Origin of the sequence: Komagataeibacter sp. SM21 (assembly GCF_041402665.1) — a bacterium.
GTDB lineage: Bacteria > Pseudomonadota > Alphaproteobacteria > Acetobacterales > Acetobacteraceae > Komagataeibacter > Komagataeibacter saccharivorans.
The window spans coordinates 342,391-399,327 of the sequence record NZ_JBGLOV010000002.1 but is presented as its reverse complement, the minus strand read 5'-3'; the positions used below and the strand labels follow the sequence as shown (position 1 = coordinate 399,327).

50 protein-coding genes and 1 other RNA gene (1 of these 51 only partly in view) are annotated in these 56,937 nt (G+C 62.2%); 37 read left to right on the top strand and 14 right to left on the bottom strand.

Translation table 11 applies throughout. From position 1 onward, the window contains the following. Positions 1-1,292 carry the 5' portion of an NAD-dependent succinate-semialdehyde dehydrogenase gene (locus tag ACBR42_RS03855; RefSeq protein WP_102323089.1) on the bottom strand. The gene continues 100 nt to the left of window position 1, outside the view, so the window shows 1,292 of its 1,392 coding nt (coding positions 1-1,292); its start codon is at positions 1,290-1,292; the stop codon falls past the left edge of the window. A gap of 1,133 nt (positions 1,293-2,425) precedes the next feature. Between ACBR42_RS03855 and ACBR42_RS03850 the strand changes: the two genes are divergently transcribed. Next, positions 2,426-2,638: a bacterioferritin-associated ferredoxin gene (locus tag ACBR42_RS03850; protein WP_165927293.1), complete on the top strand. Its 213-nt coding sequence runs from the start codon at positions 2,426-2,428 to the stop codon at positions 2,636-2,638. Positions 2,639-3,047: 409 nt separating this feature from the next. Here ACBR42_RS03850 and ACBR42_RS03845 read toward each other — a convergent pair whose 3' ends face one another. Together ACBR42_RS03845 and ACBR42_RS03840 are read right to left on the bottom strand one after the other, a co-directional pair. After that, positions 3,048-4,559, bottom strand: coding sequence for a sodium:solute symporter (locus ACBR42_RS03845; RefSeq protein ID WP_371207310.1), 1,512 nt, complete (start codon positions 4,557-4,559; stop codon positions 3,048-3,050). Next, complete coding sequence (locus ACBR42_RS03840) at positions 4,556-4,732, bottom strand: DUF3311 domain-containing protein (protein WP_110546754.1); 177 nt, start codon at positions 4,730-4,732, stop codon at positions 4,556-4,558. The genes ACBR42_RS03845 and ACBR42_RS03840 overlap by 4 nt, the downstream gene beginning before the upstream one ends. A gap of 558 nt (positions 4,733-5,290) precedes the next feature. Between ACBR42_RS03840 and ppdK the strand changes: the two genes are divergently transcribed. From ppdK to ACBR42_RS03800, 8 genes are all read left to right on the top strand, one after another. Next, on the top strand, positions 5,291-7,969 hold the full coding sequence (gene ppdK, locus ACBR42_RS03835) for a pyruvate, phosphate dikinase (RefSeq protein WP_371207309.1): 2,679 nt from the start codon (positions 5,291-5,293) through the stop codon (positions 7,967-7,969). 75 nt (positions 7,970-8,044) lie between these two features. After that, positions 8,045-8,917 (top strand): pyruvate, water dikinase regulatory protein, encoded by an 873-nt coding sequence (locus ACBR42_RS03830; RefSeq protein WP_102323092.1) that lies wholly within the window; start codon positions 8,045-8,047, stop codon positions 8,915-8,917. A 539-nt stretch (positions 8,918-9,456) separates the two neighbouring features. Beyond that, on the top strand, positions 9,457-10,797 hold the full coding sequence (locus ACBR42_RS03825; protein ID WP_371207308.1) for a radical SAM protein: 1,341 nt from the start codon (positions 9,457-9,459) through the stop codon (positions 10,795-10,797). Positions 10,798-10,849: 52 nt separating this feature from the next. Further along, positions 10,850-12,529, top strand: a complete 1,680-nt coding sequence (locus tag ACBR42_RS03820) for an alpha-keto acid decarboxylase family protein (protein WP_371207307.1) — start codon at positions 10,850-10,852, stop codon at positions 12,527-12,529. A gap of 482 nt (positions 12,530-13,011) precedes the next feature. After that, positions 13,012-13,143, top strand: a complete 132-nt coding sequence (locus ACBR42_RS03815) for a hypothetical protein (protein WP_371207306.1) — start codon at positions 13,012-13,014, stop codon at positions 13,141-13,143. 356 nt (positions 13,144-13,499) lie between these two features. Further along, entirely contained in the window at positions 13,500-14,726 is a 1,227-nt protein-coding gene (locus tag ACBR42_RS03810) for an MFS transporter (protein ID WP_102323095.1), read from the top strand. Between the two features lie 71 nt (positions 14,727-14,797). Continuing rightward, positions 14,798-16,063: an acyl-CoA dehydrogenase family protein gene (locus ACBR42_RS03805; protein WP_371207305.1), complete on the top strand. Its 1,266-nt coding sequence runs from the start codon at positions 14,798-14,800 to the stop codon at positions 16,061-16,063. A gap of 80 nt (positions 16,064-16,143) precedes the next feature. Further along, positions 16,144-17,145 carry an asparaginase gene (locus ACBR42_RS03800; RefSeq protein ID WP_371207304.1) on the top strand — a complete coding sequence of 334 codons (1,002 nt, stop codon included), beginning with the start codon at positions 16,144-16,146 and terminating at the stop codon, positions 17,143-17,145. Positions 17,146-17,159: 14 nt separating this feature from the next. Here the strand turns inward: ACBR42_RS03800 and ACBR42_RS03795 are convergent, their stop codons facing one another. Together ACBR42_RS03795 and ACBR42_RS03790 are read right to left on the bottom strand one after the other, a co-directional pair. Continuing rightward, positions 17,160-18,284: a hypothetical protein gene (locus ACBR42_RS03795; RefSeq protein WP_102323098.1), complete on the bottom strand. Its 1,125-nt coding sequence runs from the start codon at positions 18,282-18,284 to the stop codon at positions 17,160-17,162. A gap of 191 nt (positions 18,285-18,475) precedes the next feature. Then, entirely contained in the window at positions 18,476-19,930 is a 1,455-nt protein-coding gene (locus tag ACBR42_RS03790; RefSeq protein WP_371207303.1) for an amino acid permease, read from the bottom strand. Between the two features lie 15 nt (positions 19,931-19,945). Here ACBR42_RS03790 and ACBR42_RS03785 point away from each other — a divergent pair, with 15 nt between their 5' ends. After that, positions 19,946-20,152, top strand: coding sequence for a hypothetical protein (locus tag ACBR42_RS03785; RefSeq protein ID WP_146008487.1), 207 nt, complete (start codon positions 19,946-19,948; stop codon positions 20,150-20,152). 228 nt (positions 20,153-20,380) lie between these two features. After that, the gene (locus ACBR42_RS03780) at positions 20,381-21,277 is read left to right on the top strand and encodes a hypothetical protein (RefSeq protein WP_132304796.1); all 897 of its coding nucleotides are present in this window, start codon (positions 20,381-20,383) and stop codon (positions 21,275-21,277) included. 18 nt (positions 21,278-21,295) lie between these two features. On the opposite strand, the gene ACBR42_RS03775 is transcribed toward ACBR42_RS03780, so the two are convergent. Next, on the bottom strand, positions 21,296-22,531 hold the full coding sequence (locus tag ACBR42_RS03775; protein WP_371207302.1) for a restriction endonuclease: 1,236 nt from the start codon (positions 22,529-22,531) through the stop codon (positions 21,296-21,298). A gap of 274 nt (positions 22,532-22,805) precedes the next feature. Here ACBR42_RS03775 and ACBR42_RS03770 point away from each other — a divergent pair, with 274 nt between their 5' ends. Next, a complete protein-coding gene (locus tag ACBR42_RS03770; RefSeq protein ID WP_102323102.1) occupies positions 22,806-23,462 on the top strand; it encodes a histidine phosphatase family protein in 657 nt (218 codons plus the stop codon). Here the strand turns inward: ACBR42_RS03770 and cobS are convergent. Both cobS and cobT read right to left on the bottom strand, forming a co-directional pair. After that, a complete protein-coding gene (gene cobS / locus ACBR42_RS03765; protein ID WP_371207300.1) occupies positions 23,359-24,111 on the bottom strand; it encodes an adenosylcobinamide-GDP ribazoletransferase in 753 nt (250 codons plus the stop codon). The two genes, ACBR42_RS03770 and cobS, sit on opposite strands and share 104 nt — an antisense overlap. Continuing rightward, a complete protein-coding gene (gene cobT / locus ACBR42_RS03760; protein WP_371207299.1) occupies positions 24,108-25,136 on the bottom strand; it encodes a nicotinate-nucleotide--dimethylbenzimidazole phosphoribosyltransferase in 1,029 nt (342 codons plus the stop codon). Before cobT ends, cobS begins: the two co-directional genes overlap by 4 nt. Between cobT and cobU the strand changes: the two genes are divergently transcribed. From cobU to ACBR42_RS03745, 3 genes are read left to right on the top strand one after another with little or no spacing between them, the layout of a single operon-like run. Next, positions 25,135-25,728 carry a bifunctional adenosylcobinamide kinase/adenosylcobinamide-phosphate guanylyltransferase gene (cobU, locus tag ACBR42_RS03755; RefSeq protein ID WP_371207298.1) on the top strand — a complete coding sequence of 198 codons (594 nt, stop codon included), beginning with the start codon at positions 25,135-25,137 and terminating at the stop codon, positions 25,726-25,728. The genes cobT and cobU overlap by 2 nt on opposite strands. Beyond that, positions 25,725-26,336, top strand: coding sequence for a cob(I)yrinic acid a,c-diamide adenosyltransferase (gene cobO / locus ACBR42_RS03750; protein ID WP_371207297.1), 612 nt, complete (start codon positions 25,725-25,727; stop codon positions 26,334-26,336). The genes cobU and cobO overlap by 4 nt, the downstream gene beginning before the upstream one ends. Next, a complete protein-coding gene (locus ACBR42_RS03745) occupies positions 26,336-27,847 on the top strand; it encodes a cobyric acid synthase (RefSeq protein ID WP_371207296.1) in 1,512 nt (503 codons plus the stop codon). Before cobO ends, ACBR42_RS03745 begins: the two co-directional genes overlap by 1 nt. Here ACBR42_RS03745 and cbiB read toward each other — a convergent pair. Beyond that, a complete protein-coding gene (gene cbiB, locus ACBR42_RS03740; protein WP_371207295.1) occupies positions 27,806-28,912 on the bottom strand; it encodes an adenosylcobinamide-phosphate synthase CbiB in 1,107 nt (368 codons plus the stop codon). The two genes, ACBR42_RS03745 and cbiB, sit on opposite strands and share 42 nt — an antisense overlap. Before the next feature lie 270 nt (positions 28,913-29,182). Here cbiB and ACBR42_RS03735 point away from each other — a divergent pair, with 270 nt between their 5' ends. The 7 genes from ACBR42_RS03735 (at position 29,183) to ACBR42_RS03705 (ending at position 36,946) form a co-directional block, all read left to right on the top strand. Continuing rightward, positions 29,183-29,713 carry a hypothetical protein gene (locus ACBR42_RS03735; RefSeq protein WP_371207294.1) on the top strand — a complete coding sequence of 177 codons (531 nt, stop codon included), beginning with the start codon at positions 29,183-29,185 and terminating at the stop codon, positions 29,711-29,713. Positions 29,714-29,897: 184 nt separating this feature from the next. Next, positions 29,898-30,551, top strand: coding sequence for a gluconate 2-dehydrogenase subunit 3 family protein (locus tag ACBR42_RS03730; protein ID WP_174234102.1), 654 nt, complete (start codon positions 29,898-29,900; stop codon positions 30,549-30,551). After that, a complete protein-coding gene (locus ACBR42_RS03725; protein WP_102323110.1) occupies positions 30,548-32,335 on the top strand; it encodes a GMC family oxidoreductase in 1,788 nt (595 codons plus the stop codon). Before ACBR42_RS03730 ends, ACBR42_RS03725 begins: the two co-directional genes overlap by 4 nt. A gap of 20 nt (positions 32,336-32,355) precedes the next feature. Continuing rightward, positions 32,356-33,660: a c-type cytochrome gene (locus tag ACBR42_RS03720; RefSeq protein WP_371207322.1), complete on the top strand. Its 1,305-nt coding sequence runs from the start codon at positions 32,356-32,358 to the stop codon at positions 33,658-33,660. 96 nt (positions 33,661-33,756) lie between these two features. Then, entirely contained in the window at positions 33,757-34,953 is a 1,197-nt protein-coding gene (locus ACBR42_RS03715; protein ID WP_371207321.1) for an L-dopachrome tautomerase-related protein, read from the top strand. A gap of 44 nt (positions 34,954-34,997) precedes the next feature. Next, on the top strand, positions 34,998-36,074 hold the full coding sequence (locus ACBR42_RS03710; protein ID WP_282757437.1) for a quinone-dependent dihydroorotate dehydrogenase: 1,077 nt from the start codon (positions 34,998-35,000) through the stop codon (positions 36,072-36,074). After that, the gene (locus ACBR42_RS03705; RefSeq protein WP_371207293.1) at positions 36,071-36,946 is read left to right on the top strand and encodes a TIGR01459 family HAD-type hydrolase; all 876 of its coding nucleotides are present in this window, start codon (positions 36,071-36,073) and stop codon (positions 36,944-36,946) included. Before ACBR42_RS03710 ends, ACBR42_RS03705 begins: the two co-directional genes overlap by 4 nt. Positions 36,947-36,963: 17 nt before the next feature. Here ACBR42_RS03705 and ACBR42_RS03700 read toward each other — a convergent pair whose 3' ends face one another. Continuing rightward, positions 36,964-37,548, bottom strand: coding sequence for a YqgE/AlgH family protein (locus tag ACBR42_RS03700; protein ID WP_102323114.1), 585 nt, complete (start codon positions 37,546-37,548; stop codon positions 36,964-36,966). Between the two features lie 135 nt (positions 37,549-37,683). On the opposite strand from ACBR42_RS03700, the gene ACBR42_RS03695 reads away from it, so the two are divergent. The 3 genes from ACBR42_RS03695 to ACBR42_RS03685 all read left to right on the top strand — a co-directional run bounded on the left by ACBR42_RS03695 (position 37,684) and on the right by ACBR42_RS03685 (position 39,945). Further along, entirely contained in the window at positions 37,684-38,442 is a 759-nt protein-coding gene (locus ACBR42_RS03695; RefSeq protein WP_110546631.1) for an SDR family NAD(P)-dependent oxidoreductase, read from the top strand. Between the two features lie 2 nt (positions 38,443-38,444). Then, complete coding sequence (locus ACBR42_RS03690; protein WP_371207292.1) at positions 38,445-39,368, top strand: polyphosphate kinase 2 family protein; 924 nt, start codon at positions 38,445-38,447, stop codon at positions 39,366-39,368. Positions 39,369-39,546: 178 nt separating this feature from the next. Next, on the top strand, positions 39,547-39,945 hold the full coding sequence (locus tag ACBR42_RS03685; RefSeq protein WP_243705357.1) for a hypothetical protein: 399 nt from the start codon (positions 39,547-39,549) through the stop codon (positions 39,943-39,945). A 77-nt stretch (positions 39,946-40,022) separates the two neighbouring features. On the opposite strand, the gene ACBR42_RS03680 is transcribed toward ACBR42_RS03685, so the two are convergent. The 3 genes from ACBR42_RS03680 to clpS all read right to left on the bottom strand — a co-directional run bounded on the left by ACBR42_RS03680 (position 40,023) and on the right by clpS (position 43,364). Beyond that, a complete protein-coding gene (locus ACBR42_RS03680; protein WP_102323118.1) occupies positions 40,023-40,346 on the bottom strand; it encodes a YnfA family protein in 324 nt (107 codons plus the stop codon). 93 nt (positions 40,347-40,439) lie between these two features. Next, positions 40,440-42,770: an ATP-dependent Clp protease ATP-binding subunit ClpA gene (gene clpA / locus ACBR42_RS03675; protein ID WP_102323119.1), complete on the bottom strand. Its 2,331-nt coding sequence runs from the start codon at positions 42,768-42,770 to the stop codon at positions 40,440-40,442. Positions 42,771-42,932: 162 nt separating this feature from the next. Next, positions 42,933-43,364, bottom strand: a complete 432-nt coding sequence (clpS, locus tag ACBR42_RS03670; RefSeq protein WP_243705329.1) for an ATP-dependent Clp protease adapter ClpS — start codon at positions 43,362-43,364, stop codon at positions 42,933-42,935. Positions 43,365-43,625: 261 nt separating this feature from the next. On the opposite strand from clpS, the gene ACBR42_RS03665 reads away from it, so the two are divergent. The 9 genes from ACBR42_RS03665 (at position 43,626) to folB (ending at position 51,907) form a co-directional block, all read left to right on the top strand. Continuing rightward, complete coding sequence (locus ACBR42_RS03665; protein ID WP_102323120.1) at positions 43,626-44,744, top strand: D-alanyl-D-alanine carboxypeptidase family protein; 1,119 nt, start codon at positions 43,626-43,628, stop codon at positions 44,742-44,744. A gap of 135 nt (positions 44,745-44,879) precedes the next feature. After that, positions 44,880-45,689 (top strand): type I methionyl aminopeptidase, encoded by an 810-nt coding sequence (map, locus tag ACBR42_RS03660; protein ID WP_118962923.1) that lies wholly within the window; start codon positions 44,880-44,882, stop codon positions 45,687-45,689. Between the two features lie 47 nt (positions 45,690-45,736). Beyond that, positions 45,737-47,509, top strand: a complete 1,773-nt coding sequence (gene ggt / locus ACBR42_RS03655; RefSeq protein WP_102323122.1) for a gamma-glutamyltransferase — start codon at positions 45,737-45,739, stop codon at positions 47,507-47,509. A gap of 66 nt (positions 47,510-47,575) precedes the next feature. Then, positions 47,576-47,670, top strand: an RNA gene (gene ffs, locus ACBR42_RS03650) — signal recognition particle sRNA small type. 66 nt (positions 47,671-47,736) lie between these two features. Then, the gene (locus ACBR42_RS03645; protein WP_371207291.1) at positions 47,737-49,728 is read left to right on the top strand and encodes a DNA polymerase III subunit gamma/tau; all 1,992 of its coding nucleotides are present in this window, start codon (positions 47,737-47,739) and stop codon (positions 49,726-49,728) included. Between the two features lie 15 nt (positions 49,729-49,743). Further along, the gene (locus ACBR42_RS03640; protein WP_102323124.1) at positions 49,744-50,067 is read left to right on the top strand and encodes a YbaB/EbfC family nucleoid-associated protein; all 324 of its coding nucleotides are present in this window, start codon (positions 49,744-49,746) and stop codon (positions 50,065-50,067) included. Positions 50,068-50,102: 35 nt separating this feature from the next. After that, positions 50,103-50,699 carry a recombination mediator RecR gene (gene recR, locus ACBR42_RS03635; protein ID WP_102323125.1) on the top strand — a complete coding sequence of 199 codons (597 nt, stop codon included), beginning with the start codon at positions 50,103-50,105 and terminating at the stop codon, positions 50,697-50,699. After that, positions 50,696-51,481 (top strand): SDR family oxidoreductase, encoded by a 786-nt coding sequence (locus ACBR42_RS03630; protein WP_371207290.1) that lies wholly within the window; start codon positions 50,696-50,698, stop codon positions 51,479-51,481. The genes recR and ACBR42_RS03630 overlap by 4 nt, the downstream gene beginning before the upstream one ends. Before the next feature lie 24 nt (positions 51,482-51,505). Further along, a complete protein-coding gene (gene folB / locus ACBR42_RS03625) occupies positions 51,506-51,907 on the top strand; it encodes a dihydroneopterin aldolase (protein WP_371207289.1) in 402 nt (133 codons plus the stop codon). Between the two features lie 36 nt (positions 51,908-51,943). Here the strand turns inward: folB and ACBR42_RS03620 are convergent, their stop codons facing one another. Beyond that, positions 51,944-52,282: a TIGR02300 family protein gene (locus ACBR42_RS03620; protein ID WP_162900446.1), complete on the bottom strand. Its 339-nt coding sequence runs from the start codon at positions 52,280-52,282 to the stop codon at positions 51,944-51,946. A 176-nt stretch (positions 52,283-52,458) separates the two neighbouring features. On the opposite strand from ACBR42_RS03620, the gene aroA reads away from it, so the two are divergent. From aroA to rpsA, 3 genes are all read left to right on the top strand, one after another. After that, complete coding sequence (gene aroA, locus ACBR42_RS03615; RefSeq protein ID WP_102323129.1) at positions 52,459-53,811, top strand: 3-phosphoshikimate 1-carboxyvinyltransferase; 1,353 nt, start codon at positions 52,459-52,461, stop codon at positions 53,809-53,811. Next, on the top strand, positions 53,808-54,449 hold the full coding sequence (gene cmk, locus ACBR42_RS03610) for a (d)CMP kinase (RefSeq protein ID WP_102323130.1): 642 nt from the start codon (positions 53,808-53,810) through the stop codon (positions 54,447-54,449). The genes aroA and cmk overlap by 4 nt, the downstream gene beginning before the upstream one ends. A gap of 275 nt (positions 54,450-54,724) precedes the next feature. Then, entirely contained in the window at positions 54,725-56,440 is a 1,716-nt protein-coding gene (rpsA, locus tag ACBR42_RS03605) for a 30S ribosomal protein S1 (RefSeq protein ID WP_102323131.1), read from the top strand. The last annotated feature ends 497 nt before the right edge of the window (positions 56,441-56,937 follow it).

The window sequence follows — 56,937 nt, the reverse complement described above, 5'->3', positions numbered from 1 at the left end:
ACACCGCCGAAGGGCAGGTCAGCCTTCACCATGGTCGGATGGTTTACGTAAACCATGCCGGTATAGATCTGTTCCGCCACCTTCACGCCGCGCTTGGTGTCCTTCGTAAAGACGGAACCACCCAGACCGAAGGGCGAATCATTGGCGATACGGATTGCATCGGCCTCATCCTTCGCACGGTAAAGCTGCGTGACGGGACCAAAGAACTCCCACAGGCGCGCTTCATTGTCCTTGTGCAGGTTGGTCATGAGCATCGGGCGGAAGAAGGCCCCCTTTTCAGGTACCGGTGCGCCGATGGTCTCGACAACCGCACCATGCTTCTTGGCTTCCTCAACCTGCGCCATCAGTTCGTCCGCGGCCTTCTGGGAAGAAAGCGGCGCCAGCGTGGTGGCGGGGTCCATCGGGTCGCCAGCCTTCAGTTCGGCCACGCCCTTTTTGTACAGTTCGACAAATTTGTCGTAGATCGCATCCACCACGATCAGGCGCTTGGCCGATACGCAGACCTGTCCGGCGTTCCAGTGACGACCGAATACGGCCCATTTTACCGTCTTTTCCAGATCGGCATCTTCCAGCACCACGAAGGCGTCGGAACCACCAAGTTCCATCGTGGATTTCTTGAGCGCCTTGGCCGCGATACCGGCAATGATTGCGCCAGCACCTTCCGACCCGGTCAGCGCAACGCCACAGACGCGCGGATCGCTCAGGATCACTTCGGAATGGTGGCGGGCGGTGTACAGGTTGCGGAACGCACCCTTGGGCAGACCGGCTTCCTGCATCAGGCTGTCAAAGGCTGCGGCACACTGCGGCACGTTGGATGCGTGCTTCAGCAGCACCGTATTACCGGCGGAAAGCTGCGGCGCGATGATGCGGGCGATCTGGTAGTAGGGGAAGTTCCAGGGTTCGATCGCGAACACGATCCCCTGCGGCTGGTGGATAAGGACGGCCTCACCTTCTTTCGGGTCGGCAACGGGCAGCTTTTCGGGGGCCAGCAGCTTTTCGGCATGCTGGGCGTAGTATTCAAAGATTTCCGCCGAAAGGATCGTTTCAGCCTTGGCTTCGCTGTAAAGCTTGCCCATTTCCAGCGTCAGCAGGCGGGCATATTTGTCGATATCACGACGCAGGATCTTTGCCGCTTCCGTCATGACCTTCGCGCGTTCGGCAAAGGAAACGTGACGCCATGCCTTGAAGGCCTCGTAAGCGTCCGTAAGGGCGGTCTGGACTTCCTGATCCGTCGCTTCGGGGAAAGTCTTCAGCTTTTCTCCGGTATAGGGGTTGGTCGTTGCATAAGCCATGGGCAAATCTGTTCCTATGTCGTTTCGTCAAGTATATATTTCACGAGCCGCCGTGCAAGAATCGTTTCAGGTATCATCAGCCCCGACAGCGTGCAAAAGCTCATTTAACCGGTACGGACAGACAATTCATCCCCATCGGGAAAAACGCCATTTTCCGCTGTTCTTCTATCCTGATGGCAGGAGAGGGCGGCGGATCATAAAATATTATCCATTTTGGGCTGAAACTCCTGTAGCCCGCGCGGTGTCCGTAGCCTGTTGTTTGTCCGCATGAACTGCGGATGGCGCAGGCAGGTTCTGCAGTGGTGCTGTAGGCCCCCACAAGGGAGGCTGAGTTCCCCACGGGGGTATCTGAATACCGTAACCATTCCTCAATCCTGCACGCTGATTGTGGCAGGGATATGAGACCGCTGTATGGTCCGGTCGATCATATGCAAACCAGTGCTCACATATCATCACCGGAGTAGCGGCATGCGTCAGGATGCCCCTTAAATCTGATGCGCACTGGGGCGTCGGGCAGGATAGGGTGCATGTTCCCGAGTAGGGGTAACGTCGTCAAATCATAGGTGTGGACGGAAAGGCATGCCGGACACGGTGGTCGCGCTCCTGTCTTCGATCCAGCCGGTAGCGTCAAAAGCGGCCAGATCGCCGCTGCCTGTCGCACCATACGATAACTTCCTTAAGACCGTGCGCGGACTGCATGCCGGAAGGGGAGGGCTGGTGGCCTCATTCGCAGAAGGGATGGGGCACCTGTGCTGCGTACCGTTCGCGTGGTGGAAGACTGATCGTTTCAGGACGCCATGACATCCTCCCGCCGCCTGGATGGAGGACCGGCAGTAGCGAATGCCATGTTTTCCTCAGAGAGCGCCTGCTCCGGCATTGAGGGGTTGTGATGTGTCCATGCCGTTTCGCTGCCCATCACCTGTTTCACTCATCGGCGAGAAGGGGCTTGGGATAGGTTGCTGCCAGGATGGAGATTAAATTATCGCACGTGATGATAATAGAAATGGGAAGATGCCCCTGCGCCATCCTGTTACCGCCAGAGGGGATGACAAAAATTTCACGCGTTTACTGCATTGCGATTTATTCTCATTCCTGATTATGATGAGGGGACGTTATATGGGTGAGATGGATAAATGTTTGTCTGCTCCTGCAATATGCTGACTGACCGAGATATCGAGGCCGCCGCACGTAACGGCGCCATAAGGCCCAAGGAAGTCTATGAAGCCAAAGGATGCCGTGCCCAGTGCGGCAACTGCGTGCCTGGCGTGGTGTGTATCCTGCGGCAGATGATCGCCCAGCGGCGCACGGTCATGCCCGAGATGGCATCACATCTGCAGCCGACCTGACCGCCGTGTATTCCCGGCCATAACCGGGAATGGATGTGTTTTCCGGGGCGTTGACGTCCGGCCGGGGACTGCCACGGCTCTCAGAACGCAGGTCGCAGATTTATCGATGCCTGCGCTGTTTCGATGAATTTCTGATACGGCGGTTGCCGGATTATCTTCCGGTCCCGTTATTGCGGGCGCGGAGCGTAATTTGTTGCGTCGGACACCGAACATGCCGCTGTCGCGTGCCGTCCTGAACTGGCGTGGGTTCGGCGACGATGAACATCACCCTTTATAAAATCCATACCGGTGAGCCGACCCATAAAAAACGGCATCCTTCGCAGGATGCCGTTATGATTTATGCGGCTGGCAGGCGACCCCACAGCCTGTCTTGATGTTTATCCCATCGGGGGTGCTGAAAGCAGCATGTCTACCGCTGCACACCCTGCCGGTGCTGGAGGGTGGAAGGCGATGCCCCCAGGGCCAGACGGATCGCCATGGCCATTGTAAACGTCACCGCCAGATTGATGCCCAGTGCCAGCAGCCCAGTGGAGACGGAGGCCGAAAAGCCTGCAAACGCGACAGGGTGAACAGGCTTCAGGCCATCCATCCAGCATAGGCCCAGCCCGATGAGCGATCCCGCAACCCATCCGGTAATCAGCGCACGGGCGGGCAGGCGCACGGGCAGCAGTCCTACGATGAGGGCCGGGAATGTCTGCAGGATAATGACGCCACCAAGCAGTTGCAGGTCGATGGCGAATTTTGCGTTCAGGAACACAACGCAGCCCAGCGCCCCCACCTTGACCCCGAACCCGGCAAGGCGCGAACCCGTGACCGATTCAGCCCGCCGGGGCAGGATGTTATGCATGATAAGGTTGGCCGCCCCGATCGCCATGACGGAAGCAGGCACCAGCGCACCCACCGCAATGGCGGCAAAACAGAACCCCGCGAACCATGATGGGAAGATGGCCAGAAAAAGCTGCGGAACCACCTGTGACGAGGAGGTGGTCACGATCCCCGCTGCATGCGCCATAAGTCCCAGTAGCGCAATCAGGCCCAGAACAATGGTGTAGGCGGGCAGGAAGACCGCATTCTGCCGGATGGTATCGGCGGATTTCGCGGCAAGGATGCCGGTAAGCGTGTGTGGATACAGAAAGGCCGCGAAGGCGGAGGACAGGGCAAGAGTGGCATAGGGCATGATCTGCCCCTGTGGCAGGATATGGCCATCGGGTGTGTCGGGCAGGTGCTGCGCCGCGCTGTGGAACATGGCGCCATAACCGCCCAGATGGATCGGCACGATGATGACCGCGGCCAGCACCGCGATGTAGATCATGACATCCTTTATGAAAGCCGTCAGCGCCGGGGCATGCAGTCCGCCCAGCCACGTATAGGCGGCAAGCGAGACGAAGGCGATCAGCAGGGGCAGCATGCCGGTAAAGCCCAGAGCCTCGATGACGGTGCGGATGCCGATAAGCTGCAATGCGATGTAGGGCAGCACGGCAATCAGTCCGCTCAGTGCCACGGCCAGTTCAAGCGTGCGGCTGCCAAAGCGTGCCCGCACGATGTCGGCAGCCGTGGCATGGCCTCCGTCACGCGCGATGGTCCACAGCTTCGGCATGACGGCAAAGATGAACGGATAGACGATGATGGTGTAGGGCAGCGCGAAAAAGCCAAAGCCCCCGGTGGAATAGACCAGTGCGGGCACGGCGATGACCGTGTAGGCGGTATAGAAATCCCCGCCTACCAGAAACCATGTGACCCAGGTGCCGAATTCCCGTCCGCCCAGCCCCCATTCTTCCCCTTCCGTATGGTGGGAAGCGGCCTTGCGACGTGACAGGAACGGCCGCCATAGCCGCACGGTGCTGCCCAGCAGGATTGTTGCGAGGAAACAGATGATAAATACGCCAATGGCGGCGTTGTCGGGCAGTGTCGTGGTGTTCATGACTGCCGTTCCGTTTTCCATGCCGCCCAGATCAGGACGGAGGTTACGGGTACCCACGCGAACTGGTACCAATAAAAAAACGGGAAGCCGAACAGCACCGGGTTACTGTGGTTATAGAGCGGAACCCACAGCAACCCGGCAAAGGGCAGCAGGAGGAGGAGGGCTTTTTTCATATGACCGTACTTCTTGTTTTTCTGGTGTGGCCGGGTGGAATGTTTCTGGAATGTACGGCCGCGTGTCAACACAATTGAGGTAAAAGTAAAGTATTTTATTCCGGAATGGAAAAATAGTTCCGTTATTTCATTTAAACTATTGTGCAGCGCGCAATGATTTTGCTGCATTGCACAATTAATTTCCAGATGAATGCCACCTTTGGTGGAAGTGAAAATGACATAAATAAAATAAATAACTTCAATAAAATAAATTACACAATCTGCCATCCTCTGGAGGAAGCCGCGTGTCTGGTCTTCATGATTTTCAATTAACATAATGTAAACAAACGGTTTTAATTGAGGATCGAAATCCGCGCATGTCGCGCCACATGCCGCATTGCGGCAACCGCATGCACCCCTACATGAAAAAATAGTGATTGCCCGCGCCCGTCCGTGGCGGTTAAATTCAGCTGCCGGACCTGCCAACAACAACAATATTAAAGCGTGGCTGTCTGTTTTATCCCTGTTCCGGAGCAGGCGTCATTTATGACAGACAGACGTGCGTAGGATCGAACAGACATGACCAAATGGGTTTACAGCTTCGGAGATGGCCTGAACGAAGGGCGCGCGGATATGCGCAACCTTCTGGGCGGCAAGGGTGCCAACCTGGCGGAGATGGCCTCGATCGGCCTGCCCGTACCGCCGGGCTTTACCATTACGACGGAAGTCTGTTCGGCCTTTTATGAAAACGGCCGGAAATATCCCGATGCGCTGGAAGCGCAGGTGGCCGAAGCCCTGCATCGGGTCGAGCAGTCGATGGGCCTGCGTTTTGGCGATGCCGAAGCCCCGCTGCTTGTCTCGGTGCGTTCGGGTGCCCGCGTGTCCATGCCGGGCATGATGGATACGGTGTTGAACCTCGGCCTCAATGACGAGACGGTGGAAGGGCTTGCCCGTTCATCGGGTGATGCGCGTTTCGCATGGGACAGCTACCGCCGGTTCATCCAGATGTATGGCTCGGTCGTGATGGGCGTTCCCCATCATCATTTCGAGGACGTGCTGGAGCAGTTCAAGCGTGCCCATGGTGCAGAGGACGATACGGCCATCACGGCGGATCAGTGGCGCACGATCGTTACGGATTACCGCCACCTGATCAGCACCCATGCGGGCACCGATTTCCCCACCGATCCGCATGACCAGTTGTGGGGTGCGATCGGGGCCGTGTTTGGTTCATGGATGAACCCGCGCGCCAATACCTATCGCAAGCTGCACGAGATCCCGGCTTCCTGGGGCACGGCGGTCAATGTACAGTCCATGGTGTTCGGCAACATGGGCGATGACTGTGCGACGGGTGTCTGTTTTACACGTGATCCTTCCACGGGGGAGAACGTGTTCTATGGGGAATATCTGATCAATGCGCAGGGCGAGGACGTTGTGGCCGGTATCCGCACGCCACAGCCCATGGCCAGCGTGCGCGCCGAAGCCGGGCAGCAGCCGATGGAAACCGTCCTGCCTGAAGCCTACAGTGAACTCATGCGCGTGCGCTCGGTGCTGGAAACGCATTATAAGGACATGCAGGACATCGAATTTACCGTCCAGCGTAATGTCCTGTACATTCTCCAGACCCGTAACGGTAAACGTACCGCCGCCGCCGCGCTGAAAATCGCCATCGACATGGCGCGCGAGGGCCTGATCACGCAGGAAGACGCCATCCGGCGCGTGCCCGCGTCCTCGCTTGACCAGCTCCTGCATCCTACCCTCGACCCCAGGGCCGAGCGCGTGCAACTGACCCGTGGCCTGCCCGCATCGCCCGGTGCGGCGGCTGGCGCGGTCGTTTTCTCGGCGGAGGAATGCGAAGCCCGCGCGGCGAAGGGGGAGGACGTGATCCTCGTCCGCATCGAAACATCGCCGGAGGATGTACACGGCATGCACGCGGCGCGGGGTGTGCTGACAACCCGTGGTGGCATGACATCACACGCTGCGGTTGTGGCCCGTGGCATGGGGCGCGTATGCGTGGCCGGTGCCGGTGGCATCCATGTGGACTACGCCGCAGGCACGCTGAGTGTTGGCGCCCACACCGTGGCGCAGGGTGAGTGGATCACGCTCGATGGTGGCACGGGCGCGGTCTATCTGGGGCGCGTGCCGACCATCCCGCCGACCCTGTCGGATGATTTCAACACGCTTATGGGCTGGGCGGATGCGGTGCGCCGCCTTGGCGTGCGCGCCAATGCCGAAACACCGGAAGATGCCCGTACCGCGCGGCGTTTCGGGGCGGAAGGGATCGGACTGGCGCGGACCGAACACATGTTCTTCGGTCCCGACCGTATTGGCTTCGTGCGCCAGATGATCATCGCCGATGCCGAGGACGTGCGTCAGAAGGCCATTGCCGCCCTGCTGCCGTTCCAGCGCGAGGATTTTGCCAGCCTGTTCCGCATCATGGCGGGGCTGCCGGTTACGGTCCGCCTGCTTGATCCGCCGCTGCATGAATTCCTGCCGCATGCCGAAGCTGAAATTGCGGAAGTGGCGCAGGGGCTGGGCAAAACGGCGGAAGAAGTGCGCGCCCGCTGCGCGGCGCTGGCTGAAACCAACCCGATGCTGGGTCACCGTGGCTGCCGCCTTGGCCTGACCAGCCCGGAAATCTACGCCATGCAGGTACGCGCCCTGATTCAGGCCGCCGTGATGGTGGAAAAGGAGACGGGCAAGCCCATCCGCCCGGAAATCATGATCCCGCTGGTGGCAACGCAGGCGGAACTTGCCGTCACCCGTCGCGCGGCGGAAGACGAGATCGCAAAGGTGCTGAAGGAAGAGGGGACAAACCTCAATTATGATATCGGCACCATGATCGAACTGCCGCGTGCCGCAATCCAGGCAGACCGGATTGCGGAATATGCGGATTTCTTCTCGTTTGGCACGAATGACCTGACGCAGACCACATTCGGCCTGTCGCGTGATGATGCAGGCTCCTTCCTGCCGTATTACGTCGATCATGGGCTGCTGCCGCGCGACCCGTTCGTGTCCATTGACCGCGACGGGGTCGGTGCGCTGGTCCGCCTTGGCGTGGAGCGTGGACGCCAGACCAGCCCCGACCTGAAGCTGGGCATCTGCGGTGAACATGGCGGTGATCCGGACTCGATCGCGTTCTTCGACGAAGTGGGTCTGGATTATGTCTCCTGCTCCCCCTTCCGCGTGCCGGTGGCCCGTCTTGCCGCGGCACAGGCGGCACTGGCCACGCGGCAGCGGGTTGCTTCCTCCGCAGCCTGAAACGGCCTGTTGGTCTTAACGCTGTGAAAAGGACGTCCCGGTTTCATGCCGGGGCGTCCGGTCAGGCAGAATCTAATGAGTGAGCCGCCGATTATCCTGCATCTTGTATCCGAGGCGACAGGGCAGGCGCTCGAAGCCGTTATGCGTGCCTGTGGTGCGCAGTTTCAGGACGCCGAATTTTCCCCCCGTAGCTGGAACCTGATCCGCACCCGCGTACAGGTGGCGCGCGTGCTGGCGGGGATCGAGGCGGAACCGGGACCTGTCCTGTCCTCCCTTACTTCTCCTGATCTTCAGGTCATGCTGCGTGAGGGGTGTGCGCGCGTCGGGGTGGAGGTCAAGAACATCCTTGATGGCACCATCCATTTTCTGGAACAGCAGACCGGTATCGTGGCGGAACGTCACCCCGGCGGCCAGTATGTGATGGATAACAGCTACCGGCGGCGCATTGATGCGATGCAGTACGTCATTTCGCATGATGACGGGCAGAAAACCACGGATCTTTCAAAAGCGGACGTGGTGCTTGTGGGTGTTTCGCGTACATCCAAAACCCCTACCTGTTTCTATCTGGCCAACCGGGGTATCCGGGCGGCCAATATCCCGCTGGTGCCGCATGCGCCGCTGCCGGCCGGGCTTGAGGATTTCAGGGGGCTGGTCGTAGGGCTTACGATCGATCCGCATACACTGCTTGAAATCCGTCGTTCCCGCGTGGGCATGATGCTGCCGGGGCGGTCCATTGTCGCGCCCGGCATGTCCGAAACCTCGGTCAAACCCTATATCGATCCTGAAAACGTGCATGAGGAACTGCATTGGGCGCGCCGTCTGTGCGCCCGGCATAAATGGCCGGTCATCAACGTGACGCATCGATCGGTGGAAGAAACCTCAGCAGCCATTATCGATATGCTTGAACATGACGGCGCTCCGCGCAAAGTGGCGGAACCTGATATATAAGGGGCCGTAAGCCGCTGGTGCGGCCATGGTCGCCAAACCGGATGATGGGGTTTTACATCGTCGGTTCCCTCTCTCACGCTCCCGGACGTCGATGGAATCCGGGCCAGCCTACATGTTCAAACATGGCTTTCTGATCAAAACTCCTGTCGTATGACTCCTGCGCCGCGTAGGGGCCATGGGCCGCTGGTGCGTGCGTGGCGCGTGAAGGTCGCAGTTTCTGAAGTCCTGTCCGCAACCGGTGTTTGGAGCAGGGGAAAGACATGCGACAGGTTTAAGGCTGATATGTTCTTTTATGGTTCTTGATGAGAATGAAAGTCTGATCATAAGTAAATAAATAATATAAAAACAGTAATGATATTATATATTAAATATATAATAATAAGTTTTTTCGATATATCCGATACATGCACTTTATATAAAATGCATGAATAGGCGGTCTGTGCTTTCGTATGGTGGACATACGGGGTCAGAATTGTACGATATGATTAAAGGATTACTTATCCAGAAAATTTTCATATCCGGGTCCATAGAGCTGAACTATGTCCAAGACTGATCTCAAGCTGCTGATCATCCAGCCGTCGCATTACAAATCCAAGACTGACAGAACGATTTTCAAGACGAAGCGACGACAGATGGTGCCCCTTGCGCTGCCCTATCTCGCGGCGCTGACGCCGAGCGAATGGACGGTCACTCTGCTTGATGAGCAGCTTGAGGATATCGATTTTGACGTTCCGGTCGATGTCGTGGCGCTGACGGCGTGGACCCTGCATTCCCCCCGGGCCTATGACATCGCGGCTGAATTCCGCAGGCGCGGCGTGAAGGTCATCATGGGCGGTCCGCATGTCTTTTTCTATGCCGATGAAGCCGCCGAACACTGTGATGCAGTAGGCGTGGGTGAGGCCGAGCCCATCTGGCGGACCATGCTGGAAGATGCGGCGGCCGACCGGCTGCAGAAAATCTATCGTGCCGCGCCGCTGAAGGAACTCAACGACCTGCCACCGCCCCGTTATGATCTGCTGGACCTGAAGAAGTTCGGCCCCTTCCGCACATTTGCGGTGCAGTCCTCACGCGGGTGTCCGTTCGTGTGCGATTTCTGTTCGGAACGGTTTTATCTGGGCGGCCGCTATCGCTGGCGGCCCGTGGACCAGATGGTCTCTGAACTGGAGCGGATAAAGAACAAGGGCAGTCATTTCTTCTTCGGTGAAAGTAATTTTGGCGGCAAGAAAAGTCGTGCGATGGAACTGATGGAAGGTCTGGTGCCGCTTGGCATCCGCTGGTCCACGTTATGGTCATCCAACCTGTGCCTTGATACCGGCTTTCTCGACCTCGCGCGCCGTAGCGGGGTGATGCACGTCAATATCGGCATCGAGAGTATTGATGCCGAAATGTTGCAGGGCATGAAGAAGGGGTGGAACAAATCCAGCCGCTATGGCGAGATGTTTGAAAACCTGCGCCGACGCGACATCAGTTACTCGCTCAATTTCATCTTCGGCTATGATGACGAACATCCCGATGTATATGCCGCGACCCTTTCCTTTCTGGAGGCGCACAAGGTCCCCGCGGCCTATTTCAATATCCTGACCCCGACAAAGGGCACCGCCCTGTTCGAACGGATGAAGAAAGCGGGCCGGATCATTGATCCCGATGACATTGACCGCTGGCCCGGGCAGGTCTGTCATATCTGGCCCAAGAACTGTACGCCGGGCCAGATGGAGCAGCGTATCCAGAACATGTATCGCAAGTTCTACAGCATGCGCTCGATATTCCACCGTCTGCCCTTTCCCCGCACACGTTCGGATATGTCATCGTGGATACTGAACATGACCGAACGGCGCATGGCGTTCTCCTCTACAGGGAACAATGATTTTGATATTTACTGACTCCCCTGCGCGCACCACCCGGTGTGGCGCGAACGGATAGGAAGACAGGACCATGCGCGGATCAATCGGCTCAATGCTGCTGGACAGGCTTCGTCATTGCGGTGTTTCGCGCATTTATGGTGTGCCGGGAGACTATAACCTCGAATTTCTGGAACTGATCGAACGTACGCCCGGCATCCGCTTCATTGGCGCCTGCAATGAACTGAACGCGGCCTATGCGGCGGATGGGGATGCGCGGCTTTCGGGCGTCGGGGCCGTGCTGGTCACGTATGGGGTTGGCGATCTTTCGGCACTTTCCGCGGTAGCGGGGGCCTGTGCCGAAGGCGTGCCGCTGGTAGTGATTTCCGGCATGCCCCCGCTGCATGCGGTGCAGTCGCACGCGCTGGTGCATCACACACTGGCTGATGGCGATTTTGATAACGTCATGACCTGTTACCAGCAGTTTACCGCTGCCTGCACGCGCCTGCATCCGGCCAGCGCGTGCGTGGAAACCGATCGTGTGCTGGACAGGATGCACACGGAAAAATGCCCGGTCTATATCCAGTTTCCATCCGACATCTGTTACGTCGAAACGGATATTCCTGCACTGGCCCCCGCCATGCCGGTATCGGACCCGGCCCTTCTGGTCCGCGCGGCAGGGCGGCTGGCGGAACGGATCGCGCGGAGCCGCCAGCCTGTCGTGCTGGTGGATGGCATGGTGCGGCAGTATGGATTGAACGATCAGGTCGAACGGTTCTGCCAGCACTTCAATATTCCCTATGCCGCCCTGTCTACCGCCCGGACGCAACTGGCGGAAACTGGATCGTTATGGCTTGGGCAGTACGGGGGTGCAGCCTCCGCACCCGATGTGGCGGCGTATATACACGGGGCGGACTGTGTCATCGGTCTGGGCGTGCGGTTTGTTGATTCCACTTCCGGCTATTTTTCGCAGCGGATCGCGCCGGGGGCGATGGTGGATGTCCAGCCCTTCAGCATGACATGCGATGGGGAAAACATTCAGGGCATAAGGGCGCAGGACCTGTTTGATGCCGTAATGCAGGACCGCACTCCAGTAACATCTCCCGTCCGCAGTCCGTGGCGGGCGCAGCAAGAGACCGCGCCCGCTGTTGCATCAGCGCAGGGCGGCGGGTGGACACAGGCCATATTCTGGCAGCGCGTCGAACAGTTCCTGCGTCCGCATGATGTCGTGCTGGCGGATAATGGTTCATCCATGGTGGCCATGCTGCATGCGCGCCTGCCTGCGGGATGCAGCCTGCTGGTGCAGCCTGTCTGGGCTGCGATCGGTTATTCACTGCCTGCCGCACTGGGCGCGTGTCTGGCGACACCGCACCGGCGGCATGTGCTGTTCATTGGTGATGGTTCGTTCCAGATGACGGCGCAGGAACTGTCCACCCTGCTGCGGCACAAATGCGCGATTACGGTGTTTCTGATCAATAACGGGGGTTATACCATCGAACGCATGATCCTTGGTCCACAGGCGGCATATAACGACATTGCCAACTGGGACTATGCCGCCCTGCCAGCCGCCATGGGTGGGGAGGCCGCGCCATTATGCCTGCGTGTACAGGACCCGGCCGAACTGGAGGCTGCCCTGGATCAGGCTGCCGCGAATCAGGGCCTGACCTTTGTGGAAGTCGGCTTTACGCCCATGGATGCCCCTGCGGGCATGGCCGTGATGGGGCAGGCCGTGCGCCGCTACGATTATGGAATCGATATCCCCGATCTGCCCTGACCGGGGCATTGCGGCGGGGAGAGATCACATTTTACGCCCAATGGGCAATGACGTGTTTTTAGGCTGGACGGAAGCATCCGTGCAGGCTATTGAAAATACGACTGTTTTTTAGATGGGTCGGTATCGCTCCCATCTGCCTGCCGCCTGTCCACCCCTGATGGTCGGATGAAAGCCATAAAAGCAGTTCACGAAAACGTGATATACCCCGATTAAAAAATGTGCATTTGCCTGAAGATTAATCAGGTTGAGGCAGCGCCTGAGTGGTCCTGCGTGCGTTCTGCCGTTTTTGTCAGCATCTTTTCGGATGTTCCAGAGTGAAGGGATAGTCACTGTCCGGAACTGATTGCTTATTGATCAGGTATTTTATTTTTATACTGCAATTAAGGAAGAATAGACCCAAACTGTCCGGGGATTTCTATTGATAGTATTTCGGTTCTGGTGTTCTGTCCGGCTTACCAACACAACACCCAAGGAACTGAAGCATGTTTATTGAAAACGTCAGCGCCATGATCGCTCACTCCGTCAACGCCATGTCCTCGCTGACCATGGTTGCTTTCCTGCCCATGATTGCTGCCCTGATGGTTGCCACGATCGTTTCCGATCGCGCTGCCTGAAGCAGGGGTCGTCTGTCCTGACACCCATGCAGCCGGAATTCCCGCGATCATGCGGGAATGGCCGGCGGCAGCAGGACATAAGGTTGAATGACAGACGCTCCGGCGTCTTTTTTTATGCCCGGATAATGGGAAACATCGCTTCGACAGAAGGGATATCCACCCCCGCATGACCGATGGTGGACATATGACTGTCCTCCGGTCACGACGCATCAAAATGTTTTCGGGCTGGCGTGACGGACTCTATGTAACCAGAAATGCACCAGACAGGGTTGTAGCCTGACCGACATGGGTGTATCGGCCAAAAATATCGGGCGTACTCAGGTGCGCCTTTTTTATTTCTGTCCAGAGCATAATGCATGACCGATACACTGACCCATCACGGGAAAAGGGTGAGCGCGCCTGTTCGTCCGTCCCCTCATCCGGGCCTGATCTTTTTCATTCTGGCTATGGGTGGCTTTGCCATCGGCACGGCTGAATTCGCGGCCATGAGTCTCGTGCCCATGATTTCCGCAGGCATGCATGTCACCGTGCCGCAGGCGGGGCATGCTATCGAAGCCTATGCTGCGGGCGTATGTGTGGGCGCGCCGCTTATTGCCATGCTGGGCGCCAGACAGAGCCGTAAATACCTGCTGATCGGCATGCTGGCGATGTATGTGATCGGTAACGGGCTGACCGCGCTGGTTCCCAATTACGGGCTGCTGCTGCTGTGCCGCTTCATAAGCGGGCTGCCCCATGGCGCCTATTTTGGCACGGCGGGTATCGTCGCATCCTCCCTCGTGCCGCCGAACCGGCGCACGCAGGCCGTGGCACGGGTCGTGCTGGGGCTTACCATCGCCACGATTGGCGGGGTACCAATGGCGAACGGACTGGGGCTGCTTGTCGGCTGGCGCTGGGCTTTTGTCCTTATCGCCGCACTGGCGCTGTGCACGATGCTGCTCATCATCTGTTTCGTTCCCACCGATCCGCCGCGTCCCCATGCCAGCGCCCTGACGGAGATACGCGCCCTGCGGAACCGTCAGGTCTGGCTTACGCTTGGTATTGGCGTTATCGGGTTCGGCGGCATTTTCTGCGTCTATACCTATCTTGCGTCCATCCTGCAGGAAGTCACGCATGCGCCCGCTTACATGATTCCGGTCATGCTGGCGGTATTCGGTGTGGGCATGACCGTGGGCACCATGGCGTGTGCGTGGGCGGCGGACCGCAAGATGATGCCAACCATTGGCGGCACGCTTCTGGTCAATGCGGCGGCGCTGGCGGGTTTTCCCGGTTCCGTGCATTCGGTGTGGGGCATGATGCCCATCGTGTTCATGATCGGTTGTGGTGGCGGGCTGGGCACCGTTATCCAGTCGCGGCTGCTGACCGTGGCCGTTGATGCGCAGGCGCTTGCGGCGGCCCTGAACCAGAGTGCGTTCAACCTGGCCAACGCCATCGGCCCGATGCTGGGCGGCATGGCGATCAGTTTCGGGCTTGGATGGGAATCCGTCGGCTGGGTCGGGGCCTGTCTTGCCATGGGCGGCTTCGTGATGTGGCTGCTGACGCTGAGCGATATCCGCGCAGCCGCCCGCAGGCAGGCAGGCGGCTGATAAATACACACCGCCGGAACGGCAGGGGGCACGGCGCTTGATGCGTCGGCCCAACCTTCCTATCGTGCGGCATGACCACCGCACCGGCTGAAGGGCACGTGCTGCCCCCTTTACTGCGTGACCTGTTTCCCGCACGGTCCGTTCCCGGGCCAGCGGGCGAGGTGCTGCTGCGTGTGCAGCACGTCCTTGATACCGAAATCGCCCCTACGGCCGCCCAGCGGGATCGAACCGGGGGCTATCCCCATCAGGCCATTGCCGCGCTGAAGCGCACCGGCATCCTTGCCCTCGCGGTGCCGCGCGAATGGGGCGGGATGGGGATTGCGCAGGAACTCTCCCTCGAAATCATGCTGCGCATCGGCATGGCCGATCCTGCCGTGGCACAGATATACAAGGTGCATGACGACCTGCTGCGGGAGATATTTGTCTACGCGCCCGCAGCATTCCGTGGCCCGCTGGCGCGCCGGGTGGTGGATGGTCACGCCATCCTTGGCATGGCCGTGGCGGAAAACGGTCGCACGGCGGACAGCTTCCTCCAGACCCTTGCCCGACCGGGGCCGGAGGGCACGCATTTCATATCCGGTCGCAAGATTTATGCCACCGGGGCATCGGGTGCGGATCTGGTCGCGGTTTCGTCTTTCGATCCGGTTCGCGCCCAGCAGACAGGCTCCATCCGCGATGGCGTGCGCATGGATATTATCCCGCACGATACGGCGGGACTTGTCTTTCACCATGACTGGAACCGGATGGGCCAGCGTGCCACCGATTCTGGCACGGTCACGCTGGAGGATGTCCAGGTGGATGATCGGTGGAACGCGCTATCGCCAGATGCGCCCCTGCCGCAGCATGTCAGCCTGCGGTTTCAGGCCGGGTTCAGCGCGATCCTGACCGGTATCGGTATTGGCGCGTTGCGCGCGGTCTGTGCGTTTGTGCCGCAACGGGCGCGCCCATGGGGAACCGCCGGTGTCGATAGCGCGGATCAGGACCCCTATGTCCGCCGCCTGCTGGGCGAAATCGGGGCGGATCTGTTCGGTGCGTATTGCAGTGTAATGCAGGCGGGGCGGATGCTGGACGGGTATGAACAGGGACACGTGACACGCAATGCCGTGGCGATGGCGGCCAGCGCCGCCCGATCGGTGGCCACGCGTGCGGCATTGCGGGCGGCAGGGGATGCGCCGGCGGCGGCAGGCGCGCGGGGGACGGATGCGGTCAATGGGCTGGACCGGTACTGGCGCGATGCGCGCACCCTGTCGCTGCATGATCCCGTGGACTGGAAAAATGCTGAAATCGGTCGTCACCTGCTGACCGGGTGGGCACCAGAACCGGGACTGTACCAGTAATTTTCTGTTCTGTTACGGTTTGACAGGCCGCTGCATGCGTGATTGATCGGGAGCCTGTCCTGATCCATGGGGAAGCCTGAATGCACCGTCCTGTCATCGCCATCATCTCAACCGGCGGCACGATCGCCCGGCAGGCAATGGACCCGCGCGATACGGTCGATTATGCGGAAATCGGCACCAGCCTTGGCGGCAGCGACCTGCTGGCCGCGCTGCCTGAGGACGTGCAGGCACGCTTTGTCGTGCGCGGCATTCCGTTTTCCAGTTGCGATAGTGTGGAAATGACCTTGTCGCGCTGGTTTGATCTGGCATCCCTGGTCAGCCAGACGGTGGCAACGCAGCCCGATCTCGCTGGCGTGGTGATTACCCATGGTACCTCCTCGCTGGAGGAAGCGGCCTGTTTCCTCGATCTTGTGCTGGATGTGCCCTGTCCCGTCGTTGTGGTGGGCGCGCAGCGTCCCGCCAGCGCGATCAGCGCCGATGGCCCGGCCAATCTCTATGCCGCCCTTCTGGTCGCCTCCGCCCCACAGGCGGCGGGGCGCGGTGTTCTGGTCGTCTCGAACAACGAAATCCATGCAGCGCAGGAAGTGACAAAGGCGTCCACTTATCAGCTTGAAACCTTCCGCTCCCCCGATTTCGGGCCAGTCGGCATGATCGAGGCCAACCGGGTTTTCTTCGGGCGCGGCATGGGGCCGCGTCGGCATATCGGCTGGCCACAGGGCTATGGGCCGGGGGGAGAGATCCCGCGTGTTGATATCTGCTACAGCCATGCAGGTGCGGATGGCGTGGCGATCCGTGCTTTTGCTCATGCGGGCGCGCGGGGGCTTGTTTCGGCGGGCATGCTGCCGGGTATGTGTACGCCTGCGGAAAATGCCGCGTTTGACGCCGCCGTGGCGCAGGGCATCGTGGTGGTGCAGGCCAGTGCCGGGTATTGCGGTGGCGTAGTGCAGCGGCAGGAACTGCTGCAGCGCGGGATTCTGGCAGCCGGGCACATGCGACCGAAACAGGCACGTATCCTTCTGGCCCTCGCCCTTCTGGGTGGGGCGGATACCGACGCGATCCAGAGCCTGTATGACATGCCCTGAAATCGGGCAGCCCGTCAGAAAATGCTGTTGAAGGCCACCTGCGGGGAGATGACCTGACTGGTATTATGCCCCGCGAACAGGGCCGAAACGCCCGCGATCACGCCGAAGCGGGGCGACCAGTTATATTCGATGGCGGGCGCGATCAGCCAGTCGCCGGAGGACTGTCCCAGTATATCCTGATACCGGCCCTGCGCGTTATGGCCGCGCACGACCGAGCCATTGGCCCAGTCACGCGCCAGATCCATGGCGATCACCCATCGCTGGTTGACGCCATATTCAAGCGAGAAACCGCTTTCGCCATACATGCCCGGATGCGCCAGCCCCCGGAAACCGGCACTTGTACCGTAGCTGCTGACATCGGCAATATGGGCATTGGTCAGCGCGCGGCGGAAGGTGCCCCACGTGCGCAGCCGCAACGCATGATGGCCGGGCAGGACGTAAGTGGACTGTTCCGTCAGGGCAAGGCGGAATGTGTAGGTGCCCGTGCCGACGCCATCTTCCGACCGGCCCAGCCTGCTGTAGTCACCGCTGGGAAATCCCACCCCCACGAACAGGCTCAGGGCGGGGATGTAGCGCTTGGGATCGGCATCAAGATAGCGCCACATGACATCGACCGGCAGGTCGCCCATTTTCAGGCCGCTGGTCGTGCTGTGCCCCCTGCGCCAGCCATAGCTTATGGTCGGCGTCATCTGCAGGCTGATGGAATTGGTGATGGAGTATTTGTACAGCGTCAGGCTGGCGGCACTATGCGCCTTGTCCGACAGGGGCATGCCCCGTCCCGCACTGTCCAGATAGCCAACGGGCTGGTTGTAGAAGAAATATGGCTCCCACGCGAAAACGCCCTTTTTCGTCAGCGCGCCGGAGGGGGAAACCAGCGATCCGGTATACCACTGTTCATATTCCTCATGCAGGGCCTGCGACCCGGCACGTGGTCCGTTTCCCGTATCTTCCGCCCGGCCCGCGGAGATGCTGGCGAGCAAGAGAAGAACGGAAAAGGTAACGAATAATATTGATTCCGGTATCGGAATGTATAATGTTGCCCGACAGGGGCGACCGGCATCTTTTTGTATGGCAGGTACTGTACGGACTGATGCATTGCCCACGCCTTTTGCCGCGTGGGCGCGTATCACGGAAACCATGGCTGAAGGTTATTTCCTGAAACGGGGCGTCCCTTCACGCATGGCAGTGCGTGCCGGGTCTACTGGTGCTGGGCAGGCGGTGTGCGGCCCTTCTACATGCTGTGTGGCAGGTAAGGTGTCAGGACATTGCTGTTACTCCGTGGCCGGATGGCTGGGGAACAGGCGGGAGAATGGCAGTTCTCCCGCCGGTTTCAGGTGGTGGGGATTTCGGGCTGTTCGTTTTCCCCGGCAGCCGCCTGGCGCGCGGGGTTGAGGTATTTCCATCCCACCATCAGCAGCAGGGCCACGATCGGCATGCCCGCAAGAGTGGATGTGCCATTGGGGTAGTCGAACATCATCAGCACGACCACGCAGCCAAGGAAGGCCAGCGTCAGCCACGATGTGAAGGGCGCGCCCGGCATTTCAAACCCGCTGGACGCAATCCGCCCGCTACGCACGGCCTGCCGCAGCCTGATCTGGCTGAGCAGGATGAAGGCCCATGTGCTGATGATGCCCAGTGCCGCCATGTTCAGCACGATCTCGAACACCTGCGACGGCACCACGTAGTTCAGCACGACACCGACAAGATAGACCGCAACCGTAAGCAGGATGCCGTTGGCCGGGACCGAGCTTGCGTTCATGCGTGCCAGGGGGGCGGGTGCCGCCCCGCCCAGCGCCATGGCCCGCAGGACGCGGCCGGTGGAATACAGCCCTGAATTAAGGCTGGACAGGGCTGCGGTCAGCACAACGATGTTCATGATCGTGTCTATGCCGGGCACGCCCAGCGCCTGGAAAAAGGTTACGAACGGGCTGGTGCCCGCGTGATAGGCCGTCCACGGCAGAAGGCTGACCAGCAGCACGACGGACAGCACGTAAAACAGCCCGATGCGCCAGATGACGCTGTTGATGCTACGCGGCAGAACGGTGCGGACATCGGCGCATTCCCCCGCCGCCGTGCCGATCAGCTCGATCCCGGAATAGGCAAAGACCACCCCCTGCACCAGCAGCAGGCAGGCTATGGCCCCATGTGGAAACAGCCCGCCATTATCGGCAATCAGATGCAGGCCGGTCTGATGACCTGCAACCGGCATGCGCACCCCCAGCACGATGCTGCCGACGATAAGGAACAGGCACAGCGCCACGATCTTGATGAGGGAGAACCAGAATTCGATCTCACCAAACCATTTCACCCCCACCATGTTCAGCGTCGTGACGATACACAGCGCCAGAAGGGCGAAAACCCATTGGGGCACGCTGGCGAACGTGCCCCAGAAATGCATGTACAGCGCGACCGCCGTGATATCGACAATGCCGGTCATGGCCCAGTTCAAAAAGGACAGCCATCCCGCGACGAAAGCCGCCTTTTCACCGAGGAATTCCCGCGTGTAGGAAACAAAGCTGCCGCATGTGGGCCGGTACATCACCAGTTCGCCCAGCGCGCGCATGATGAGGAACGAGAAGGCGCCACATATCAGGTAAACCAGCGCAAGCGACGGCCCCGCCGCCTGCAGCCGCGATCCCGCGCTCAGGAACAGCCCGGTCCCGATCGCCCCGCCAATGGCGATCATCTGGATCTGGCGACCGCCCAGAGCCTTGTGATAGCCGTCGTCATCCTGTTCGGGCAGGATGTGGGTGCTGTCTTCCAGCGCGGGGTCCGGTTTGCTCATGCTATGGTCTCCGCCATGATGGTCATAGATAGAGGGAGGAAGGCGTGCGCCGCCCCTGCACGGATGCGCGGCGGTCGCACGGTGGAAACCCCGCTGCCCGTTCCCGGCGGACGGTGGGCGGCACGCGCCCTGACGGGCACCGGCATTGTCGGGGTGGGGGAGAGTAATGTACAGGAACCGGACGGTTCCGGTCGCGGATGCTGGCTGCCCTGCCGCAGTTGAGGGAAGGTTGGCACGCCTGTCGCCCTAAATGTCTGATATGGAAGGGACAAAAAAGAAATACCACGCAGCATCACAGGTGTTGTTTTGCCGCGGACATTGTCAGACAGAATAGCAACTGACAAGCATGACTGCCTCAAATAAAGGTATCATGCCTAAAAAATAATCCAAATTTTTGAAACTTTAGCAGTAATTGCCTATAGTTTAGTCAATGAAAAGAGTCGCGTCGCCATGCTTGAAAAGGATTCCGGATACGCGGCATTGCGCGCCAGCGTGATGACGGGAGTGATGCTGCTTTCCGCCATGGGCCTTTCCATTCCCGCCCATGCTGATAACGAGCGTTTTGAAGGCAGCGAACTGGCACAGGATGCCCCGCAATATTTCGTCCTGCAGCCACAGGACAGGCAGGCGGCGGACGGGACGGGTGAACTGCGTCTGTCGGAAAGCGGGATTGACCTGACCAACGGCGAACGGATCGAGGTCACTCTGGCCCAGGGGAATGAAGGCCATCTGCTCTACCGCGTGGATGAGGGGCAAAACCCCGTCATGCCATCGGGGCAGCGCCTGTGTCCCGCACCGCTCAATCCGCTCTATCTGGATTTCCAGACCCCGCAGGATGATGCCGGGCATTATGACATGACGCTGTACTGTAGTTCGCGTCCCGTGCCATTCCGCGCCATATTGCCGGGGCGCGCGGCGGCGGTGTTCCATTATCAGCGTGTGGCGGATACCCCTTGGGCCCATTCGGAGACCGAGGGCGGTTACCTGCACGGGGCGATGGCGCATTACTGTGCAGCAGGCCGTGATCCCGCCCGTACCAGCACATGCACCGCGCGCGAAGAAGCCGCCTATGCCGATATCATGGCCCGCAGGATCGCATCACCCGTGCTGCAGCACTGCGCGGCCTATGTGACCGGCCGCGCCAGCCATGCCGGTTATGTCAGCTTTGCCCATCTGCTCAACTGCGCGCGCGTGCGCGACAGCCGCTCGCTGTTCGATTACTGCAGCCAGCGCATGACCGGGCAGAAGCGGGTGGATGACACCAGTTTTTTTGATGCCAGCCCGACACAGGCGCAGGCGACCGCCATGTGCTTTAATGCGCTGGCGGCGGCGCAGGCGCGCGAATAACGCTGCGGTGGCTATGTCTCAGGCGACATCGGGCACTTCTATGCCCGATACGAACCTGAATACTTCCTCATGATGCAGCAGGAAGACACGGTGCTTCTTGCCCAGCGCCAGCGCCTCCTGCGTGTAAGGCGCGTTGGAGACGATGATACCGATATCGGTCCTGCCATCGACCTTGCCCCGTATGCCCTGCCAGATCACGTCATCATGCACGGGTTTGTGGTCAATCCAGCAATGGACCAGCATTTTCAGGCCATTGCGGCTGCAATGGATATCTGACCCAAGGCCCGTGGCCACGGGGGGGCGCGTTTCCCACCCGGCCTTCTCGATCCAGTGGGAACAGAAGGCGGCATATTCCGCCTGGTTCATGCCCTTGTGATAGGTGCCGGGCGTTATCGCGGGGCGGTCTGGCGGATTGGTGGCGGCACCTGCCGCCATGGCGGTGATGCTGGCATGCACCCGCTTGCGGATGGCGGGCCATAACGGGCCGAGACCCTGACTTTCCAGCGCGGGAATGGTGGTGGTGCGCATGAAGCGTTCGACCTGCGTGTTCCACGGCGTCCGGCTGCGCGGCAGTGTGGTGGTGGTGCGGGCCTGCATGTACCACCGTGCCAGCATGGGGCGGTGCCGTTCCGCCAGTTCCATGCAGATCCGTACCGCCCTGCGCCGCTGGATCATGATGCGTCCCGCACGCAGGATCAGGATCAGGACCCAGCCCGCGCCGCCTGCCAGCATCAGGGTCAGTACCAGCGAACCCAGCTTCTGGAATCCACGCGTCATGAAAAACAGATCGGTCGGTTGCGGCGTTTCCATTGGCTGCACGATAACGGCGGGCGCATCGGGGGCGACAGGCTGATCCGCAGGTGGGGCAGCGGCGGCTACGGGATCGGCATCATGTCCGGCGGCATGGGGCTGCGTGCTGGCGGGCGGGGCAGGCAGCGGGGCTATGTCATCCGTCATGAAATAGAGCGGCGGCAGCCCCGGTTCGGGCGGCACGCGGCGCATGAGCGGCAGCCCGTTGCGGTTGGCGATCTTCTCCCACCGGATATCGGGGGTGACGGCATGGCAGTTGCCCTGCCGGATCAGCGTCTGGCGCTGTGCGGGGGACTGCGTTGCCATCTGGGTATGGTCGGACAGGGTGCGCAGGGCCGCATCATCCTCACACGCAAGTGTGGGACGGGGCGCGCTGTACAGGCCGGCGGCGCTGGCGCTTGCTGGCAGGTACAGGAGCAGGCAGGCACAGGCCCATACGCGCATGGCGCTTTGTATCCTTCCGGTCTGGAGTTCGCTGGTGCAGACCTAGGGTATCAGCAGATTCACAGATATGACGCTACGAACGCCGATATGCAGAACACGGTTGTATTTGTAAACATGCTTTCTCCGGTCTTGTATGTACTGGCGTCACTGCATGCGCGGTGGCGATGGGGAAGGGCGGCATGTTCCCACCGGGTAGCTGCCCCTTTATCCATCTTCTGGCGATGTTGATGAACTTCGCGGATGTTCATGGGGTGATGTTGGAAGGCAGGTGCGTATGACGGGGCGTTTTGCAGTTGTGCTGGCACGCCATCCCGCCGTAACCGGCGTGGAAGGCCTGTGCTATGGCCAGCAGGACGTGGCCCTTGCCGATGGGTGGGAGCGCATGGCCGACGGCCTGCGGACCGTCATGCAGGGGGCGGGGTGCCGCGTCATGTTCTCTTCTCCCGCCCGGCGCTGCCGGATGGTGGCGGAACGGGTGGCGCGGTTCATGAATCTGGACCTGCGGGTGGATTCACGTCTGCGTGAAATCAGTTTCGGGGAATGGGAAGGGCGTCCGTGGAACGGCATCTCCCGCACGGCACTTGATGAATGGGCAGCCGATGTGGGCGGCTTTGCGCCCCCGGGTGGGGAAAGCGGGCGTGAACTCCGTGCCCGCGTGCGGCATTTCTGGACCGAAATGCAGCAGTTCGGTCAGTCCTGCGCGATCATAACCCATGGCGGGCCGCTGCGGCTCATGCAGGGGATGATGTATGGCCTGCCCGGCAGCCTTCTGGCCCCGTCACCCCCAATGGGGTCGGTACGTGTGGTCGAACAGGGTGATGCCCGCTTCAGCACAGGGCTGTCAGAACCGCACATTCCGCCACAACTGCCGTTGCACCAAGAACATCTCCGGTCTGTCCACCAAGCTGCCAGCGCGCGAACCGGCACATGAGGGCGGCTGCCAGCGCCGCCACGATGCAGGCTGCGGTCATGCGCGGCGCGGGCAGCAGCAGGGCCGCCGTGCATCCCGCAAGGCACAGGCAGGCCACGAACGCCTGAACCGGCAGATAGGCCATGGAACTTGCCAGCCCGTCGGATCGGGCCGGGGGCAGGCGACGCAGGACCACCACCATGCACGCCCGCGCCAGCGCGCCCGCCGCGGGCATGGCCAGCAGCGCGGTGCGTCCCGGCATGGCCGCCAGCGCGGTGACACGTACCAGCAGGGCGAGTCCCAGCGCCATGACCCCATAGCTGCCCACCCGGCTGTCACGCATGATTTCCAGCTTGCGCGCGCGATCGGACCCGCCGCCGCAGCCATCGGCCATGTCCGCCAGCCCGTCTTCATGCAGGCCGCCGCATACCAGAAGCAGCAGCGCGATGCTCCACCCGGCGGCGGGCAGGTGCGCTATGCCCAGTTGCAGCAGGCCGGCGTACACCATGGCCGCCGCTTCCCCCAGTAACGCGCCCACCAGCGGCCAGCACCATATGCTGCGCGCCATGGAATAAGGCAGCCTGCCACGGGCAAGCCAGTCGGTGGGCAGGCGGGTCAGCAGGCCGATGCCGCAGACCAGATCGGCGCGCAGGCGGGCCAGCGTGCTCATTGCCGGTCGCTGACCTGCGCCTGCGCGAAGGTGGCCATGCCACACAGGCAGGCGACCGCCGCACGCACCAGCGGGACCGCAAGCCCCGCGCCCGATCCTTCTCCCAGCCTCAGGCGCAGGTCCAGCAGGGGTTCCATGCCAAGGGCCGCCGCCAGATGTGCATGCCCCCCTTCGGCTGAACAGTGCGACAGCCGGGTATGGGCCAGGCCCTGCGGGTTGATCTGCTGCAATGGCGCGAGGGCCGCGGTGCAGATGTAGCCGTCCACCAGCACGGGAATGTTCATGTACCGCGCGGCGATGGTGGCCCCCAGTATGGCGGCCAGCTCATGGCCACCAAGGCGGCGGGCGACCTCCAGCGGGTCATCAAGCGTATTGCCGTGATGGATCAGGGCGCGATCAATGACCTCCGCCTTGTGGCGCACGCCCGCGTCGTCCAGCCCCGTGCCGCGCCCGGCCCATTTAATCCCGCCCCCACCGAACAGGGCGGCGGCAATGGCGGCGGCAGGGGTGGTGTTGCCAATCCCCATCTCGCCCAGACACAGCAGGTCGGTATCGGGCCGGACAGCCCGCATGCCGGTATGGATGGCCTGTATGAAGGTGGTCTCATCCATGGCGGCGGCATGGGTGAGGTCGGCGGTCGGGCGCAGCTCCTGCACTTCGACCACATGCAGCCGCGCGGCGGCCACGCGGGCGATCTGGTTGATGGCGGCCCCGCCGTTGCGGAAATTGAGCACCATCTGGCGCGTGACATCGGTGGGCCACGGTGTCACACCCTGCGCGGTTACGCCGTGGTTCCCGGCGAAAACGATGATATCCACCCGTTCGGCACGGGGGTGGGCCGTATGCTGCCATTCGCCCGCCCAGCAGGCCAGTTCCTCCAGCCGGCCAAGGCTGCCGGGGGGCTTGGTCAACTGGCTGTCACGGTGGGTAATGGCGCTCCGCGCCGCCCCATCGGGTGGCGGAAGATCGTGACACAGCGCACGCAGCGCGGCCATGTCGGACGGGAAGGAAAGACGGGATGGCATGGCAGGAGTTGTGTGGTCTTATGCGTCCCGATGCAAGATGGTGGAGAATAAAATGAAGGCGGTTCCCCCGCAGGATGGAACGACCGGCATGCTGGCCTGCACGCTGGTGCTGGGTGGCGCGCGTTCGGGCAAGAGCCGCTTTGCGGAGGGGCTGTTTACCCGCTGGCCGACCCCATGGACCTATATCGCCACCTGCCAGCCCCATGATGATGAAATGACCCGTCGCGTGGCGCGGCATCGCGCGGGCAGGGGGGAAGGCTGGCATACGCGCGAAGCGCCGCTGGACCTGCCCGCAGCCCTTGACGGCGCCGGTGCCCGGCCGGTGCTGGTGGACTGTCTGACCCTGTGGCTGACCAATCTCATGCTCGCGGAACATGATATCGCAGCCGCGACGCAGGCGCTGCTGGCGGCCCTCGCCCGCCGCATGGGGCCAACCGTTCTGGTATCGAACGAGGTGGGGCAGGGGATCGTGCCCGATAATGCGCTGGCGCGTCGTTTTCGTGATGAGGCCGGTCTGCTGCATCAGGCCCTTGCGCGCGAGGTCGCGCATGTTGTCTTTGTGGTAGCTGGCCTGCCGATGGAGCTGAAATGACCCTTACCCCCGAAGAAGAAACCCGCCACCGCGAGAAAATGGCCAAACGCAAGGCCGTGCAGGACCGTGAGGTCAGCAGCAAGTCGATCGAGAAGGGACTGCTTGCCGTGCATACCGGCGCGGGCAAGGGCAAATCCACTGCCGCCTTCGGCATGGCGCTGCGCACCCTGGCCCATGGCGGCCGGATCGTGGTGGTCCAGTTCATCAAGGGGGCGTGGAATACGGGGGAACGCAAGGCGCTGGAACTGTTTGGCGATCAGGTGGAATGGCATGCGCTGGGCGAGGGCTTTACGTGGCACACGCAAGACCGTGCCCGCGATATCGAAAACTGCCGTATCGCATGGGAACAGGCCCGCGCCGCGCTGAAGCGCCCGGATGTATCGATGGTGATACTGGACGAACTCAATATCGCCCTGCGTTACGACTACCTGCCCATTGATACGGTGCTGGCCGATATCGCCGCACGTCCCGCCATGCAGCATGTGGTGGTGACGGGCCGCAACGCCCGTCCCGCCATGATCGAGGCCGCCGATCTGGTCACGGAAATGACGCAGGTCGCCCATCACTTCCGCAAGGGGGTGAAGGCGCAGGCCGGGATCGAGTTCTGATGCCACCGCGCGCCATCATGTTTCAGGGCACCGGCTCCAGCGTGGGGAAGTCGGTGCTGGTGGCGGGACTTGCGCGCGCGCTGACCCGGCGTGGCCTGCGCGTGCGTCCCTTCAAGCCGCAGAACATGTCCAACAACGCCGCCGTCACGGCTGACGGGGGCGAAATCGGGCGTGCGCAGGCCCTTCAGGCGCGTGCCTGCGGGGTGGCGCTGTCGGTTGACATGAATCCCGTCCTGCTCAAGCCACAGGGCATGACCGGATCGCAACTGGTGGTGCGCGGACAGATGCGTGGACAGGTCCGCGCCCGTGATTTCCAGAGCTTCAAACGGGGCCTCATGCCCGAAGTGCTGGACAGTTTCCATACACTCGCCGCACAGGCCGATATCGTGCTGGTGGAAGGGGCGGGATCGGCGTCGGAGGTAAACCTGCGTGCCGATGACATCGCCAATATGGGCTTCGCGCAGGCGGCGGATATTGACGTGGTGCTGGTGGGCGATATCGATCGGGGCGGGGTGATCGCCAGCCTTGTCGGCACGGACGTGGTGGTGGCCCCCGATGATGCGCGGCGGATCAGGGGTTTTATCGTCAACCGTATGCGTGGTGATCCTTCCCTGTTCGCAGCGGGGATGGAGGCCATCGCCCGGCGGACCGGCTGGCAGCCCGTGGGGCTGGTGCCATTCCTCGACCGTGTGCGTGACCTGCCAGCGGAGGACGCAGCCGATCTTGCCCCCGGCGGCAGGACGGCCAAGGGGCGTGTGCGCATTGTGGTGCCGTGCCTGCCGATGATCGCCAATTTTGATGATCTGGACCCGCTGGCGGCGGAAGACGGCGTATCACTGACCATGGTTCCGCGCGGGACGGTGCTGCCGGAAGCCGATCTGATCATCCTGCCGGGGGCCAAGGCCACGATTGCCGATCTGGCCGTGCTGCGACAGGAAGGCTGGGATATCGACATTCAGGCCCATATGCGCCGGGGCGGTCATGTGCTGGGTATCTGTGGTGGTTACCAGATGCTCGGTCGCAGCATTGCCGATCCCGATGGGATCGAAGGTCCACCCAGCACGGTGGACGGGCTGGGACTGCTGGATGTCACGACCGAACTTGGGGGAAGCAAGCGGCTGGAAGACGTGAGCGGCCATCTTCTGCCCGAAGGCGCGGCCCTGCGGGGGTATGAGATGCATATCGGCCGCACGCACGGCCCCGACCATGACCGCCGCCCGCTGATTGATCTGGGCAACAGGCGCGATGGGGCGGTCAGTCCTTCGGGCCGGGTATGGGGTACTTATGTCCACGGCCTGCTGGCGGATGGCACGGCGCGGGCGGCGTTACTGGCGCGGCTGGGCGCGCAGTCGCATGGCTGCGATCATGACCGGACGGTGGATGCCGCGCTGGACGCGCTGGCCGACCATCTGGAAACCCATCTGGATATCGATGGCCTGCTGCGACTGGCCCGTCCGGTACGTCCGCTGTCAGCGGCGGCGCAGGCGGCGTGCGCATGCACCCACAACTGACATGGCGGCCACGGTCTGGATCAGGCAGGCGCGACGGTATAGCGCCAGCGCGCGATACAGGTCACGCGGGCGCAGGTCGGCGGAGCCGTCGCCCACCCATGGTTCAGGGGTAATCACACCGTTATAGCTGCGTGGCCCCGACAGCCTTATGCCCAGCGCGCCCGCCATTGCCGCTTCCGGCCAGCCCGCGTTGGGGGAACGGTGGGTGCGGGCATCGCGCCATAGGATGCGCACTGCCGCACCCGCCCGCATGCCGGGCATGGTGGCGGCGGCAAGGATGATCCATAGCGCCGACAGGCGGGATGCAGGCAGGTTGACCACATCATCCAGCCTTGCCGCGGCAAAACCAAAAGCGTCATGGCGGGGGGTGCGGTGGCCGATCATGCTGTCTGCCGTATTGACGGCCTTGTAGAAGACTACCCCCGGCAGTCCACCCGCCGCCATCCATGCAAGCGGGGCCACGATCCCGTCGGAAAAGTTTTCCGCCAGTGTCTCGGTCGCCGCGCGCAGCACACCGGCCTCATCAAGCTGTTCGGGATCGCGGCCGACGATATGCGATACTGCCCTGCGTGCCGCAGGCAGGCTGGTTTCGGCTTCGCGCGCCACCATCATGACATGATCATGCAGCGAACGCTGCGCCACGAATGCGCTGGCCATGATGGCGGTTACGGGTAAGGCCAGCCAGCGCGGCAGGATGCGGTGCAGCAGTCGTGCGGCCAGACATGCGGTGGCGGTCGGGACCGCAACGATCAGGCCTGTGGCGATAAAACCGTTCGCCCTGCGCTGCGATGGCGTGCGGTCAGGGGTATTGAGCGTGCGGTCCAGCCTGTCGATCAGCGCGCCAATCCACATGACCGGATGGCCGATGCGGCGTACCAGCGCCTGCGGATAGCCGATCGCGGTATCGGTTACGGATGCCATGCAGACAAGGCTGATGTTGCGATACAGGAAAGTGGAAAAGCGCATGGGATGTGGATATTGCGCGCCCCATGCAGGGTCAAGGAACGGGCGCTTTGCAGGCCGATTGCGCCCTTTCCCGGTCAGATGGAAACATGCCAGCGCCATGCAGCCTGACAACCATCAGCATTATGGCATTCGTGACCATAACCGACGGATACAGGTCCACCCAGCATGACCGGGAAATGGCGGAAAAAAGCCGGTTCCGCCCCGTGCAGCCTTGACAGGAATGGATGGCCTGCCGGAAGGTTCACATTGTCGTGTATCCATCGCTCCACTCCATCTTTCGGGGCGGCACGGCGCACCGGTGTTTCCGCCTGCCAGAGCAGGCAGCCGGATCAGGATATTTTATTTAAACGCAGTATTTGAGGTCATGACATGAGCAAGCCTGCAAAGCCCGTAACCGCTCCCTCACGCCGCAAGGCCAGTGCGGAAGCGGGATCTTCGGTCGCCGCCGAACCGCCCGCTACTACTGCCGTGCGGCGGAGAAAGGGGGGAGCCGCCGCCGCCGCAAAGGCTGCGGGCACAAAAAGCGTCAGCAGAACGTCGCGCGCAAAGGCTGATGCAGGCATTGCCGATGCACCGCCAGTAGAAACAGGTGGGGGCAGGCTCACGGGTCCCAAAGCCGACATGATGGAAAAAGAAGTCACATCCCCCGCACGGAATAAGCGCGCGGCACCAAAATCCGGGGCGGTCGCAGGGAAGAAACGTAAATCCCCCGCCGTTGCGTCAAAGACGGCCAGGGCGGATACGCCAGCCAGACGCCCCCGTAAGGCAGCCGGGGCAAAAGGGAGCGCAGGTTCCGCCCGTCCCCGTCGTTCGGCAGTGGATGCGTGGCGGGAAACACGGGCCGCACGCAAACAGGCGCGCCTTGAACGGCTGGCCGCGCAGAAAGCCGCATCGTCATAGCAGGATGGTCGGTTTGCCGATCATATTTTCTTGTGAGCCTGAAAATAGTGGAAAAATGATCTAGGCACCCCTCCGTTCCATGCGGGTATAGTGAATGTTCACGATACCAATAGACGCAAGGCGTGGCGGGAAGGCATTTTTGGGTATTAGCGGTTTACGACATATTTCGTCACGACGACGGTTCATGCAGGGGGTCGCCGGGGTTGCTGCCTGCAGTACATTCCTCAGTTCACGCATGCGGGCCGCCACCCCTCCCGCAAAGGCTTACACACCGCGTTTTTTCGATGGCGCGGAATGGGATTTCCTTCTCGCCGCATGTGACAGGCTGATCCCTGCCGATGAAAATGGCCCCGGCGCGCTGGCGCTGGATGTGCCGCGTTTTCTCGACATGCAGATGGATACCCCCTACGCCCACGGCGCGCAGTGGTTCATGGACGGGCCTTTCGTTCAGGGGCCGGACAATCTGGGCTACCAGCTACCCTATGATCCCCGCACCCTGTACCGGCGCGGCATCGCGGGTATGAACGCGCATGCGGCAACCCGTCATGGCAGGCCGTTCGCCAGCCTTGCGCCATCTGTGCAGGATGAACTGCTGCAGGCGGCGGAAAAGGGCACGCTGGCGTTTGGTGACATCCCGTCCCGGGTTTTCTTCGATCAGTTGCTGGCCAATGTGATGGAAGGGGCATTTTCCGATCCCGTGCATGGCGGCAATACCCGGTTGGGTGGATGGGTCATGCTGGGCTTTCCCGGCGCGCGGGCGGACTTCATGGACTGGGTGGACCGCTACGGCGCGCATTACCCGCTGGGCAGCATTTCCATTTCGGGAGAGACGGCATGAGCGCGGATGCACGCAGGCTCAGGCCGGTGGACGTGGTGATCGTGGGTGGCGGCTGGGCCGGGTCGATCATGGCGAAGGAAATGACCGAAGCCGGGCGTTCGGTCGTCATGCTTGAACGCGGCGCGGACCGCAGCACGGCGGCGGACGGTGCCTATCCTGCTTCGCTGGACGAACTTGAAGCCAATTTCCGGTACAGGCTGTTTCAGGATCTTTCAAAAAATACCGTCACGATCCGCAACAACAGCCAGCAGACGGCGCTGCCCTACCGGCGTATGTCCGCCTTCCTGCCCGGTGAAGGGGTTGGCGGCGCGGGGCTGCACTGGTCGGGCGTGCATTTCCGTATGCCCCCCGATGACCTGCGCCTGCGTTCGCGCGTGATCGAAAAATATGGCCGTCGCTTCATTCCCGAAGGGATGAACCTTCAGGATTACGGCGTTACCTATGAGGAACTCGAACCCTTTTTCGATAAGGCGGAAAAGGTGTTTGGCACCTCGGGCGAAGCCTACATGGTTGACGGAAAGGTGGTGGGGAACGGGAATGTTTTTTCTCCTTCACGCTCCGATACTTTTCCGCTGCCCGCGCTGAAGGATGTCTACACCGCCCACCTGTTCCGCAAGGCGGCGGCGGAGGTGGGGTTCCACCCCTATTCCCTGCCTGCCGCCAATGCGTCACGGCAGTATGTCAATCCGTATGGCGTGCAGATGGGACCATGCAATTTCTGCGGTTATTGCAGTGGCTATGCCTGTTACATGTATTCCAAGGCATCGCCCAATGTGAACATCCTGCCCGTGCTGCGGCGTCACCCGCTGTTTGAATTGCGCCCGCGCTGTCATGTGCTCAGGGTGGAAAAGGATGCGGATGGACGGCGCGCAACGGGCGTGACCTATACCGATGCGCAGGGGCAGGTGTTTACCCAGCCCGCCGAACTGGTGATCCTGACCGCGTTCCAGTTCCATAACGTGCGCCTCATGCTGCTGTCGGGCATCGGCAGGCCATACGACCCGGTTCATAATGAAGGGGTGGTGGGCCGTAATTTCGTCTACCAGAACGTGACGACCAGCACCGTCTGGCTCGACCCGAAGGTCGAGACCAACCAGTATATCGGCGCGGGCGGCGGTGGCGTGGCGTTCGATGATTTCAACAGCGAGAATTTCGACCACGGGCCACTGGGTTTCGTGGGGGGATCGCCCGTATGGGTCAATCAGGCCGGGGTCCGGGCCATCGCCGCCGCCAATGCCGGTGGCCCGCCGGGTACACCGCGCTGGGGCAGCGCGTGGAAGGCGGGGATGATCGATACCTACCGCCATTCCCTGCGCATTGATGCCCATGGGGCGAACATGGCCTATCGGGATGTGTATCTCGATCTCGATCCGACATGGAAAGATGCTTACGGCCAGCCGCTCCTGCGCATGACCTTCGACTGGAAGGACAACGACATCCGCATGAACCGTTATGTGGTTGACCGGATTGGCGATGTGGCGAAGGCCATGGGCGCGCGGCGTACCCATCTTGTCAGGCGTGAATTCGGCGTGCCCTTCGATACGCGGCAGTACCAGACAACCCATCTGGGCGGGGGTGCCGTTATGGGCGAAGACCCGCAGACCAGCGCGCTCAACCGCTACCTGCAGTCGTGGGATGTGCATAATGTGTTCGTGATCGGTGCGAACGCCTTTCCGCAGGGGACGGGCTATAACCCCACGGGCATGGTCGCCGCCCTTGCATACTGGGCGGCCCATCATATCCGCACCACCTATCTTGCCCAGCCGGGGCCGCTGGCGGGATGAGGCGTGTAACTGTGTCATGGATGCGGCTGCCTGTTGCGGGCATGATCGCGTTCCTCTCGCTAGGGATAGCGGCCGCGCGGGCGGATGACGATGTGCGCGAACGCGGCGCGTATGTAGCCCGGACGGCGGATTGCGAAGCCTGTCACACCGTGCCCGGTCAAGCGCCCTTTGCCGGTGGGCTTGAGTTTCACCTGCCCACCGGCACGTTATACGCGCCCAACATCACTCCTGATGCGCGGACCGGCATTGGTCGGTATTCGGAAGCCGAATTTATCCGTGCGGTCCGGCAGGGCATCCGGCGCGATGGCGCGACCCTGTACCCGGCCATGCCCTATCCGTCCTATGCGCGCATGACGGACGAGGACCTGCATGCGCTGTATGTCTATTTCATGCAGGGCGTGAAACCGGTTTCCCATGCGGTGGTGCAGGATGGCATGACATGGCCGTTTTCCATGCGCTGGCCGCTGGCGGTATGGCGCTGGCTGTTCGCACCCAACCCGCGTGATGCATTGCAGCAGTCAGGGGCGCGTACTTTCCCCGACCCACTGGTGGCGCGTGGCAGTTATCTGGTCGAAGGGCCGGGGCATTGCGGGGCCTGCCATACGCCCCGTGCCGTGACGATGCAGGAAAAGGCCCTGACGGCTGTGGACGGCACGCTCTACCTGTCGGGTGGCGGACCGGTGGATGGGTGGCGGCCTGTCAGCCTGCGGGGCGACAACCGCACGGGGCTGGGGCGGTGGAATGAACAGGACATCGTACGCTTCCTCGCCACGGGGCGCATGCCGCTGGGTGCGGCCTTTGGCGGCATGACGGACGCCATCGCCCATGGCACGCAGCATATGACACCGCAGGACCAGCTTGCGATTGCGCGCTACCTGAAAACCCTCTCGCCCCTTACCCCCATGGCGGAAGGCTGGACTTACGATCCCGCGGCGGCTGATGCCCTGCGCGGGGGGGATGTATCGGCACGCGGCGCGCGGCTGTATGTCGATAACTGTGCCGCATGCCACCGGACCGACGGGCGGGCCTATCCCACCACGTTCCCGCCACTGGCCGGGAACCCCGTGGTGATGGACCCGACACCGGATTCGCTTATCCGCATCGTGCTGGCTGGCAATACCCTGCGTGCAACGCGACAGACACCGTCCGCCTTTGTCATGCCCGGTTTTGCCGCCCGCATGAACGATCAGGCCGTGGCCGATACCGTCACCTTCATCCGCGCGGCATGGGGCAACAACGCACCGCCGGTCAGTCCATCGGATGTCGCGGCGGTCAGGCGCACGACGACCGGTGGCGCGGCCCCGGCGTCACTGCCCCTGAACTGATTGTGAAGCGCCATTGCCATGTCCCGCGGTTGCCCGAACCGGGGGAAGGGGCATGAATGAAGCGCGTAGTAAAGGAAGGGAGCCGTAAGAATGTCCATGCACCGGCGCAGCCTGCTGCTTGCACCCCTTCCGCTGGCATTGGGGGCGGGGACCATCGCCCATGCGACGGAACCGGCGCGTGACGCCATCAATCACGACCATGGCGCGGCCCCGTCCGGTCCGTTCGAGATCGTGGCCCGGTTCGATGGTCCGGGTCCGTCCGGTATCGCGGTGACGCACGGGCGTATTTTTGTGGGCTTCCCCCGCCATGCGGTCAATCACCGGGGGGCCACGCTGGGGGAACTGAAGGACGGGCGTCTTTATCCCTATCCCGATGCGGCGCAGAGCCTGCCTTCCGATCGTCCGCCCGCAACGCGGCTCATGTCCGTTCATGGCATGACCACCGATACGCAGGGCCGGTTATGGCTGATTGATGATGGCAAGCTGGCGGGGCAGCCTCTTGCGCCCGGCGCCGCCAAGATTGTTGGCATCGATCCTGCAACCGATCGTGTCTTCGCCCGCATCGTCCTGCGTGCCCCCGTCCTTCTGCCCGACAGTCACATGAACGACCTGCGGGTGGACCTGACGCATGGCGCGCAGGGCACGGTTTACGTTACCGATTCTTCGTTCGGGATGTCGCCCGCCCTTGTCGTGGTGGATGTAGCCACGGGCCGCCAGCGCCGTGTACTGGCCAGTCATCCTTCCATTCAGGCCGAACGCAGCTTCATGGCGGTGGTGGAAGGGCGTCCGCTGGTGTTCGACCCGCCCGCGCATCCACCCGGTTTCGTATCGGGCGGGGTGGATGGCATCACGCTGTCACCCGACAGTGCCACACTGTATTACAGTCCGCTGACCAGCAGGCGGTTATACGCCATTCCCACCGGCCTGCTGGCCGATTTTTCCCGAACCGACGAACAGCTTGCCGCCGGTATCCGCGACCTTGGCGAAAAGGGCGTGGCCGATGGTCTGGCAACTGATGCGCAGGGCCGCATCTACACCACCAATTTTGAACATGACGCCATTTTCCGGCGCAATGTCGATGGCAGCTTTGACACCATGGTGCATGACCCGCGCGTGCTGTCACCCGATGGCATATTTGTCGATGGTGGCATGGTCTACTGCACATTGGGGCAGTGGAACCGGTTAGCCAGCTTCAATGGCGGACATGACCTGCGCGTGCCGCCCTATTACCTGATCCGCTTTCCTGCCGATCCACCCGCGCATGTGGACGCGACAAAGACGGTGCGTGAGTAGTTGCCCCTTTCCCCGGCGGCGGAATTGCGGCAACAATCCCACCCATGAATATCATGTCGCGTATGATCCTGCCCCTGATGCAGCGCCTGGACCCCGAGGACGCCCATCGTATCGCCCTTGACGCCCTGCAACTTGGCCTGGGCGGCGTATCCTGCCCCGGTAACGATGACCCGGCCCTGTCGGTCCGCGCCATGGGGCTGCGTTTTCCCAATCCCATCGGCATGGCGGCCGGTTTTGACAAGAATGCCCTTGTGGTCCGTCCCCTGACACGTTCCGGTTTCGGCTTTGTCGAAGCGGGCACCGTCACCCCGCGTCCGCAGCCGGGCAATCCGCAGCCGCGTCTGTTCCGCCTGACGGAAGACCGCGCCATCATCAACCGCATGGGTTTCAACAATCAGGGCATCGACCGCTTTGCCGTGCGTCTGGCGCGCCTGCACCGTGTGTCCTCCCCGCGTCGCGCGCCCGGTGCGCAGGTGCCGGTGGGCGCGAATCTGGGCATCAATAAAACCGGCGCGGATCCCGAGCGCGATTACCCCATGCTGGTCGGGCGCGTTAAGCATTATGCCGATTATATCGTAATCAACCTGTCTTCCCCCAACACGCCGGGCCTGCGCGACCTGCTTGAAGCATCGCGGCTGAAGGGCATTCTGGATGCGATCAACACCGCCCATCCCGAACGTCCGCCACTGCTGGTCAAGATTTCGCCTGATATCGCGCATGACGATGTGCCGGGCGTGGTCGAAGCCGCCATTGAAGGTGGCGCGCAGGGTCTGATCGTGTCCAATACCACCATTTCGCGTCCCGCAGGGCTGCTCAGCCCCCATGCGGGTGAAAGCGGTGGCCTGTCCGGTCGCCCGCTGCGCGCACTGGCGCAGGACATGCTGACCCGGGTGGCAAAGGTCGCCAACGGGCGCGTGGCGCTGGTCGCCTCCGGCGGTATCGAAACCGGCGCCGATATTCTTGATCGCGTGCGGGCCGGGGCGGATCTGGTGCAGATCTATACGTCCTATATCTATGAAGGGCCGGGTATCCTTCGCCGCCTGAAAGCGGAAACCCTGCGTGCGCTGCGTGCTGAAGGGTTCGAGACCCTGGCCGATGCGAAGGGAACCGCCCTGACATGAAGTGGCATGACGGGATGGCCGGTCTGGCGGACAGGTATGACGGCTTCATCCTGGACCTGTGGGGCGTTGTGCATAACGGTGTCGCGCCCTATCCCGGCGTGCTGGACTGTCTTGGTCGGCTGCGTGCGGCGGGTCGCCGCGTGGTGCTGCTGTCGAACGCCCCGCGCCGCACGGCCACGGTGGAGCCGGGGCTGCGCCGCATGGGTGTTACGGCCGATCTGTATGATGCGATCATGACCAGTGGCGAGTGTACGCACCGGATGCTGGCGGCCCGCAAGGATGCGTGGTTCGCGGGGCTTGGGCGGCGCATGCTGCATCTTGGCCCCGACAAGGATGTGGATGTCTATGCGGGGTTGGACCTCGATATCGTGACCGATCCCGCCCATGCTGATTTTGTTCTTAACACCGGGCCGGATGCGGAACTGGGGGAGGAGGACATTGCCCCCTACCTCCCCATTCTGGAACAGTGCGCCGCCCATAAGCTGCCCATGATCTGCGCCAATCCGGACCAGCAGGTCATTCGCGGCAACGTGCGCCTGATCTGCGCCGGGGCCATGGCAAGCTGGTATGAAAGCCGGGACTGTGCGGTGCGCTGGATCGGCAAACCCTATCCGGAAGTTTATGGTCTGGCGCTGTCACTGCTGGATGTGCCGTCCGATCGCGTACTGGCGGTTGGCGATGCGCTGGCAACCGATATGCGGGGTGCGGCCACCGTGGGCATTGATGGCTGCTGGGTACTGGGCGGCATCCATCAGGAAATGCTGGGTGGTAGCTGGGAACATGGCCGTAACGCCGATTATGACCTTGCGGTGGCCGAAGCGACGTCTGCGGGGCTCGCCCCGGTGGCCTGCGTGCCTTCCCTACGCTGGTAGGGAAGGGCGCGCGTCGTTCAGGCGTGACCGGCGGCCCCGCTGAACCATGCGGGATCAATCCGCACGCTGGCCAGCGCCTGTCGCCATTTGGCGTCATGGTCGGGACCGAACACGATGTTTTCAGTCGCCGGCGCGGTGATCCACGCATTGTGGTGCAGCATCTCGTCTTCAAGCTGGCCCGCTTCCCAGCTTGCATGCCCCATGGCCAGAAGCGCGTGGGCGGGGCCGTTGCCGTCGGCTATGTCGCGCAGCACGTCAAGGCTGGCGGTCAGCGTGGTGGTGCGGTCTACCGGCAGGCTGCCATCCCCGCTCCAGTCCGACGTATGAAGTACGAATCCGCGCCCGTTATCCATCGGGCCGCCCGCGCACAGGTTGATGCGGCGGCGTGGCGGTACGGGGGCGATGCCAAGCTGTTCAAGCACATCGTCCAGAACAGGCTGTGACAGGCGGCGGTTTACGACAAGGCCCATCGCCCCGTCCTCAGGCGTGTGGGCGCACAGATACACGACACTGCGCGCAAAGGCGGGATCGGTCAGGGCCGGGGTTGCCACCAGCAGGTGGCCGGTCAGGCTGCAGCCTGAAGGTATTGTGAAGGAAGCCATACCCCACCATAGAACCTGATCCGCCTTATATTTGCAACTATCGCGGGCATCTTGTGGCGATGATATGCCCCATGACGGAAGGCTGGCGATATGCAAGGCTGGGCTTCCACCTTCCATGCAAGCAGGAGAATCCCGATGAAGCAGATTGCACTGGTAACCGGTGCCACCGCCGGATTGGGCAAGGCGATTGCGGAACGCCTTATCCACGATGGCTACCGCGTGATCGCAACTGGCCGCCGGCAGGAACGTCTTGATGAACTGGCGGGGCAGCTTGGCCCGGACCTGCTTCCCTTCCGTCTCGACATGGATGACGCGGCGGCCATCGCGGCCCTGCCGGGCAGCCTGCCCGATGGCTGGCGCGATGTGGACGTTCTGGTCAACAACGCCGGTCTGGCGCTGGGCATGGAAAAGGCGCAGGACGCCGACATTGCCAACTGGCAGGGCATGATTTCCACCAACGTGACGGGCATGGTCGAACTGACCCGCGTGCTGCTGCCCGGCATGGTGGCGCGTGACAGGGGGCATGTCATCTCGCTGGGCAGTACGGCGGGCATCTATCCCTATACCGGCGGGAATGTGTATGGCGCGACCAAGGCGTTCGTGCGCCAGTTCATGCGTAACCTGCGCTGCGACCTGCTGGGTCATAACGTGCGGGCGACCAATCTGGAGCCGGGCATGTGCGGTGGCAGCGAATTCAGCAATGTCCGCCTGCGTGACGATGCGAAGGCCGCCGCCGTCTATGCTGATACAAAGCCGCTTCAGCCTGCCGACATAGCTGAAACCGTTGCATGGGTGCTGTCGCTGCCCCGCCACGTCAATATCAATGAAATAGAACTGATGCCGGTCTGCCAGTCCGCCGGTGGCCTTTCCGTGGCGCGCGGTATGAAGGAATGAGCATGAGCGACAAGGATATCGGCAAAAAGCTGGCCCGTCGTTTCGCGGTCCATAACGGGCATGATTTCTCCCTGTCCGCCTGTCCCACGCGTGCTGCGGAAGCATTCGGTCTGGACAAGAAAACCGGCAAGCAACTGCTGAAGGCACGGGTGCGCGAACTTACGCGGCTACAGGCCCTGCTGTACGCGAACAATACATGGTCAGTGCTGGTTGTGCTGCAGGCCCTCGATGCGGGCGGCAAGGACGGCGTGATTAAACACGTCATGTCCGGCGTCAACCCGCAGGGCGTCAGTGTCACGTCGTTCAAGCAGCCCGGTCCGGTCGAACTGGCGCACGGCTATCTGTGGCGGGAACATTTGGCAGCCCCGTCCGCGGGCCGGATCGGTATTTTCAACCGCAGCCATTATGAGGAAGTGCTGGTCACGCGCGTCCATCCCGAACTGCTGGACCATGAATGCCTGCCGCCAACCCTGCGCAAGCAGGACAGTTTCTGGGAAAACCGGTACCAGGACATCAGTCATTTCGAGCAGTATATGGCCCGGCAGGGCACAATCGTACTGAAATTCTTCCTGCATCTGTCCAAGGAAGAACAGCGCCAGCGTTTCCTGCGCCGGATCGACCATCGCTCTCGCAACTGGAAATTCTCCCCCGCCGATATCCATGAACGTCAGTACTGGGATGACTACCAGCGCGCCTATGAAGACGCGATCCGGCGTACCGCCCATCCTGACGCGCCGTGGTTTGTCGTACCCGCCGACCAGAAATGGTTTGAACGGCTGGTCGTGATCGAAGTCATGATTGATGCACTGGAAAAGCTGCATCTGAAGATGCCCGCATCCGATCCCGCCATGGAAGCGGAGATGAAAAAGGCCCGCCAGAAGCTTCTGGCCGAAGCGCCGGACAACAGGCAGGGCGCACTTCATTGACGCGCGCCGCTGTGCCCCGCAAAACGGTGCCATCTGACATACAGGATGGAGAACGGGTGTGATGGTGGCACGGTGGCGAACAGGTGGGGCGATAGGTCTGGCGATGGCGCTCGCGCTGCAGGCAGGATTCGCCCCATCCGCCGATGCGCGGAGTCGTGAAAGGTCACGGCAGACCGAAATGCCCGATGTCGGTTCCGTGCCATCCACCTGCGATGACGCCAGATTCCTGTCCGATGTGGAAGCCGCGGAAAGCACGACGGGCCGTCATCCCGACCGGGTCGAGCATGTCTGTGGGCGCGTGATCGCGGTATCGACCGCTAAACGGACCCGCAGCGGCTGGCACGGATATTTCTATGTCGATGTGGGACACGGTGTATCCATCCGCATCGTGTCTGATCTGGACCGCATGACGGCACCGTCATGGCCATGGGTCGCCAAGGGCGATCAGGCCGATGTGCTGGGACGTTATTATTATGACAGCCCACGCAGTCAGGGTATCGACTGGACCCACCACGGCACGGGGCGCAACTGGCCCGTTGAAGGCTATGTGATCGTCAACGGCACGCGTTACCAGTAAAAGCCAGCCTTGGGGATGGTCGGGAAATCATCAGGAAACACAGATTATTTCCGGCACTCCCACAGGGGGATGCGCAGTCAGGCCCGCGGACCCAGCAGGATGACCGCAGCCCCCAGCAGGCAGATTGCCGCCCCGCCCATATCCCAGCGGTCAGGCGGCAGTCCTTCCACCAGCCATGACCAGATCAGGCTGGCGGCAATATAGACACCACCATAAATGGCATAGGCCCGCCCGGCATTATCCGCCGGGCTGAATGTCAGCAGCCACGCGAACAGCACCAGCGACAGGCAGCCCGGCAACAGCACCAGTGGCGAACGGCCAAGGCGCATCCACGCCCAGAAACAGAAACAGCCGCAGATTTCGGCAAAGGCGGCGGGGATGTAGATAGTGGCGGTCAGCATGGATTCCCTTATGGCCCGAACAGGGGATTATACAAAAACAGGGGCCATTTCTGGCCCCTGTTCCTGTTCGGTGTTCAATAATGGCAGAAGTGCTTAGTCAGCGGCTTCTTCTTCGCGGGTGCTATCGCCTTCGTCACCTTCCGTAGCGGCGTTTTCCGCCTGGGAGATATATTCGAAATCCAGCTTCCCGTCCTTGAGCGTGATCTTGGCGACCCCGCCCTTGGTCAGCTTGCCGAACAGCAGTTCTTCCGCCAGCGGCTTCTTGATGTGTTCCTGAATGACGCGGCCCAGGGGGCGTGCGCCATACAGGCGGTCGTAGCCACGTTCCGCCAGCCATTCCCGCGCGGCCGACGAAATCTCGATCATCACGTTCCGGTCCGCCAGTTGGGCCTCAAGCTGGAAGATGAACTTCTCCACCACGCGGTCCACCACTTCGGGCGACAGGTTGGCGAAGGGAATGATCGCATCAAGCCGGTTACGGAATTCGGGCGTGAAGATGCGCTTGATCGCATCCTCGTCGTCCCCTTCGCGGGAGGTGCGGCCAAAACCGATCGCCTCCTTGCTCAGGTCCGCAGCGCCTGCGTTGGTCGTCATGATCAGGACCACGTTACGGAAGTCCACCGTCTTGCCGTTATGGTCGGTCAGCCGCCCGTGATCCATCACCTGCAGCAGCACGTTATACAGATCCTGATGCGCCTTTTCGATTTCATCAAGCAGCAGGACCGCATGCGGGTGCTGGTCGATGGCGTCCGTCAGCAGGCCACCCTGATCGAAGCCGACATAACCCGGTGGTGCACCAATCAGCCGTGAAATCGAATGCCGCTCCATGTATTCCGACATGTCGAAACGGATCAGTTCGATACCCAGCGTGCTGGCAAGCTGCTTGGCCACTTCCGTCTTGCCGACACCCGTGGGGCCGGAGAACAGGTAGTTGCCAATGGGCTTTTCCGGGTCGCGCAGTCCGGCGCGGGACAGCTTGATCGCGGCGGTAAGCGCCTCGATCGCCTTGTCCTGCCCATAAACCATGCCCTTGAGGTCGCGTTCGAGCGAACGCAGCGTTTCCTTGTCATCCGTCGAAACGCTCTTGGGCGGAATACGCGCAATCTTTGCGACGATGTCCTCCACGTCCTTCAGCGTGACCGTCTTGCGGCGGCGGTTTTCAGGCACCAGCATGCGCGATGCACCAACCTCGTCAATCACGTCGATGGCCTTGTCGGGCAGCTTGCGGTCATGGATGTATTTGGCGGACAGTTCCACCGCACCCCGGATCGCATCATCGGTGTAGCGCACCTTGTGGTGCTTTTCGTAATTGACCTTCAGCCCGCGCAGGATCTTGACCGCATCATCGACCGAGGGTTCCGCCACATCGATTTTCTGGAACCGGCGTACCAGTGCGCGGTCCTTTTCGAAATGCTGGCGGTATTCCTTGTACGTGGTCGAACCCATGCAGCGCAGCGTGCCTGCCGCAAGGGCGGGCTTGAGCAGGTTGGACGCATCCATCGCCCCGCCCGATGTCGCCCCTGCGCCGATGACGGTATGGATTTCATCGATGAACAGGATGCTGCCGGGGTTGTTGTCCAGTTCGGTCACGACCGCTTTCAGCCGTTCCTCGAAATCACCGCGGTAGCGCGTTCCCGCCAGCAATGCGCCCATGTCCAGCGAGTAGATCGTGGAATGAAGCAGCACTTCCGGCACGTCACCTTCGACAATGCGCTTGGCCAGCCCTTCGGCAATGGCGGTCTTGCCCACACCCGGATCACCCACATAGAGCGGGTTGTTCTTGGTGCGGCGGCACAGGATCTGGATCGTACGCTCGATTTCGGAGTCGCGGCCGATCAGGGGATCGACCTTGCCGTCCTGCGCCTTCTCGTTAAGGTTGGTGCAGTAGGTGGACAGCGCATCCTGGCTTTTCTGCCCGGTCTTGCCGCGTTCCTCGTTTTCACTGCCTTCGGGCGTGCTGCCCGCGACGGGACGGCGCGTGGAGCGGTCCGGCGCCTTGGCGATGCCGTGGGAAATGAAGTTGACCGCATCCAGCCGCGTCATGTCCTGCAACTGCAGGAAATAGACGGCGTGGCTTTCCCGTTCGGCGAACAGGGCCACCAGAACGTTTGCGCCCGTCACCTCATCACGCCCGGTCGACTGGACGTGGATCGCGGCGCGCTGGATCACGCGCTGGAAGGCGGCGGTGGGCTTGGGGTCAACCGTACGGTCGGCGGCGAGTCCCGCAAGGTCCTTGTCAAGGAAGTCTGTCAGGTCGGTGCGCAGCTTGGCCAGATCCACGCCACAGGCGCGGAATACCGTCACGGCATCCGGATCATCAATCAGCGCGAGGAGGAGGTGCTCAAGCGTTGCATATTCATGCCGGCGGTCGCCAGCCAATGTCAGCGCACGGTGAAGCGTCTGTTCAAGATTACGTGACAACATGCCGAGACGCTCCTTTTTCCAGAGGGGCCACCCGGGCCCCGGAGATCATAACCGGTAAGTCAGGACAATCCTTGCCCTGTTGCGGTGGAAATGCCAGCACAAAATGCCATGGAACGCGACCGGATCGCGACGGGGGCTGTATGATGCGCTTGTCCGTGGGGGTCAGTCCTTCTCGATGGTGCATTGCAGCGGGTGCTGGTTCTGGCGGGCCAGATCCATCACCTGTGTTACTTTGGTTTCGGCAACCTCATACGTAAAGACCCCGCACACACCCACACCGCGTTTGTGAACATGCAGCATGATGTCTGTCGCCTCCTCGCGGTTTTTCTGGAAAAAGCGTTCCAGAACATGCACCACGAATTCCATCGGGGTATAATCATCGTTCAGCATCAGCACCTTGTACATCGCCGGCTTGCGGGTCTGTGGTCGGGTGCGGATGACAACATCGATCATGCCATCATCGTTTCCGGGCGGGGAATCCTGTCCGCCATTACGGCGCGGTGGCGTGTTGCCGCCGTGTCCGCATGGACGGAGGCTTTCCGTGCGGCCATGCGGCACGGGGCGGGGCAGGGAGGATCGGGCGATAGCAGACATGACAGTTACCATATTGGAACTTGGCCGCTGGTTGAAAGGGGCGCGTGGCCCCGGACGGAAGGAATTTTTATGTCCCGTTCCTGGGGCACGCTGTCACCGTGTTGTCGCACAACATCATAAATACGCTCTGGACGAATAGAAAACCTTTCTTTTAGTATGGTTGCAGCCAAGCAACCCATGAATGGATGGAGGGATGCCGGATAACTACCGTGCATTCGGAAACCGTATGATGATTATTGCACGCGCAGGTTTCGCCATCCCATGAGCCGCCTTTCCATGACCCGTTTTTCCCGCCTGAAGGTTGCATGCACCGTCGGGCTTTCCGTTGGACTTGGGGGCATGCACGCGGCCCACGCCCAGTATGTCGGCCAGATGAGCACCATCGTGGTCGATGCGAAATCCGGGGCGGTGCTGTCCCAGCAGGACCCCGACCTGCGGCGTTATCCCGCCAGCCTTACAAAGCTTATGACGCTCTACCTTACTTTCAAGGCCGTGCGGACAGGGCAGGTTACGCTGGATCAGGTCATGCCGGTTTCGGCCCATGCGGCGTCTATGGAACCGTCCAAGCTGGGGCTGCGGCCCGGTTCGCACCTGACGGTGGAACAGGGCGTGCTGGCGCTGGTGACCAAGTCCGCCAATGATGCCGCCTGCGCGCTGGGTGAATTCCTCGGCGGGGGGGATGAAACCCGTTTCGCCGCGATGATGACGCGCGAAGCCGGTCGGCTTGGCATGTATGACACCGTATTCCGCAATGCATCCGGCCTGCCGAATCCGGAACAGATGACATCGGCGCGGGATCTCGCGGTTCTGGCGCGGCACCTGATCGTCGACTACGGCGAATATTATCATTACTTCGCGGTGCCCGGCTTCTACTTTCATGGGCGGACCGTGCCCAATCACGACCCCATGCTGGGTGCCTATCCCGGGGCCGACGGTCTCAAGACGGGCTATACGGACGAGGCGGGGCATAACCTTGTCACCTCCGCCGTGCGGGACAATGTCCGCCTGATCGGGGTGGTCATGGGCGCGCCGTCCAATAACCGCCGTAACAAGATGATGGCCGACCTGCTGGACCAGAGCTTCCAGGCGGAAGGCGTGGCCCCCGTTGCCCGGCCTGTCACCCGTCCGCTTCTGCTGGCGCGCGCCAGCAGCCATGCGGTGGCGACGCACCATGGTATTCAGGGCCTGAGGCTGGCGTCCGCCCGCCTGCATGGCGGCGGTGCGGATCAGGTGGCGGAAGCGCCGGCCATTCCCGCATCCTTCACGCGCTTCCGGCGCGGGCATGCGACCACCACGGCGACGGCGCATGCGCGCGTGCATCTGGTGGGGATGGGGCATGTAGCCCATACCACGCATGTCCATGCGAAGGCGCGAAGCTGACATCGGCTACCGGGCGCTGTATAGGAACCCCATTATCTATCCGGCGCGGCTGGTTTGCGGTTCAGGCAGGTTCCTGTCGTGCATTCATGACCGCTGGCGGGTGGTCATGTGTCGAGTACAGGAAAGGATGACGGCATGGAAGGCGATATGCAGGGCGGCGGGGTAAAGATCCACGCGCCGGAGGATTTTGCCGGTATGCGCGCGGCGGGCCAGCTTGCGGCCCGTACGCTGGACATGATCACCCCGCATGTGCGTGAGGGTGTGACCACGGGCGAACTGGACCGGCTGATCCATGATTTCATGATCGCCAATGGCTCGGTTCCGGCAACGCTGGGCTATCGCGGCTATCCGGCGTCAAGCTGCATCTCGATCAATCATGTGGTGTGCCATGGCATTCCCGGCGACCGGGCGCTGAAGGACGGCGACATCCTGAACATCGACGTGACCGTCATCCTTGATGGCTGGTACGGCGATACCAGCCGGATGTACACGGTTGGCAATGTCTCCCTGAAAGCCCAGAAACTGATTGAGGCGACATATCAGTCACTGATGCTGTCCATCGATGCGGTCCGGCCCGGCGCGACGCTGGGCGATATCGGTCATGTCATCCAGACCTATGCGCAGGCGCGGCGTTTTTCCGTGGTGCGGGATTTCTGCGGTCATGGAATCGGGCGGACCTTCCACGCCGCCCCGAACGTGCTGCATTACGGCCGCCCCGGCGAAGGGCTGGTGCTGCGTCCGGGCATGTTCTTCACCATCGAACCGATGCTCAATATCGGGCGTCCGGATGTAAAGATCCTTGATGATGGGTGGACAGCCGTCACCCGCGACCGCTCCCTGTCAGCCCAGTTCGAACACATGCTGGGCGTGACGGAAGACGGGTGCGAGGTCTTTACCCTTTCTCCTGCCGGGTTTACCTGCCCGCCCTATCCCGCAGCGTTGTAAGGGTCTTCCCCTGTCTGCAGGAGCGTAAAAACACGAAGGGAGCTTCCATGCCTTTTTCTCGTGGCCTGCGGTACCGTGCCGTCCTTTTCTCGTGCCTCGCCCTGACCTTGCCTGCCGTGGGGCAGGCGGCGACGGACCCGCTGGCATTTGAAACCACGCGCACGGGGCAGGCTGTCGGACTTGCGCCGACGCCGGGCAAGAATGGCATGGTGGTCAGTGCGCAGGATATCGCATCACGGGTGGGGGCGGACATTCTGGCGCGCGGCGGCAACGCGGTGGATTCGGCTGCGGCCGTCGCCTATGCGCTGGCGGTGGTCTATCCCGCTGCCGGGAACATCGGCGGCGGCGGCTTCATGACGCTGCGCACGCCCGACGGGCATGTCACTTTCATTGATTTTCGTGAGCACGCACCGGGGCGTGCCACGCCCACGATGTATCAGGACGCATCGGGACAGGTCATGCCCGGCGCATCCACCGCCGGATGGCGGGCCGTGGCGATTCCCGGCACCGTGGCGGGAATCGAACAGGTGCATGACCGCTGGGGCAGGCTTTCGCGTGCGGATGTCATGGCCCCCGCCATTGCGCTGGCGCGTGACGGCTTCATCCTCAAACAGAGCGATGTCGATCTGCTGAACCTCGCGACTGCATCCTTTGCCCGCGATCCCTATGCGCGCAGGATTTTCCTGCATGCCGATGGCACGCCCCTCGTGGCGGGGGAGCGGCTGGTGCAGGCCGATCTGGCCCATACGCTGGAACGGATCGCGCGGGATGGCGCGCGGGCATTCTATAATGGACCCATCGCCCGTGAAATCGTCAACAGCAGCAAGAAGGGCGGCGGCATTCTGGCACGAAAGGATTTCGCCAGTTACCATACGCGCTTCATGGCGCCGCTGACCTGCGAATACCGGGGCTATCATATCGATACGGCTCCCCCGCCCAGCGGCGGTGGTGTGGCGCTGTGCGAGATGCTGAACATCCTGTCCGGCTATGACATGCATGCGCTCGGCCTGCATACCGCAGCCAGCGTGCAGCGCGAGGTGGAGGCCATGCGCCACACCTATGCCGACCGGCAGGAACTGGGCGATCCCGCCTTTGTCAACAATCCGATCCAGCACCTGACCGACCCGGCCTATGCCGGGGAAGTCCGCAAATATATTCCGCTCAACCGCGCGGTTCCTTCCGCCAGCCTGCATCCCGGTAGTGCGCAAGGCGAGAAAGAAGAAACGACCCATTATTCCATCGCTGACAGGGATGGCATGGCTGTCGCCGTGACCTATACCCTCAATGGCTGGTTTGGTTCCGGCGTCGTGGCGGGACGGACCGGTATCATCATGAATGATGAAATGGACGATTTTTCCAGCCGTCCGGGCCAGCCGAACATGTTCGGCATTGTCGGCAGTGCCGCCAACGCCATCGCACCGGGCAAGACACCGCTTTCCTCCATGGCGCCAACCATTGTTTCGCGTGATGGCAAGCCGGTTCTGGTCATGGGCAGCCCCGGTGGGTCGCGTATTCCCACCATCGTCCTGTCCGTCCTGCTGGGCGTGGTCGATTACGGGCTGGACGTGCAGCAGGCCGTTGACCTGCCGCGCATCCATGAGCAGTGGCAGCCAGATGTGGTGCAGGTGGAACATGGGGCGCTGTCGCCCGCCGTTACGCGCCAGTTGACGCATGAAGGCTACACGATCGAGGAGCATGCCCCGTGGGGACTGGCTGAAACCATCCTCGCCGGTGGGCCGCGCATCGGTAAGGCGGGCGGCATGCGCTATTATGGCGGCGCGGACATGCGCCATCAGTCCGGCGCGGCCGTGGGGGAATAAGGGGCGGGGGTATTTTTTCATCACCCCCTTGTGCATGGGGCGGGTGTATGTGTTAGAACCCGCTCGGGAGATCGGTTGTAGACGGATACCTTGCTAACCTGGTCAGGTCCGGAAGGAAGCAGCCATAGTGAGTTTCGTCCGGGTTATGGCCGGTCTTCCACCCGACAGTTTTCGTGTCGCCGTCGCGCGCCCCGCGTGACTGTCCCTTCTCCAGTCCGGATGCATCAATGACCGTCCCGTCGGATCAGGATCGTTCCGAGGAGGCCGGGTTGCCTGCGCCGCCCGCAGATGGCCCCGGCCTGTTTGGCGACGCACCATCGCCGCCACCGGCAGCCGCTGCCGCCACGCCCTACCGTGTGCTGGCCCGCAAATATCGCCCCACGACATTTGATGACCTGATCGGACAGGAAACCACCGTCCGCATCCTGCGCAACGCCTTTGCGCTGGGCCGTGTGGCGCATGCCTTCATGCTGACGGGCGTGCGCGGCGTGGGCAAGACCACAACGGCCCGGATCATCGCGCGTGCGCTCAACTGCACCGGGCCGGACGGGCAGGGTGGCCCGACGGCCGACCCATGTGGCGTCTGCCCCAACTGCGTGGCCATTCTGGCGGACCGTCACCCCGATGTGCTGGAAATGGACGCCGCATCGCGTACGGGCGTGGACGATGTGCGTGAAATCATCGAGGCAACCCGATTCCGTCCCATGCAGGGGCGGATGAAGGTCTTCATCATCGATGAGGTCCACATGCTCTCGCGCAACGCGTTCAACGCGCTGCTCAAGACGCTGGAAGAACCGCCCGCGCAGGTCACTTTCATTTTTGCGACCACCGAACTGCGCAAGGTGCCGGTCACGGTCCTGTCGCGTTGCCAGACCTTTGCCCTGCGCCGCGTGCCGCAGGTGGCGCTTGCCGCACATTTCGACCGCATAGCGCAGGCTGAGAACGTCCGTTTCACGCCCGATGCCCTGTCGCTGATCGCGCGCGCGGCGGACGGATCGGTGCGTGATGGCCTGTCGCTGCTGGATCAGGCCATAGCCCAGGGCACGCTGGATGGAGAAGGCGGCACGGATGCCGCCCCCATCGGCATGGATCTTGTGGCCGACATGCTCGGACTGGCTGATCGCGGGCTGATATTCGACCTGCTTGATGCCGTGCTGGAAGGAAAGCCCGAGCGCGCGCTGGAAATCACCACCGATGTATATGAACGCGGCGGCGATCTGGGCGTAATGCTGGGTGACGTGCTGGAACTGGTGCATACGATTTCGCGCATCAAGGCGATTCCGGCCCTGCGGGATAATCCCGACCTGCCGGAAACAGAACGTCAGCGCGGCGCCGCACTGGCCGAACGTGTGCCTGTTCCGGTTCTGGGCCGGACATGGCAGATGCTGCTGAAGGGCCTTGCGGAAGTCGAACAGGCGCCCGACCGCAGGCAGGCGGCTGAAATGATCCTGATCCGGCTGTGTTACGTGGCCGACCTGCCGCCACCGGGCGATCTGGTGCGCCGGATCATGGGGCAGGACGCGGCAGCGGCCCCCGTGCAGGTTTCCGCGGCCCCCCCGAATGCTTCCGTGAACGGACAGGGCGCGCAGGGTAGCGCGGCCATATCGGGTGGCCGTGATGGGGACCGCGAAATCCGCATGGTCGCCAATGGTGGCATGCGTGTTGAAGGCACGCCGCATCCGGTACCGGAAGTGGGACGTGCGGAAATCGTGCAGCCCGAACCCGAACAGGTAACCGCGCCGCGTACATGGCGCGAGGCCGTGGCCTTTGTGTCCGGTCGTGACGCCATGCTGCATGGACATCTGCGTCACGCCACGCATCTGGTCTCCTTCGCGCCACCGCTGGTCACGATCCGGGTCGAACGCAACAGCCTGCCCGGCCTTGCCCGGCGGCTGGAAACCGTGCTGCGCGAAGGAACCGGCGATCCGGCATGGCAGGTCCGCCAGTCCGAGGAGGAGGGCGAGGCCACACTGGCCGAACAGGGGGCGGAGATCATCCAGCTTCACCGTGCGGCGGCGCAGGCCCATCCGCTGGTGCAGGCCGCGATGCAGGTCTTCCCCACTGCGCGACTGGGGGAGGTCACGGACCATGCCCTTGATGATTACGGTCTGCCACCCGAAGAAATGGTGTCCCAGACACTGGCGCCCGATCTCGAATTCGCCCCTCTCGATGCCGATCTGGTAGAAGAGGACGATCTGGACACAGATGATTTTGCCTGAGGAGAGAAACAGAACATGAAAAATCTTGCCGGTCTGATGAAGCAGGCCTCCCAGATGCAGGCCCGCATGGAAGAAATGCAGGCCAAGCTTGAAGGCATGACGATCGAAGGCAGTGCGGGCGCGGGCATGGTCACCATCACCATGAACGGCAAGGGCGACATGAAGTCCATTCATATCGACCCCAAGCTGGCTGACCCGACGGAAATGGAAATGCTGCAGGACCTGATCCTTGCCGCCAGCGCCGACGCCCGCAAGAAGCTCGATACCACCGCCAGTGAGGAAATGAAGAAGGTCACCGGCGGTCTGAACCTGCCCGGCGGGATGAAATTCCCGTTCTGATCTTTTGCATGCAGCACAGGAATGGACGGTAGGGCATGAGCGGCAGGGGCGAAATCGACCGGCTTGTGACCCTGCTCGGTCGCCTGCCGGGGCTGGGGCCACGTTCGGCCCGCCGTGCGGCGCTGGCGCTTCTGCGCCAGCCACAGGCGCGCATGCTGCCACTGGCCGATGCGCTGGCGCAGGCCGCGCATGCGGTACGCACCTGCTCACAGTGCGGTAATCTGGATACGTCCGACCCCTGCGCCATCTGCGTCGATCCGTCACGTGACGAGGGGCTGGTCTGCGTGGTGGAAAATGTGGGCGACCTGTGGGCGCTTGAACGCGCCGGGGTGCATCGCGGCGTCTATCAGGTTCTGGGGGGCACGCTGTCGGCGCTGTCCGGCACCGGGCCGGATGACCTGAATGTTCAGCCCCTGCTTGACCGTATTGCCGCAGGTGGCGTGCGTGAGGTCATTCTGGCGTTGGGTGCGACGGTGGAAGGGGCGACGACCATGCACTGGCTGCATGAACGGCTGGCCCGTTTTGACGTAAGGATCAGCCGGGTGGGGCAGGGCGTACCGGTCGGGGGCGCGCTGGATGTGCTGGATGACGGCACCCTTGCCGCCGCGATCATGGCGCGCAGGCCAGCATGACCGATCGCGTGGTCTGGCCCGTTCCGGCTGAAATTCCCCGCGTGGCGCTGGTTACGGGCGGCGCGGCGCGCCTGGGTCGTGCCATCGCGCTGGAACTGGCCCGCGCGGGCTTTGACATCGCCCTCCATTACAACGAATCGGCGCAGGCTGCTGTTGAAACCGCAGCCGAAATTCGTGCTCTGGGGCAGAATGCAGGTCTGTTTCAGGCCGATCTGGCGTCCGAACCGTCGGTATGCGCGCTCATGCCCGAAGTGACACGCAGCATGGGCACCGTGGGCGTGCTGGTGAACAATGCCAGCCTGTTCCAGCGCGATGAATGGGACAACGCCACCCGTGAAGGGTGGGATGCCCATATCGAACCCAATACCCGTGCGCCCTTCGTGCTGATGCAGGCTTTTGCCCGCCAGCCTGCCCCACCGGCGGCGGGAATGGTGCTGAACATGCTGGATGAGCGGGTCTGGTCACTGACCCCGCATTTTGTCAGCTATACGGTCTCGAAAGCCGCGTTATGGACGCTGACGCAGACCATGGCGCTGGCGCTGGCACCCCATCATATTCGCGTGAACGCCATTGGTCCCGGTCCCGTCCTGCCCACGCCACGGCAGAGTGCGGACCAGTTCGCCCGCCAGTGTGCTTCCGTGCCGCTAGGGTATGTCGCCACCCCGGACGAGGTCGCGCGCGCGGCGCTGTCGCTGCTCTGCCTGCCTTCCGTCACGGGGCAGATGCTCGCCCTTGATGGCGGCCAGCATATGCAATGGTCGCCGGCGCCACCCCGGACCTGACTACCCAAACCAACGGAAACCGCCATGTTCGTGCTGCCCCCATGGAATGAACCCGAACCGCTGCGCTGCCTGTTCGTGCGCAACATGGTGCTGGATGCCCATATCGGCGTGTTCGAGCATGAACAGGGCGTGACCCAGCGCATCCGCGTCAACGTGGCTTTCGGTGTTGCCGATGATGTGATGCAGGGGGTAGGCGCGGACGATCTGGAGCGCACCGTATCATATGAACGTGTGGTGCTGCTGATCCGTGAACTGGTGGCGCAGGGCCATGTCGCGCTGGTGGAAACGCTGGCCGAGCGAATCGCGCAGGGCGTGCTGGCGGACAGGCGCGTGCGCATAACCCGCGTGCGGGTCGAGAAACTGGATATTTTTGACGATGCCGAATCGGTCGGCGTCGAGATCGAGCGCCGTAACCCCGCCGCCTGATGCAAAACGGCCCGGGACATGCCCGGGCCGGATCGGTCAGTTGTCGTGGTCTTCCTTGTCGGTCTTCACGTCGATATCGGCGCTGCTGATGTCGTCATCGTCGTCATCATCAAGCCCCGCATCGTCGGGCAGGACCGCATCCGCGTCTTCATCCGCGTCGGTGTCCAGATCGACGTCCACGTCGTTGTCGAGGGCGTCATCCCCGGCCTTGGCCTTGGATTCGGGAATGATTTCAGCCGGGCGGCGCACGCGGGGCGCTTCCACGGGCTGTTCCGCACCACATTTCGGGCAGACGGCCGGATTCTTGTTCAGATCGTAGAAACGGGCGCTGCAGGAGACACAGACACGTTTGGTGCCGAGGTTGGGCTGGGCCATCTTGAACCTGTCGATCCTGTTGTAATGATGAAGGAAGCCACAATAGCGGGACGTGGCGAAAGGCGCAGCCCCATGCCAGTTTGTGCGTATAATGTCAAACGCCGGGCGGACGCCACCCCACAATCATGCCGATCTGCGATTGACTTTGCCACCCGGAATACGGAATGGGATGCGTTATGAAAACCGATCATGCCCCATCTTCCGTCCGCGCGCTGACGGTTCATGCCCCGCGCGCGCCCCTGTCCGGTTCGATCCATGTGCCCGGTGACAAATCAATCAGCCACCGCGCCCTGATGTTTGCGGCCCTCGCACGTGGTACGACCCATATTACCGGCCTTCTGGAAGGCGAGGACGTGCTGCGCACCGCCGACGCCATGCGCGCGCTTGGCGCCGACATCATCCGCGACGGCGTGGGCGAGTGGACGGTAAAGGGCTGTGGGCTGGATGGTCTGCGCGAACCCGATGATGTGCTGGACATGGGCAATTCCGGCACCGCCGCACGCCTGCTGTCAGGTATTCTGGCCAGCCATGGCTTCACATCCGTCATGACGGGGGACGCCAGCCTGCGTGGCCGCCCCATGAAGCGGGTCATGGACCCGCTGGCCGCAACGGGCGCCGTTTTCCTGTCACGTCAGGGCGGTCGCCTGCCGCTGGCCATTCAGGGCAATGGCGATCCCGCCCCGCTGTCCTATCGTCTGCCGGTGGCGTCCGCTCAGGTGAAATCCGCCGTGCTGCTGGCCGGACTGAACGCTGCGGGTGAGACGCGGGTGGAAGAACCGGTCGCGACTCGTGACCATACCGAAAACATGCTGCGTCATTTCGGGGCCACCGTGCGGGTGGAGCCAATGGGCGCGGGCGGTCGGGTCATCACCCTTCAGGGGCGGCCGGAACTGGTGGCGCAGGATATCGTGGTGCCGGGCGATCCGTCCTCGGCGGCGTTCGTGCTGGTCGCGGGCCTGCTGGTGCCGGGATCGAAGGTGGTCGTGCAGGGCGTCGGCCTCAACCCGCTGCGCACGGGCCTGTTCACGTCGCTGCGGGAAATGGGTGCCGATCTGGCGATCAGCAATGAACGCGTGGAAGGTGGCGAGCCTGTGGGCGACATCACCGTCACGGCAGGCGCACTTCATGGCGTGGACGTGCCTGCCACGCGCGCGCCGTCCATGATTGACGAATATCCGGTTCTGGCGGTTGCGGCGGCCCATGCAACGGGGCAGTCGCGCTTTCGCGGGCTGGAGGAACTGCGCGTGAAGGAAAGCGACCGTCTTGCCGCGACCGTCGCCCTGCTGGAAGCCAACGGCGTGAAGGTGGATGTGGTGGGTGATGACATGATCGTGCATGGCACGGGCGGGGCCATCCCCGGTGGCGGTCTGGTACGGACCCGCATGGACCATCGCCTTGCCATGAGCGCGATTGTCATGGGGCTTGCCGCCAGCAGCCCGGTAAGCGTGGATGATACGGCGTTTATTGACACCAGCTTCCCCGGTTTCGTGGCCCTGATGAACAGCATCGGCGCCGGGCTTGCGGCATGACGCGCCGCCTGGTCATAGCGGTTGACGGTCCTGCCGCGGCAGGAAAGGGCACCCTTGCGCGGCGGCTGGCGCAGGCGCTGGACCTGCCTTACCTTGATACCGGGCTGCTTTACCGCGCGACCGGACGGCGGATGATCGACGCCGGTCTCGACCCGCAGCATGCCCCGGCGGAGACATTTGCCGCCAGCGTCGGTCTGGAGGACCTCAGCCGCACCGACCTGCGCGTGCCGGAAGTGGACCGTGCAGCCAGCCTTGTCGCCGCCCAGCCCGCCGTACGCCGTGTGCTGGTTGACGTGCAGCGCCGCTTTGCCGGTGAACACGGGGCCGTGCTGGACGGGCGTGACATCGGCACCGTCATTTTCCCCGATGCCACGGTGAAGCTGTTCATTACCGCTTCGGCCCGCACGCGCGCTGAACGGCGGTGGGAACAGCTTGCCAGCGATCCCCATGCGCCGGACCGGGCGGAGCAGATCGCCCGCGTGGAACAGGAAATCGTGGCACGCGACGCGGCGGACTCCAGCCGTAGCACCGCCCCGCTGCGCATGGCCGATGATGCGGTGCGTATCGAAACCGACACGCTTGACGCCGATGAAGTACTGGCCGAGGCCCTGCGGATCGTGGCGCGCATGACGCGCTAGGGCGCTTTTGTGCGGGAACTATCTGTCCTGCTCATGGTTTTTATTGACATGCGCCATCCATAGGGTGTCTGTGCACACCGGTATATGCCCCGCGCGTACGCGTGCCGGGGCATGACGTTCATTCACTGGCCATCAGGCGGGCCGCGACCGTGTCGCGGCACATGCGCCGGGCAAGCCGTTCCCAATATATCCCGCGCATGCGGGGCGGTCGGGGGCGCAGGATTGTCCACATGCCCCATCGGGGTGAATGTGGTTACAGGATTTACGAGTAGCCCATGGCTTCAGCCACAACACAGCCCGTCGCCGATTATAAGGGTGGCGAGGACTTTGCCTCCCTTCTTGAGGAAACTCTCGGTCGGGATTCCGCATTTGACGGTTCCGTTGTCACGGGTCGCGTCGTCCGCCTGACGGATGAATACGCGATCGTCGATGTCGGCCTGAAAAGCGAAGGGCGCGTCGCCCTGAAGGAATTCGGTCCGCCGGGCGTATCCCCCGACGTCAAGCCGGGTGACGTTATCGAACTGTTCGTCGAGCGGTACGAAGATCGTGACGGGTCCATCGTCCTGTCGCGTGAAAAGGCCCGCCGCGAGGAAGCCTGGTCGAACCTTGAAAAGGCGTTCGAAGGCAACCAGCGCGTCAACGGCACCATCTATGGCCGCGTCAAGGGTGGCTTCACCGTCGATCTGGGCGGTGCGATGGCGTTCCTGCCCGGCAGCCAGGTCGATATCCGCCCCGTGCGCGATGTGACCCCGCTGATGGGCGTGCCGCAGCCGTTCCAGATCCTGAAGATGGATCGTGCGCGTGGCAACATCGTCGTCTCGCGTCGTGCGGTTCTGGAAGAGACCCGTGCGGAACAGCGCAGCGAGCTGATCCAGGGCCTGAAGGAAGGCATGATCCTCGACGGCGTGGTCAAGAACATCACCGATTACGGTGCGTTCGTGGACCTCGGCGGCGTCGATGGCCTGCTGCATGTGACCGACATCGCATGGAAGCGCATCAACCACCCGTCCGAAGCGCTGCAGATTGGCCAGCCCGTCCGCGTGCAGGTCATCCGCTTCAACCCCGACACGCAGCGTATCTCGCTGGGCATGAAGCAGCTTGAAGCTGACCCGTGGGAAAACGTGGCGATCAAGTACCCGCCGGGTGCGCGCTACTCCGGTCGCGTCACGAACATCACCGATTACGGTGCATTCGTGGAGCTGGAGCCGGGCGTCGAAGGTCTGGTGCACGTTTCCGAAATGTCCTGGACGAAGAAGAACGTCCATCCGGGCAAGATCGTCGCCACTTCGCAGGAAGTCGATGTGATGGTTCTGGATGTGGACAGCGCGAAGCGCCGCATCTCGCTGGGCCTGAAGCAGGTGCAGCGCAACCCGTGGGAGCAGTTCGCCGAGGAGCACAAGGTTGGTTCCGTGGTGGAAGGCGAGATCCGCAACATCACCGAATTCGGCCTGTTCATCGGCCTGTCCGCGGACATCGACGGCATGGTTCACATGTCCGACCTGTCCTGGGACGAGGCGGGCGAAGTCGCCATGAGCCACTACGAGAAGGGCCAGGTCGTAAAGGCCAAGGTTCTGGATGTGGACGTGGAGAAGGAGCGCATCTCGCTCGGTATCAAGCAGCTTCAGGAAGACCCCGCTGCTGACACCCTGAGCAAGGTGCAGAAGGGCGCGATCGTGACCTGCATCGTGACTGCTGTTCAGGCGAACGGCATCGAGGTGAAGGTTGACGACGTTCTGACCGGCTTCATCCGCCGTGCGGAACTGGCCCGTGACAAGGCTGACCAGCGTCCGGAGCGTTTCGCCGTTGGTGAACGCGTCGATGCGAAGATCGTCTCGGTTGACCGCGCCGCGCGCAAGCTGGCCCTGACCATCCGCGGCCGTGAGGTCGAGGAAGACAAGCAGGCGATCTCTGACTACGGTTCGTCCGATAGCGGTGCATCGCTGGGTGACATTCTGGGTGCCGCGATCCGTCGCCGTAACGCCGAGGGCTGATCCTGCCGCACGCTCCGGCCCGCCTGCGCGGGTTGGGGTATGCGCACGGAAAGGGGGCAATGCAGAAATGCATTGCCCCTTTTTTTATACGTATATTTTCCAGTCTGTTGCCCCTGCCACCTTATGGGTAACAGACCCATGGCACGACAGCCTGCGCTCATCCACGCGATGCAGGGGCCTGACCCATGTGCCGGTTTCAGCTTTCCTGATTACAGGGAACATGTTCTGTCAGACGATATACGCATGCGATATTGCTGACCGTACAGTCAGGCGTCTGTCCTGAAACATCCAGAAATCATAAGGAAGTTTCTGGTAAAGCTTTTTTCAGAAAGCTTTGGAAGACGTTGCTTTTTTTAAAGGCGACATCCCAAATTCATGCCGTCGCATAACGCCGCGCAGCAGGCAGCCATACCGTGTGCAGGCGTCCTGCTGGCAGCGTGTGCTGCGGGGTCTTGCGAGCCTGTCGTCGCGCGGAAAAAAGTAGCCCCGCCCCGGCA

Excerpts from the sequence above, each read along its gene's own strand:
- clpA (WP_102323119.1), bottom strand. The coding sequence starts at position 42,770 with ATGTTGTCACGTAATCTTGAACAGACGCTTCACCGTGCGCTGACATTG.
- ACBR42_RS03850 (WP_165927293.1), top strand. The coding sequence starts at position 2,426 with ATGTTTGTCTGCTCCTGCAATATGCTGACTGACCGAGATATCGAGGCC.
- cbiB (WP_371207295.1), bottom strand. The coding sequence starts at position 28,912 with ATGGCGCTGGCATGTTTCCATCTGACCGGGAAAGGGCGCAATCGGCCT.
- ACBR42_RS03845 (WP_371207310.1), bottom strand. The coding sequence starts at position 4,559 with ATGAACACCACGACACTGCCCGACAACGCCGCCATTGGCGTATTTATC.
- ACBR42_RS03820 (WP_371207307.1), top strand. The coding sequence starts at position 10,850 with ATGCGCGGATCAATCGGCTCAATGCTGCTGGACAGGCTTCGTCATTGC.
- aroA (WP_102323129.1), top strand. The coding sequence starts at position 52,459 with ATGAAAACCGATCATGCCCCATCTTCCGTCCGCGCGCTGACGGTTCAT.
- cobS (WP_371207300.1), bottom strand. The coding sequence starts at position 24,111 with ATGAGCACGCTGGCCCGCCTGCGCGCCGATCTGGTCTGCGGCATCGGC.
- ACBR42_RS03700 (WP_102323114.1), bottom strand. The coding sequence starts at position 37,548 with ATGGCTTCCTTCACAATACCTTCAGGCTGCAGCCTGACCGGCCACCTG.
- ACBR42_RS03715 (WP_371207321.1), top strand. The coding sequence starts at position 33,757 with ATGCACCGGCGCAGCCTGCTGCTTGCACCCCTTCCGCTGGCATTGGGG.
- cobU (WP_371207298.1), top strand. The coding sequence starts at position 25,135 with ATGGCAGGAGTTGTGTGGTCTTATGCGTCCCGATGCAAGATGGTGGAG.
- cobO (WP_371207297.1), top strand. The coding sequence starts at position 25,725 with ATGACCCTTACCCCCGAAGAAGAAACCCGCCACCGCGAGAAAATGGCC.
- ACBR42_RS03630 (WP_371207290.1), top strand. The coding sequence starts at position 50,696 with ATGACCGATCGCGTGGTCTGGCCCGTTCCGGCTGAAATTCCCCGCGTG.
- ggt (WP_102323122.1), top strand. The coding sequence starts at position 45,737 with ATGCCTTTTTCTCGTGGCCTGCGGTACCGTGCCGTCCTTTTCTCGTGC.
- ACBR42_RS03690 (WP_371207292.1), top strand. The coding sequence starts at position 38,445 with ATGAGCGACAAGGATATCGGCAAAAAGCTGGCCCGTCGTTTCGCGGTC.
- ACBR42_RS03815 (WP_371207306.1), top strand. The coding sequence starts at position 13,012 with ATGTTTATTGAAAACGTCAGCGCCATGATCGCTCACTCCGTCAACGCC.
- ACBR42_RS03840 (WP_110546754.1), bottom strand. The coding sequence starts at position 4,732 with ATGAAAAAAGCCCTCCTCCTCCTGCTGCCCTTTGCCGGGTTGCTGTGG.
- ACBR42_RS03705 (WP_371207293.1), top strand. The coding sequence starts at position 36,071 with ATGAAGTGGCATGACGGGATGGCCGGTCTGGCGGACAGGTATGACGGC.
- clpS (WP_243705329.1), bottom strand. The coding sequence starts at position 43,364 with ATGTCTGCTATCGCCCGATCCTCCCTGCCCCGCCCCGTGCCGCATGGC.
- ACBR42_RS03775 (WP_371207302.1), bottom strand. The coding sequence starts at position 22,531 with ATGCGCGTATGGGCCTGTGCCTGCCTGCTCCTGTACCTGCCAGCAAGC.
- ACBR42_RS03730 (WP_174234102.1), top strand. The coding sequence starts at position 29,898 with ATGCAGGGGGTCGCCGGGGTTGCTGCCTGCAGTACATTCCTCAGTTCA.
- recR (WP_102323125.1), top strand. The coding sequence starts at position 50,103 with ATGAGCGGCAGGGGCGAAATCGACCGGCTTGTGACCCTGCTCGGTCGC.
- ppdK (WP_371207309.1), top strand. The coding sequence starts at position 5,291 with ATGACCAAATGGGTTTACAGCTTCGGAGATGGCCTGAACGAAGGGCGC.
- ACBR42_RS03620 (WP_162900446.1), bottom strand. The coding sequence starts at position 52,282 with ATGGCCCAGCCCAACCTCGGCACCAAACGTGTCTGTGTCTCCTGCAGC.
- cobT (WP_371207299.1), bottom strand. The coding sequence starts at position 25,136 with ATGCCATCCCGTCTTTCCTTCCCGTCCGACATGGCCGCGCTGCGTGCG.
- ACBR42_RS03710 (WP_282757437.1), top strand. The coding sequence starts at position 34,998 with ATGAATATCATGTCGCGTATGATCCTGCCCCTGATGCAGCGCCTGGAC.
- ACBR42_RS03825 (WP_371207308.1), top strand. The coding sequence starts at position 9,457 with ATGTCCAAGACTGATCTCAAGCTGCTGATCATCCAGCCGTCGCATTAC.
- ACBR42_RS03780 (WP_132304796.1), top strand. The coding sequence starts at position 20,381 with ATGCTTGAAAAGGATTCCGGATACGCGGCATTGCGCGCCAGCGTGATG.
- ACBR42_RS03680 (WP_102323118.1), bottom strand. The coding sequence starts at position 40,346 with ATGCTGACCGCCACTATCTACATCCCCGCCGCCTTTGCCGAAATCTGC.
- folB (WP_371207289.1), top strand. The coding sequence starts at position 51,506 with ATGTTCGTGCTGCCCCCATGGAATGAACCCGAACCGCTGCGCTGCCTG.
- ACBR42_RS03685 (WP_243705357.1), top strand. The coding sequence starts at position 39,547 with ATGCCCGATGTCGGTTCCGTGCCATCCACCTGCGATGACGCCAGATTC.
- ACBR42_RS03640 (WP_102323124.1), top strand. The coding sequence starts at position 49,744 with ATGAAAAATCTTGCCGGTCTGATGAAGCAGGCCTCCCAGATGCAGGCC.
- ACBR42_RS03790 (WP_371207303.1), bottom strand. The coding sequence starts at position 19,930 with ATGAGCAAACCGGACCCCGCGCTGGAAGACAGCACCCACATCCTGCCC.
- ACBR42_RS03735 (WP_371207294.1), top strand. The coding sequence starts at position 29,183 with ATGAGCAAGCCTGCAAAGCCCGTAACCGCTCCCTCACGCCGCAAGGCC.
- map (WP_118962923.1), top strand. The coding sequence starts at position 44,880 with ATGGAAGGCGATATGCAGGGCGGCGGGGTAAAGATCCACGCGCCGGAG.
- ACBR42_RS03720 (WP_371207322.1), top strand. The coding sequence starts at position 32,356 with ATGCGGCTGCCTGTTGCGGGCATGATCGCGTTCCTCTCGCTAGGGATA.
- ACBR42_RS03645 (WP_371207291.1), top strand. The coding sequence starts at position 47,737 with ATGACCGTCCCGTCGGATCAGGATCGTTCCGAGGAGGCCGGGTTGCCT.
- ACBR42_RS03800 (WP_371207304.1), top strand. The coding sequence starts at position 16,144 with ATGCACCGTCCTGTCATCGCCATCATCTCAACCGGCGGCACGATCGCC.
- ACBR42_RS03805 (WP_371207305.1), top strand. The coding sequence starts at position 14,798 with ATGACCACCGCACCGGCTGAAGGGCACGTGCTGCCCCCTTTACTGCGT.
- ACBR42_RS03725 (WP_102323110.1), top strand. The coding sequence starts at position 30,548 with ATGAGCGCGGATGCACGCAGGCTCAGGCCGGTGGACGTGGTGATCGTG.
- cmk (WP_102323130.1), top strand. The coding sequence starts at position 53,808 with ATGACGCGCCGCCTGGTCATAGCGGTTGACGGTCCTGCCGCGGCAGGA.
- ACBR42_RS03810 (WP_102323095.1), top strand. The coding sequence starts at position 13,500 with ATGACCGATACACTGACCCATCACGGGAAAAGGGTGAGCGCGCCTGTT.
- ACBR42_RS03770 (WP_102323102.1), top strand. The coding sequence starts at position 22,806 with ATGACGGGGCGTTTTGCAGTTGTGCTGGCACGCCATCCCGCCGTAACC.
- ACBR42_RS03785 (WP_146008487.1), top strand. The coding sequence starts at position 19,946 with ATGATGGTCATAGATAGAGGGAGGAAGGCGTGCGCCGCCCCTGCACGG.
- ACBR42_RS03695 (WP_110546631.1), top strand. The coding sequence starts at position 37,684 with ATGAAGCAGATTGCACTGGTAACCGGTGCCACCGCCGGATTGGGCAAG.
- ACBR42_RS03665 (WP_102323120.1), top strand. The coding sequence starts at position 43,626 with ATGAGCCGCCTTTCCATGACCCGTTTTTCCCGCCTGAAGGTTGCATGC.
- rpsA (WP_102323131.1), top strand. The coding sequence starts at position 54,725 with ATGGCTTCAGCCACAACACAGCCCGTCGCCGATTATAAGGGTGGCGAG.
- ACBR42_RS03830 (WP_102323092.1), top strand. The coding sequence starts at position 8,045 with ATGAGTGAGCCGCCGATTATCCTGCATCTTGTATCCGAGGCGACAGGG.
- ACBR42_RS03745 (WP_371207296.1), top strand. The coding sequence starts at position 26,336 with ATGCCACCGCGCGCCATCATGTTTCAGGGCACCGGCTCCAGCGTGGGG.
- ACBR42_RS03795 (WP_102323098.1), bottom strand. The coding sequence starts at position 18,284 with ATGGTTTCCGTGATACGCGCCCACGCGGCAAAAGGCGTGGGCAATGCA.